Here is a 57,671-nt window from a genome sequence, read left to right on the forward strand (position 1 = left end):
TCTGCTACTATTTCATTGCGCTGAAAAGTAACTTTTTTAGATTTTATCGATAATGCATGAAGTACCTCGTTGTTTATTAGACTTTTGTCAATCTTTATCATATTTCTTTTGATCACCTGATATTACAAAGTTAACCTTTTCTACTATCCAAAATGTCTTTATTATTTCATGTTTTTAGTAACCTATATCAATAAGTCACAAGATGTTTTCTACAAATTCCTAATTGTACCAGACGAGTACCCTTTTGTCCATTTTCTAAAACCTATAATCAATATACTTTTGAATCTCCTAATTTTCTAGGACACGTACATTTAAAAAATCTAAAAATATATAAACACATGGCACAAGAAAAAGCTACCATATTACAACCAGAATATTACCAGCGTAGAGCATCCGAAACTGAAAATGGTTTTGGATATTCATTTGCGGTAAAAATCGGTAACCTCATTAAAGCTTCGGGGGCTGTTAGTATGGACGAAGAAGGAAAACCAACTGCTATTGGTGATTATGCACAACAAATGAAAAATTGTTATGCAGATATTGAGAAAATGTTAATACATTATGGGTGTACTTTTGACGATATTATTGTAGAAAACATCTATACTACAAACATGACTTTATTTATGGAAAATTTAGAATATCGAAAATCGTTATATACCGAAAACCGTTATCCAAAATCGACTTGGTTAGGAGTAAAAGAACTGGCAATGCCAGAACTTATGATAGAAATAGAAGTGGAGGTCTACATTCCATAATAATAGCCATTATTTCTGTTATTGATAAAGATATAAATACTATGAAAAAAGAAAAATTAAATATCACAAGAGGCGCTACGTTTATAGCGCCTCTTATAACAGCAAAAGAACTTAATGCTATTTTAGGGCAATCCCATATCAAGATTTTTGATGTGCGAGGTACCTGGGGTACAGATCCTAGATCGTTATATAACGATTACTTATGGGGGCACATCCCGACTGCAACCTTTCTTGATTGGCGGAAAGAATTTATAGAGCAAGATATTGCGCCTAATTTAGCTCAGGTATCAACATATGAAGCAGCAAAACAATCTTTTAAGACGCTAGGTATCAACAAAGAAGACACGGTAATACTCTATGATGACTATCATCATATGTTTGCTGGTAGAATCTGGTGGGCTATGCGATATTGGGGTTTTGAAAATGTTCGTGTTCTTAATGGCGGTTATAAATATTGGCAATTAGAAGGTTTACCTATTTCTCAAGAGTTTGATAAAATATTAGCAGGTACTTTTGAGCCTATATGTCAAGAACATTTGCGAGTATCGCTTCCTGATTTTTTGATTAAAAAAGATAGTGCCTGTGTTTTAGACGGTCGTGGTATTGCCGGATACAACGGAAAACCAGAAGACCCAAGAACCGGACATATTCCTGGAGCAATTAGTGCTGCATATAACTCGCTTATAGACAAAAACACAGGACTTTTTCTAGAAAAGGAAGCAATTATCAAATTATTTGATGAAACTATACCCAATTGGCGTACTAGCAATATTATTTCTTCTTGTGGTGCTGGATATTCTGGAACAGTTGTAATGATAGCATTAGCAAACTTAGGTATTCAAGCAAGTCTGTTTGACGGATCTTTCTCTGTATGGAAACAGGACCCTGAAAGACCTGTAGTACAATCCTTTTGAGGTTTAAAAATGAAAAATACATTAATTCTATTTATAATATTTATGACATCCACTACAGCTACTTTTGCACAAATATCTGATCGAGAGTTAGTCGAAAACACATTAACCAACTATATGGAAGGTGGCAAAAACAATGACTTTACCACCTTGAAAAAAGCATTTCATAATACTGCAACCATGAAGTTTATCGGTGATCAATATACCGAAGTGAACGCATTAGAGTTCTTTGAAGAAAAAATGATTAAGGGTACTGTAATCGATAGAACCAACAGAATACATGATATTAGTATTTCTGGCAATGCTGCAAGTGCGAGGCTAGAACTAGAGTATCCAACATTTACGTATATAGATTATATGAGTCTTTTAAAAATAGAAGGTGAATGGAAAATCGTAAGTAAAATATTTTCTAAAAGAGAAAAACAGAACTAATTTTTATGACTTCTAAAGCACAATAACAAATATGAAGTTCCATAAGTTTATTCTAATGGAATTTCATATTCTAACTAGCTTTTATAAAAGAGGTGTTATGCAGTTCTCCTAAAAAATCTTTTAATGATATGTCTTCAGATAACCCTAATTTAATTTTAGCTCTATAGCGTGCCGTTTTAACTGTATTGGCATTAACATTTAACAAATCGGCAGATTCTTTTATAGATAGCCCTAATTTTACTAACAAACAATGTCTTATATTGGTTTTAGAAAGCTCAGGATAAAGTTCTTTAAGCTCTATTACTAAACCCGGATATTGAGATTCTATCCGCTCTGTTAAATTAATATTAGAGGTATTATTCTTTAAAAACCTATCAAATGTTTTTAATGATTTCTTCAAATCTTCAGCAGTACCTTCGTTAATAACCGTGCTAAACTGATCTCTAATTTCCTTTAATCCTTGCATTTTGTTTGTAATTCCGATAAGTGTAGCCGAAAGTTCATCTTCTCTCAATTTAATATGATGTTGTAAAATTTTCTTTTCGTTCTTTTTTAAACTTACAATCTCTTTTTGAGATTGATTGTTTTTATGATAATGAATAAAAGCAATAATCCCAATTAGTAAACAAGCAATACCAAGAAATAAGCTTATAATGTATTGTTTTTGCCTATTATTTGCTTTAGCCAAAATAACCTGCTTTAGCTTTATCTTTTCATTTTCTTCAGCGGTTTTAATAAGGTCTAATTTGGTTTCATAAAATTCGGTATAGATTTTTTTCTCCAGGTCTCTTATACTATCAACAATGTGACTTTTTTGAGTATTATAATACAAAGCAGAATCTTTTTTGCCCAATTTTATATAATAACTGGAAAGATGATCATATAATTTAGGTCGCTCATTTGCTGGTGATTTTTTAATTGTTTTTCGCATTGCGCTTACGGCATTTTTAAACTGCCCTAATTCTTTATATGAAAGCGCTAAAAATTCATAATGATTTACTACTCCTCGAGGTAAATACTTTTTTAATAAATTAAAATTAGCCATTAATGAATCTATAGACTTTTGATACTCCTTTTCATAATAGAAATTATGTGCTTGAAATACCTTTGCATACGCATAATGAAGGCTATCTTGATTTTGTGCAGATTCCTTAATAACCTCTTCTAATACTATTCGGCTTTGCTTAGGCTTTTTTAAAAATTGATAAGCAACAGCAAGTGAAACCTTCATAACATTTTTCGACCTTACGTCTACATGAATAGTGTCTTTTATGATTTTCTGAATTTGGTTAATAGCCAATTGATACTGTCCTTTATAAAAATAACAATCTGCAATTCCTCGATTTAATCTAAATTTAGTTTTCACATCATTCTCATCATATATTCTTAGGGCATCTATATGATATGGCAGTGCATATTCAGGAAGAGCAAAGTCATATAACAAAATATATCCCATAGCGCGTAAATATTCTAATTGTAGGTCTTTACTAGGATATTTTTTTTGGTGTTTTTCAAATTTCCTACTGTGATAAAACAGGCTGTCAATATTAGGGTGAGTAGTATAATATTGGATGGTTTCTAAATGAGACCTTAAAATACCTTTATGATACTTTAGTTTTCTTGACTTTTTTAATACATTTTGATACAAGTGATAATCTCTAGAACTATAATTACTTCTATCTAATTGCATCAAACTATCAATTTGTTTACTGAGTTGTAATGTGTCTGTTTCTACTTGAGCTAAAGAGACAAAACAAAAAAGATGAAAGCCTAAAAAAAGTAATAAACGCATTGGTTTTAATTTTTTGTGTGTTGGTTATCTATACAACGCTTATTCCTCCAACTACCCTACTCTTTGGTCTATAACAAAAGAAAATTTTAGAGATTTTTTTTATCGGAAATTGAAAAATTAGATTAATGCTAACCAAATGATACCAGTACATGATGACCTTTTGATGACCTGTTTTTTGTTAATTAAGTAGTGTAACAATTTAATTTTGCAATAACAATTTATGGCATTTCGAAATGTAAAAAAAACATACAGTTGTTGTAACAATAGTTGGGTTAATATCCATGTACTAGTGAATTGGATTTAACTCATGAAACACAAATTTTTTAATCCTTAATCTTTTTTTATGAAAACCTTAAAAATTAATGCTCTTTTTGCCTTTGTAGTAGCTATCTCAATGATGTCTTGTGACAAAGAAGAATCTTCTAATCAAGATCAATTATCTGTTGAGAATGAAGTTGTCGAATTCGAAAATCGTTTACCAAAACAGGCAGCAGAAGAAGGTGATCCTGGCGATAGTGTCTCAGACTGTAGTTTTGATGGATTAATAGAAGCTACTGTTCGTATCGGGCATTTTGTTGGAGTAAATGAATTTCCAAATCAGTTCGGTGCAGACACTCAAGTAGAGTGGAAAATAAATGGCTCAGTGGTTAATCCTAGAAGACCTCGATTTGTTAGAGTGAATGATCACGTTTCACAAGCAGGACCAGTTGAAGTTTGTTATAGTGCCACTTCAACAGATTGTCAAACAATAAACGAATGCGTAACTATTGACTTTAAAGGATAAGTCCATAAAGCTTTTAAAAATAGAAATTCGGATGATACCATATTATCCGAATTTCTTAAAGTTGAATTTAAAACAAAAACTTAAAAGTTTTGCCAGTTAATGAAGGATCGACAGGTTGAGTATGTTGAGTATCCTAAAACAGCAACAATCCATTATTTATTTTCTTTATAGAATTGCTATTAAACTACCTGTCCTTTCATACATATTAAATTAATAAAGTAGACAATGAGTAAATAAATTTACCATGAAAAGAAATCACATATTAGGGTTATTATTTATATGCTTTCTAATTCAACCAGTTATATATGGTCAAGTTAAATCAAGCAAAACCAACATCCCAAAAGGACATCAATTATATAAAACTTCAAAAATTAAAATCAAGCAAAGTCAGCAAAGCAATACAATTGTTAAACCCTCTCAAATAAGAGACAAAGCTTCTGATAGATTTTTTTATGAGTTAGATCGAACATGTGACCCCATGACAAGACAAATCCCAGAGGGTATAGAAAAAAAAGAGGAGTCATTTATTCAAAATAAAAAATCGTTAAAATCATCTACAATTTCAAAAATGTCTAACACTAACTGGATCAACAGAGGACCATTTAATGTTGGAGGACGTACAAGAGCATTAGCTATTGATATGTCTAATGAGAATGTTATACTTGCCGGTGGAGTATCTGGTGGGTTATGGCGTTCTGAAGATGGGGGCCAAAATTGGAACAAAGTAACTAGAAAATTTCAAAATCCCAGTATTACTGCCATTGTTCAAGATCCTAGACCAGGACATCAACATATTTGGTATTATGGCGGAGGAGAACGTTTGGGAAATTCTGCAAACTTTAATGCAGTAACACTTTATACTGGGGTAGGCATCTATAAATCTCAAGATAGTGGACGTACCTGGGAGTTATTACCATCAACAGTAGATAATACTGTTCTAACAGCTTCTCCTTTTGATATTGTAAATAGCATGGTCATCAACCCAACTAATGGAGATTTATATGTAGCTACTTTTAATGGTATACATCGATCACAAGATGATGGAAATAGTTTTCAAGAAGTTTTAACAGGAGGTATAGACAAAAGAACAGAGATTGCAGTGACAAAGCAAGGAAAATTATATGCCTCTGTAGCAGATAGAGATTTTAATACGGTCGTTGGAGGAGTCTATACCTCTGATGAAGGTACAAATTGGACTCGAATATCTGATAACATCGCTGATCTTAATAGAGTAGACAGAGCAATATTCGCTATAAATCCGTCAAACGAAAACGAGGTATACGTATATAGTACTTTTGCTAGTCGCAACAGGTTGTTTAAATATAATGCGATCGATCAAACTTTTATTGATCTTAGTGAACAACTTCCTGTAAGATCAGGATTAATAGGAGGGCTTGTGACACAAGGAGCATATAACATGGTGATAGCGGTACATCCAACAAATCCAGAGTTTATTATTATTGGGGGGACTAATCTATTTAGAACAACGGATGGCTTTAGAACTAAAATAGATGATACTCCTAACAATTGGATCGGGGGATACTCCCCAAGAAACGATGTATCATTATATCCTGATCAACACCCAGATATGCATGCGTTAGTATTTTTTCCTTCAAACCCCAATAAAGTATTAAACGCAAATGATGGTGGGGTTTTTATGACAGAAGATATTACTACAAGTAGCTCTTTCGAAATGCCTGTAGATTGGATTTCTTTAAACAATGGATATGTTACCACCCAACCTTATGCAGTTTCTTTTGATCCCAATGCTGAAAATGAAGATTTATTAGCAGGTTTTCAAGACAATGGCACCTGGTTTACAGATCAAAAAAATACAGCTGCTTTTTGGGAAGAAGAATTTGGTGGTGATGGTAGTTATAACGCGTTTGCCGATAACGGTCTTACTCGTTATGTTTCATCGCAAAGAGGCAATGTGTTTCGTCTTAATAATGATGCAAATGGAAATACAATATCATTATCTTGGGTACGTCCTGCAGGTAATAGATCTTTTGCTTTTATCACTCCTTTTGTATTAAATCCTAATAATGATAATGAAATGTATCTTCCTGCAGAAACAACATTACTTAGAAACAGTAATCTTGATGAAATCCCTTCTGTGGCGACTATTGACGACCTCACTGCACCTACAGATGTAAATTGGTCAGAAACTACAAAAGTAGAATCTATTCTTGACCCTAATAGCGGAAGAGAACTTAATACTATTACAGCACTAGATATCTCTACTTTCCCTGAAGCTAACAAAGTATATTATGGTACAGGACAAGGCCAGATCTTTAGATTAGATTTTGCAAACCTTCCTTCTAGTAAACCAGTTGACATATTTACCGGTAAAGGTTTACCGGAAAGAGGTTTTATAAGCAGCATACAAGTAGATCCTAATAATTCTGATCGCGTATTGGTTACTTTCTCTAATTATAATATTCCTAGTATATTTTTATCAGAAAATGCTGGTGAAACTTGGATAAATATTAGTGGTAATTTAGAAGAAAATAAAGACGGTACTGGTAATGGACCTTCGGTAAGATGGACTTCTTTTTTAGGTAATAAAGATGGGATATTAGCTGGTACTAGTTCAGGACTTTACTACACCAAGAAAATTCTGAACGAAAATACCGTCTGGCAACTAGAGAACAACCAAATAGGTGACGGCGTAGTAATGCAAGTACGAACACGTAAAGATGGATTTGCAGCATTAGCTGTTCATGGAAACGGAGTTTTCAGTAAAAAATTCAATGTTACACCTCCGAGAGGAGAAAAAACATTGGTTGTTAATAAAAAACCTGATGACATTATACTCTCAATAGAAGAAACCCCACAATTTATGACCGTAGATGTTAACGATGTTTTTAGAGATCAGTTTGATAGTAATAGCACTATAGATATTACTGTAGAAAGTTCTGACAAAGATCGAAGTTTTATCGGATATGAGTTTTTTAATAATCAATTAGAAATCTTCTTCTTTGGAACCAACAGAGATGTTCCAAATGTGGACAAAGAAGGAAAAGCAACAATCAGGTTAACGGCAACATCAGGTATAGAACGATTAGCAACAGAATTTAAGGTACAGGTAGTTCAGAAACCTTTTCTTAATAGGTTTGACGAAAATAAACTTCCATATAGAGTTCAATTCCCTTCTTCTGAAGTATCAGAAACGGATATTTTTGGAAATCCTCCTTCATCAGTCGAATTAGCAGACCAGATAAAGGTCCCAAGTGGTAAAAAATGGACTATTGAAAGAATGAAAATATTAGCAGGAGCAGATCCTTTTACAAGTGATATATTTCCACCTGGTGGAAATACGGCAAGAATAAGAATTTATCAAGATGAAAATGGAAAACCAGGAAAGCAAATTGCCAATATGGTCAACAAACTAAGAAAAAACCCATTGTTAGACGTTTCATTAAGTATCCTAGGCGATCTAGGTTCACCATCACAAATAGGAGAATTCGATCTTGTATTACCCAATAAAGTCGAACTTACTGAAGGTAAATATTGGATATCTTTTACAAGATTAGAAGAAATATATGCTGCAAATAATATTGTTTGGGCACAACAAATTAGGACTTTTGGTGGTCCAGAGTTTGATAATATAAATGAATCTGTAATTGCTAATAAGCCAAATCCACACTATAGAAGTTTAGAAGGATCGTTATTTAAAAAAACTTGGGAACCATTTGAAAATTTGGATGTGTTGCTTCCTACCGCAGAATATCCAATTGAAAATCAAAGTTCACAATTATTATTCTCTTTATTTGGAGAAGTAGATGATATCAACACTATCAAATCTAAAAATAGAGATTTACAAACCAATGTTGTAATTTCTCCTAATCCAACAGACGAGATATTTAATATTCAATTTAGCAGAAAACTCGATGAAGATATTTTAGTCAAAATCATGGATCTAACAGGTAATGAGATTTTCAGAAAGAATTTTGACAAAAAAGAAACCAGTTATTCTATAGAAACTTCAGGTTTTGCTCGAGGCATTTATATCGTTAGTATTACTGGAAATACTATAAAAACTACTACTAAAATGGTTCGTAGATAACGTTTCTAGGCGATACAAATTTTAATACTGATTGTTTTGCTAAATAGTAACATCAGAAAGGATACTAGTGGCTATATTGACTAAAATTTTAATAAAAAAACCTTGTAATTTAATTACAGGGTTTTTGCTTTACTATTATTTTGCTTTAGGCTTTTATTAAAAAAAACTTAAATGAGTATCACAATATCGGTCATTCAATATATCTTTATATACTAAAATTAAGTTAGCAGCATCTTAATTGAAATTTAGCAGATATTATAATTACCCCCTATATGAAAAGTGATCACTTTAGAATAGAAACCGACATCAATTATATAGATTCAAGAGATAAAATATTTAGAATGATATTTATTAGCGCTGGCGATGCTACTATTAAAATTGATTTTTCAACATATAATATTTTGGGGCCCGCATTAATTTTCATCTCTGAAAATCAGTTATTAAGTATTGAAAAAAAATCGAGTGAATTAAGTGGAAAAGCTGTGTGCTTTTCTAATGACTTTTTTTGTATTAAATTAAACAGAAGTGAGACCTTCTGTGATGCTGTAATTTTTAACACTACCAAACCTCCGTATATTCCTTTACAAGCTTCTGAATCAAGAAAAGTAGACTATCTCATCACAGCTATGAATAATGAACTAGAAGAGGCCAATGATTTTCAAGAGGAAATCATTATTTCACAATTAAAAACCTTGTTACTATCCTCTTCCAAAATTAAACTGAAACAGTTTGGAGAAGTTAATTTATCTATTCTATCCCCTGTTGTAACAGGATTTCAAAATCTTTTAGATCAAGAATATGAACGTCAGCATAATGTGCAATTTTATGCTGATGAACTAAATATTTCGCCAAAAGGGCTAAACAAAGCTGTCAAAAAAGAGTTAGGAAGAACAGTTAGTGAGTTAATCAAAGAAAAGCTAATCGTTGAAGCAAAAAGAGAACTTTATACAAAAGAGCTTTCTATTAAGGAAATTGGTTTCAAATTAGGCTTCGAAGATCCTGCATATTTTAGTAGATTTTTCAGAAAAGAGACTTCGCATAGCCCAAAAGAATACGCAGAATTGCTGTAAAGACCCAAAAACACCATACAAGGGGATATTTGTCCTACCAGTAAAATCTTAAAGCCGAGTACGTTTGTATAAACGATTACAAATGACTCATTATAGCATACTTATTATTGGTGCGGGACCTATTGGTTTAAGTTGCGGAATCGAAGCTCAAAATGCTGGTATTTCATATAAAATTATTGACAAAGGAACTCTTGTTAATTCTATCCACAATTTCCCTACAGATATGACATTTTTTTCTAGTTCTGAAAAATTAGAAATAGGAAACCTCCCTTTTACATCACTTTCTGTACGCCCTACAAAACAAGAAGGTTTAGAATATTATAGACGTGTTGCCCAACATTATAAATTGAATATTGGCCTTTACGAAACATTCGAGTCTGTTAACAGAACATCTAATTTATCTAATAAAACACAATTTAAAATTGCTACATCCAAAGAAGCATATACTTGCGACTTTATCATAAATGCAACTGGGTTTTATGACTCTCCTGTTCTTCTGGATATTCCTGGCGAAAAACTTAAAAAAGTAAATCATTACTTTACATCAGCACACCATCTATTTAAACAAAAAGTTGCTGTTATTGGGGCCTCAAACTCTGCAATTGATGTTGCATTAGAGGCATATAGAAAAGGTGCTGAAACAACTCTTTTGGTAAGAGGAAAAGAAATTAGTCCAAATGTAAAATATTGGATCAAACCAGATATAGAGGCCAGAATTGCAGAAAACAACATTAATATATACTATGAATCCGATGTTACAGCAATATCTGATCGCCATATCATATTTAAATCAAGAAATCAAACCATAAAACTTGAAAATGACTTTGTGTATGCCATGACCGGATATAGACCTAATTTCAATTTATCAGAAAAACTAGGAATAGAAATAGATTCTACTACGGGATACCCAAAATACAATAAAACTACCATGGAAACCACTAGCCCAAATGTTTATCTAGCGGGAGTTGTTATAGGCGGTATGAATACTCGCCAATGGTTCATAGAAAACTCAAGAGATCACGGAAGTAAAATTATCAATCACATAAAAAAATATGAAACTAAAAAATAAAGTGGCTATAGTAACAGGGTCTAGTAAAGGACTAGGACTAATTGTTGTTGAACAATTATTGGCCGAAGGTACATTTGTAATAGGTTTTAGTCGAAATAAAACTCCAATAGATCATCCTAATTTTGAAGGATATTGTTTAGATATTGGAAACGAAAGTGCCGTTACAGAAACTTTTAACAACGTTATTAAAAAACACAACACCATTGATGTCATTATTAATAATGCTGGTTTTGGGGATTATCATAAACTCGAAGAAACAGATTCTCAATTAATGAGACAAATGTTTGAAACTAATGTCTTTGGGGTTTTCTATCTCACCAAGTGTGCCATCCCTTTTATGAAAAAGTCGCAACAAGGTCATATTATTAACATTTCTTCTATTGCAGGAATAGTAGGTATAGAGAACATGTCGGTCTACAACGGGACGAAATTTGCCGTAAAAGGAATGTCCGAATCTTTATACAAAGAATTACGTCCCCACGGTATAAAAGTGACCTGTATTCTTCCTGGATCTATAAGTACTAATTTCTTCGATGATTTTGATGGTTTCACAGCTAGCAATACAATGATGAATCCAACAGATGTTGCAGATAGTATTTTATATTGTTTACAGTCTTCGGCTACGTTTCATCCAGTGAATTTAGAGATTAGACCATTTCATATCTCAAAACAATAATTAAAGGAAAATAATACAAGTCAAGTTCCTTTTTATCCATTTCGTACCCTGTCTTATCAATATACCTTTGTTATGTAATCAAAACACAATTAAAAAGAAGTTAATACAATTAAAATTTAAAAATTATGAGAAATTTAGTTCTTGCACTAACCGTGCTAATATCAACTACGAGCTTTGCTCAAAGTATTAATACAAAATCTGTAGCCCTAGAAGGATATGATCTTGTAGGATATTTTACAAAAAACCAAGCCATTCAAGGTTCTGATAAATTATCTGTAGAAGTCGACGGGATACACTACTATTTTAGCAGTGTAGAAAATCAAAAACTATTCAAAGAAAACCCAACCAAATACATGCCAGAATGTGGCGGTTTTTGTGCCACAGCAGTAGCCACATCAAACGCCAAGTTTCCAGTTGATCCTGAAACTTTTAAGGTAACAGATGGTAAACTTTATCTTTTTTATAACGGACCATATAAAGGTGCCAATTTTAATGGCAAAGACCCTTGGGTAAAAGATGAAAAAGCTCTGATCAAAAAAGCAAATGATAACTGGAAGACACTTAAAAACAGTTAATCCAATTTCTAATAAAGCCATCGTAGTGTTTTAACCTATAACGATGGCTTTAAAATTTAAAAAACTAGCTTATGAAAGTTTGTGCATTTATAATAGCGGTTTTCTTGATTTCATATAACCTGCAAGCCCAATCGATTAATATTAAAAAAGTGGCTATAGAAGGCTATGATGTAGTCGCCTATCATAAAGGTCAAGCAATAGAAGGTACGAATAGATTAAGTGTAAAAATAAGAGACGTATTCTATCATTTTAGTAGCATTGAAAATAAGGCCCTTTTTAAGAAAAATCCAAAAAAGTACTTACCAAAATATGGAGGTTTCTGTGCCATCGGAATTGCAATATATGATGGCAAATACAACATTGATCCAGAAGACTTTTTAATCGATAATGGTGAACTCTACCTATTCTGTCCTGATCAAATAGATAATTGGATAGCCGATCAAGAAAATCTAAAAAGGAAAGCTGAAATTGAATGGTTAAAAATGGAAGAAAAAGAAACTAAAAAATAATACAATGAAACAATACATTTTTTTAGCCTTTAGCATTATAGTAATCACATTTAATAGTAATGCTCAAAGCAAAGACAATCCCTATGCGGGAAAAACATTTAGAATTGATAATTATATAGGTGACAAACTAGATAATTCTGAAGATTTAGTATTCACAAATAACGAAGTTGAAGGCTCTATTTGTGTACAGTATGGATTTAAAAAAGCTAAATACACTACCACAATTAATAAAAAAGGACTTCAAGAGTTTTCCTGCACAATGATTAGCAAAGAACACGGAAAAATGGTATGGACAGGCGAAAAGAACAAAAATCAAATCTCCGGAAAATACCTATGGACTAAGGAAGGACAAGATCCAATACAGTATACTTTCAAAGGAAAAATTAAATGACATGAAAAAAAGCAACATTTATATATCACTATTTTCTCTGTCCGGAATACTAATCTTAACTATTATAATCTCATCTTTTACTAAATCCAAAAAAGATGAAAAACTCCCCTTGAATACTAGTATCTCTAACCTTATTTTTGAAGGGCAAAGAACCGTTTCTAAAAAAACAAAAGAGTTTTGGTTTGACGGAAAAGCAGAACTTTCGAGTTATAAATTAACTCAAGCCAGATATGGTGAAACACACCAAGGCACAGCAGTTTTAGTATACGTAACAGAGCCATTTTCTAAAAAAGCAAATACAAAAGCTGATCACAATAATCCCAACAATGTATCTGTTCTAAAACTCAACAAAACACTAAAATTTAATACTGGTATTTATCCGTATTCGATGATGACTAGTACATTTTTTCCTTTAGAAAAAGAAAACACTTCGCTAAAAATTACTTCTTCATTACAAGAATGGTGTGGTATGACTCACCTTGAAATGAAAAACGAAACTGATTTTATATTTGATTTTAGTTCATATTATGAAGGATTTACTTTTAAAAATAAAGTGATTAAAAAAACAATATTAGAAGATGATTTATGGACATTGATGCGTTTGAATCCAGAATTACTTCCTATTGGCGAGTATGACATTATACCGTCAATGTCGTTCTTACGATTAAGAAATCGAGAACCAAAAGCATACAAAGCAATCATCACCCTACAAAATGATGATAAAGGCACCTCCCATTACACCATGAACTATCCTGAATTAGAACGTGAACTTACGATACACTACACTTCAATATTTCCTTATGCTATTTTAGGATGGGAAGACACCCACTATAGTGGTTATGGAGATGAAAAAAAACTACAAACCTCTAAAGCCGAACTCTTAAAAACTATTAAAACCGATTATTGGAATCAAAATCACAATAAAGACAAACACTGGAGAAAGAAGCTCGAATTATAAAATACTTAAACCAAACAACATGAAAAATACACTTATTATCATAGCACATCCCAATTATAAAAATTCTACAGCTAACAAAATAATAGTTGATTCTTTAATAGATAACATAAAAAATTATGATGTACACAATTTATCCGAGCTCTATCCCAACTTTAATATTGACGTAAAAAAAGAACAAGATGCACTGGTAAAGGCTGACCACATTATTTTTCAGTTTCCGTTCTACTGGTATAGTGTACCGCCAATTTTAAAACAATGGATAGATATAGTATTAACATATGGTTTTGCATATGGAGAAGGAGGAGACAAGTTAAAAGGAAAAAGTTTTATTGTCAGTACTACTACCGGAACACCACTCGAAGCGTATAAAAGTGATGGAGCGAATAAGTATACGATGGAAGAATTTTTGTATCCCATTAAACAAACGGCAAAATTATGTCTTATGAACTATATAGCCCCTGTGTACTCACATTCAATGATTGCTTGGAAAAAAGAAGATCAAATACAGGTGAGAAATAAAGCAAAAGAACATGCTAATCGTTTACTAACTTTAGTGTCATAAATCTAAAACAACTAACTAATAAAGACAGATAATGAGTAATGATATAAAATTTGATTTTGCAAACAATTCAATAGCGACAGCCTATGACCAAGTTTTAGTTCCTTTACTTTTTGAACCTTGGACCACAAGACTTATTACAGAAAACAAGCCTTGGTCTGGTAAATATGTTTTAGATCTAGCTTGCGGTACAGGAGCTGTTACAAAACAACTTTTAAATCATGTCACTTGTAAAGGAAAAGTATTTGCTTTAGATCTAAATGAAGAAATGCTTGCCATTAATAAAAAGAAGTTTGAAGAATTAGGCTGTGAAGATGTAATCGAATTCATTCATGCATCCGCAGAAAAAATCCCAATTGAAGACAATACTCTAGACACTGTAATATGCCAACAAGGATTTCAATTTTTTCCTGATAAGCACAAAGCCGCCAGAGAAATATATAGAATACTAAATAAAGGAGGAGAATTAGTTATCTCTACTTGGCTTCCTGTTTCTGAATGTGAAATCTTTGGAATGCTCTGCGAAACATTAGAGGAAATAGAAGAAAAAGAATTATCTCAATTAATGCGCATACCTTTTGATTATATGCAAAAGGACGAGTTAAAAACGGTTTTTACAAAAGCTGGCTTTAACACCATCAAAATTGAAAAACAATCCATGAATCTTCACCTACCTGAAGGAGTGAATCAAGCTCTTGCATTTGTATACGGAACTCCTATCGGACCTAAGTTAAAAGCGTTACCTCTAGAAAAACAAGAAAAATTTAAAGAAATCTTTACGAAAAAATTAAATCGATTCGATAAGAATAATTTTGGTAAAATGGCCGCATATATCTTAAAAACTCAAAAATAACCCTTTACAAAAGTGACCGAACATCTAAACTATTCTATTATTTAACATAATTAGTTTGATCATATTATCTAGTTTTTTGACCATTTATGGTAATAAAACTTTAAGTGTACTTGTCTTTATTTTTTACATTTATATTCTTCGAAAAGTGTAAGAATCAAGACTAAATCCTAGCTTTTTTGTGTTACAATCATCATAAAAATAAAACCTCTAGTGATTATAGTTTGACTAATCTTTAATCAAGTTTTTCGGATTAAAAATTGAAAACATGCAAATTATGAAAACTAATCACATACGAGTTCTCTTTTTCTTTTTAGTGATAATTAGCACAATGGGATATGTGCATTCTCAGGAAACAAAAAAATATCAAGAAAGTTGGGAATCAGTAAATACCGTTACGGCAACTCCTAATTGGTTTCAAGATGCTAAATTTGGAATATATGCTCATTGGGGTCCTGTATCTTCGGCATTTGTTGGAGCAGATCCTAATCAATATTACGGAGGATGGCATGGTATGTTGATGTATCAAAATGGTAAACTTACTAAAGGAGAAAAAACAAAACCTACATCAAATTATATACATCACAAAAAAAAGTATGGTGATCCAAAAAAGTATGGTTATAAGCATATTATTGAACAATTTAAACCTACCGCTTTTGATGCTAAAAAATGGGCTGATGTATTTGCACTTTCCGGAGCAAAATTTGCCGGTCCAGTGGCGATGCATCATGATAATTTTGCAATGTGGGATAGCAAAGCCACTCGATGGAATTCTATGAATTATGGAGGAATTGATCCTTCTGCCGCTCTTAAAAAAGAAATTGAAGCTAAAGGGATGAAGTTTATGGGGTCTTTTCATCATGCTTTTACATGGAAATATTTTGCTCCAGCCCATGCTTACGGTGGAATAAAATCTGAAGATTATGACCTCTATACAGATCCACATGAATTAGATTCAGATATTCCTTCGGATCGTTTTTACAAAGAATGGTGGGCTAAATTGAAAGAATTTATTGATGTATACCAACCTGATCTAATTTGGTTTGATTGGTGGCTCGAAAATATGACTGAAGAATCCAGACTTAAATTTTTAGCATATTACTACAATAAAGGATTAGAATGGAATAAAGAAGTTGCGGTATGTTATAAAGAAAGTACTTTTACAGAAGAAAATGCTATTAAAGATTATGAACGTGGGCGTCCTAATCAACCTAAAAAAGCAACTTGGCTAACCGATACTTCTCCCGGACAATGGTTTTATCGTCCAAACGCAAAGTTTAAAACTCCAAATGAACTTATAGACATTTTAGTTGATATCGTCTCAAAAAATGGTGTGATGCTCTTAAATGTACCTCCAAACCCTGATGGTTCTATACCCGAAAAAATGAGCGATTTATTAAAAGATATGGGTGCTTGGCTCGAAATAAATGGTGAGGCTATTTATAAAACACGTCCTTGGACAATCTTTGGAGAAGGCCCAACTCGTCTTTCTGAAGGGGGGCACAAAGTTGAAAAAATAAAAATCTCCTATACAAGTACAGATATTAGATTTACAAAAAGATCTGATAAAGAGATTTTTGCAATAGTATTAGACACTCCGGAGAGCGATATTTTAATTAAATCCCTTACTACACAAATTGGATTGCTAAACTCTAAAATTGAAAAAATCCAACTACTAGGAAGTACAGAAGAAATAAAATGGGAAAGAAATGAGCAAGGTTTACTAATTAAAAAGCCCAAATCATTTCCTACATCGTATGCACATTCATTTAAAATAACTCTTGAAGGATATACCGAAAATAATATTGGGGGTACTGTTGATGCCCATAAAGACTAAATATATAATTTTATAACTGACGGATTTCTAAATCATCTATTATCACACTTTAAGAAGCGATTCATTAAAGTGCTTTTTTACCGCATCAACAAATGAATTCTCAATATTAGAAATTTTGTTTAAACTAGCGATGTACCAGTCTCTTTTTCCTACATTTAAATCAAAAGGAATTATTTCTAGATTTTTATGATTTAAAAAAGGAACAACGGACCATTTTGCCATAACCGAGATCCCCAAATTTGCACTAACCAGTTCGATAATTGCCTCGGTTAATTGTGCTTTTTGAATAGTACGTACAAATCCAACATTATTATGTAGTATACTTGTAAGCACATAGTTTTTTTCTTCAGGAATATCATATAAAATTAAATCTTGATTGATCAAATCAGTTAAGTTGATTGTTTTTTGCGTACTTAGTTCATTGTCTTTAGATAAAATCACAACCATTTCATCTGTTACCAAAGGTTCAAAATGAATTGATGGATGACTAGATTTAGTGCTTACAATAGCCAAATCAATTTTACCTTCTATTAAATATTCTAAAGGCTCTTTTGTAGCCTCTATATCAATTTTAACGTTAATCTTTGGATGTTCTTGTCTAAATTCACGAACAACATTTGGTAACCAATGATAACATGTATAGCACTCGGTAGTTAATCTAATATTTTTTTTCTTTCCCATTTTAATGGCATCCAATTCTGAATTAAGTTGATTCATCGATGCTAGCATTTTTTCTGAATTCGCAAAAAGTACTTGACCTACTTCTGTGAGTATTAATTTTTTATTCAATCTATTAAATACTTTGAGTCCGAGTTCTTCTTCTAGTTTTTTTAACTGGTGACTTAATGCAGGTTGAGAAAGAAATAATTTATCAGCGGCTTTTGTTACAGATCCTTCTTTTACAATAACATTAACCAATTTCAAATTCCGTAAAGAAACATTCATTATTCATAAATTTTATCAATACTATAAAATTAATTCATTTTTCTTATAAACACAATTGATTTATTTTTGAATTTTAGAAATGTTGATTAGGAAATATGAAACAAGTTCTTCTGTTTTCAAAAAAAATGAAACTACTACACTATCATCTATACTTTTTTCAATAACCACTAAAGTTTAAACTATGACTCAGAAAAACCAAGAAACAAATTCAAATTACTATGAAGTATATGGTAGTAAAATGCATGTGCTTGAATATGGAAAAGAAGAAAAAGGAAATCCAATCCTTTTTTTACATGGAAATCCATCAAACAGTTTTTTATGGAGAAATATTACACCTTATGTTCAAAAAATAGGACATCACGTTATTGTTCCCGATTTAATCGGAATGGGAAAATCAGACAAGCCTGCCATTGACTATACTTTTATGGAGCAGTATGCCTATATAGAGAATCTAATTGAGCAAATGAAGCTTAAAAACATTATTTTGGTATTGCATGATTGGGGTTCTGGACTAGGGTTTCATTATTTTGCAAATCATAAAGACAACATAAAAGCTATTGTTTTTATGGAAGGTATTATTCAGGATATTGGTACATTTTTTCCAAAAGAAAATATTGATTTTTTCAATAAACTTCGTGGTCCCGGAGGGTATAAAATGATTGCAGAGGACAATATATTCTTAAATAATGTTCTACCAACATGGGTTTCAAGAGATTTAACTCAAGAAGAACTGGATGCTTATAAAGCTCCTTTTCAAACCATAGAAAGCAGAAAACCCATCTGGAAATTTGTTTCTCAAGTACCTTTACACGGAAAACCTGAATTAACCGCTTCGATTGTAAAAAACTATAGAGAAGCTTTACAAAACTCTAAAATACCGAAGTTGTTCTTTTATGCGGAACCTGGAGCTTTTATGCCAAAATCTGTACGAGACTGGATACTTAACAATATCCCTAAACTAAAAGCAGTGAATATCGGAAAAGGAGTTCATTTTATTCAAGAAGACAATCCAGAATTAATTGGATCGACATTAAAAGAGTGGATTACTGAATTAGATTAGTCTTTAAGACTAATCTAACACCTTATAAGCTAACCTATACAGCTCTTAATTTAGAATATGACTTACGTAAATTCTATTCTAACTTAAGGGCCGTATTTTTAATCAACTTAGTAAACTTTTCTCTTTAAAATTAGAAGTAATGTTTAGTACAAAAAACGATATTACTATTATTCTTTTTGAAGATCTTGAATTTGTACCTGTAAAACTTTACTATCAATTGTATCGCAAGTTGCTTTGATATTAATCATAGCTTCATTTAAATTAGATTGAATAATTAATAATGCCTTCCCCTTAGAAGTTGTAACACGATTGCTTTGGTGTTTTTCTAAAACTTCTCTTCCTCCATTATCAATACCTAAAAGTTTAGCATCACCTTCGATATGAAATATTACTTCTTTCTCGTTATTCTTGATTGGGACTCCATTTTTATCTTCTAATTGGATTTGGATATGAGCTACATCATAACCATTTGCCTTTAAGTTCTCTTTATCTACCTTTATAGCAACCCGTGCTAATTCTTGAGCTGTGGTAATAGAGCTTTCTATTTTAGTCACTTTAGACTTTGCTGTTAATTTTCCTTGACGATACGGAACTAGCCATTTTAAAATATGATCATTTTGATCTTTTAGTTTTTTAGTTCCTAAAGACGTATCATTTAAAAATAAGGTTACTTCTGGCTGATTTGTATACACTTCGACCACAATATCTTCTCCTTTTTTGTAGTTCCAATGCTCATTAACCTCATGCCATCCCCACTTTTGTCTAGCTGCCCAGTTTGGAGTTTTTTCGATTAATGTTTTCTTAGATTCTTGCCAAACATAAGGTGATTTATCTACTAACTGTGTTGTGATAAATATATGAGGATCATCAGACCATAATGATTTAAACATATGAAAGGCTGGCTTTTTAAACCCTGCAAAATCCAACAAACCACTATTAGAACCTCTGATAGGCCATTCTCTAGACTCTCCCATATAATCAATACCGGTCCATAAAAATATTCCGGCAATATACTCCTTATCCAGCACGTGTTTCCATTCGTGATATTTTGCCCAGTTTTCTGTTCCTAAAAATACTTTTTCAGGATAATTGCGATGTACATAGTCATACACGGATTGGCGATAGCTTAATCCTACAATATCTAGCGCATCGGCATAACCAGAAAAATTACTTACTGTTGGCATTGTAAGGTTAGCAGTAATAGGACGAGTAGTATCTATTGCTTTAACAGATTTTGAAAGTCTTTTTGCTGTAGTTGCCAGAATATGTTTTCCTTTTTTTCCTTTATTAAAATTATCTTTTACTTGATCAATAGATAATGGTGGTTCATCCCAATAGTAATTAACATCACCAACTTTATTCTTACCCCAGTACCCAGTTGATTCACCATATCTAGGATAGGTCCATTCTATTTCATTACCAATACTCCACATAATAACAGAGGGGTGATTTCTATCTCTTAATACCATACTTTTAATATCTTGAGAAGACCATTTGCTAAAATGCTCTGTATATCCTGTTGTTAGGGGGCTAGCCTCTATCTGATTATAATTATGGCTTTTATCCTTAGGGTTATCCCATTCATCAAAAGCTTCATCCTGAACCAAAAATCCCATTTGATCACACAAATCCAAAAATTCTGCTGATGGTGGATTATGAGCTGTACGAATAGCATTACAACCAGCTTCTTTTAAATTTTGCAATCTACGCTTCCAAACTCCTCTAGGTACAGCACTTCCTACAAGTCCTCCGTCGTGATGTATACAAACTCCTTTGATTAATGTTTGTTTCCCATTTAAGAAAAAACCTTTATCCTTATCAAAAGAAAAAGATCGAATTCCAAAAGGAGTCTCAAAACTATCCACTACAATATTATCAATCATAATTTCTGAAACAAGTTGATACATATTTGGGTTTTCGATATCCCATAAGTAAGGAGTTTCAATATTTGTTTCTTGTATTTTATCTCTTGATGAATTAGGTTCTATTTTAATAGTGTCTTGAACATTCTTGATTTTAATACCATCGTGATAAACTGTAGATTTAATAACAATTCTTTGTGTTTCTGAAGTTTGATTTGTTATTGTTGAATTAATCGCTACTACTGCCTTTTCTTTAGTAACTTTTGGGGTACTTACAAATACACCCCATTGCGGAATGTGTGTTTTGCTTTTGGTCACAAGTTTTACGTTTCTATAAATCCCAGAGCCTGGATACCATCGGCAATCAATATAAGCAGAACGATCTACTTTAACAGAAATAAGATTAGGTTGATCGTATTTTAAATATTTTGTGAGTTCGTAAGCAAACGGTGTATATCCATAAGGATGTTTACCCAGGTAATGACCATTAATCCATACTTCTGAGTTTGAATATACTCCATCAAATTGGATCCATGTAAGCTTATTTGCACTAGTAACAGGCATGTTGAACTTTTTACGATACCAACCTATCCCACCAGGTAAAAATCCTGTTGCTCCTGCTGTTTTTTCTTGTGTAAACTCTTGTGCTATACTCCAATCATGAGGTAATCTTACATTTTCCCAATTTTCATCAGATAAACTTCCAATTTGTTCTTTCTTAGTATCTCCATAATGAAATTGCCAATTAAAATTAAAGTCTTCGGTAATTCTAGAAGTTTTGGATTGATCTGATGTACATGCCAAAAGAAAAACACTAATCGCGATACTGCAAAAAAAGGATGTCGATTTCATTATACTAATAGGTAAGTTTATTAATGTCAACATCTTTCTTTTAAAGATGTTTTTATTCGACAAAACTATAATGATCCTATCTTTTCATATACAACGAATAGATAAAATGTTATAACATTTTATCTATTCGTACACTCTTATACCATTTATCATAATTATTCCTCTGCATGAGCAAATCCAACAGTATCTCTATATAGTTGCGGAGATACATCTGTGTTGTTTTTAAAAAATCTGCTAAAATAATGCTCATCTTGATATCCTAATTCATAAGCTATTTCTTTAACTGTTTTACTCGTTAAATACAATTCTCTTTTTGCCTCAATAATTATTCTCTCAGAGATTAGATCAGTTAATGTTTTATTAAAGTATTTCTTAGTGATTTTTGCCAAAGATTTAGGAGAGATATTTAATAAATCAGCATAATCACTTGCAGAATGTTTCGATTTAAAATGAGCTTCTATATTGTCTTTTAAATTTTGTAAAATAAATGGATTTTGACTATCAGATTGTTCTTCCTTAAATTCTGGTATTTGCTGACTTTTGAGTCTAGAAGTTGTAATCAAAAATATTTTTAAATAAGATATTAATAGTTCATATTGTGCCAAATCCGGATTATGTAATTCGGTTTTTAATTGGCTTACAACCATTTCTAAAGTAGTAGCAGAAACACTATCTATTGCCACAATCGGAGAGCTGTAAACTGTATTAAACAAAACTCCATTACAAGAAACCTCTTTATGATGTTTATGAATACAGAAAAAATCAGGATGAAAATTCAAGACGACTCCCTTAACCTCTTCAGCATGAATTAACATAAACGGTTGATAGGGTGCAAACGCTAATAAATCATTTTCAACAAAATCATATTCAGAAAAATCAACTTTTACTTTCCCTGTTCCTTTTTGAATCCATATTAATGAAAAATAATTTAGTCTTTGAATATGATCAAAATGACTATTATCCTGAAAATAGAAAAGTTTAAAAGCTAAATTTCCGTTTTGTTGATTAATTAATGTAAAAACATTTTCTTTAAACATCACCCATTGTTATTTAAATTTTCTTTCATTATCACGTATCGATAAGTCGTTAATACTAGCAAATCTTTTCTTCATGAGTCCATTTTCATCAAACTCCCAGTTTTCATTGCCATATGCTCTGAACCAGTTACCCTCTTTATTTTGATATTCATATTCGAACCTAACTGCGATTCTATTTTCTGTATACCCCCAAAGTTCTTTTTTAAGTTGATAGTTTTTTTCTTTTTCCCACTTTTCAGTTAGAAAAGCGACAATTTCTTCTCTTCCGTTTATAAAATCTACGCGATTCCGCCATTCACTATCAACAGTATATGCTTTAGAGACTTTTTCTGGGTCTTTACTATTCCAAGCATCTTCTGCTAATTGTACTTTTTGTTTGGCAGTTTCCTTGGTAAAAGGAGGCAATGGTAGTTTTTGTTCTTTACTCATCTCTATTTATTAATTCGATTATTAAATATAAAGTTTTAATACTAATACGTATTCATTTTATTCCTCTAAAGTAAGAGCCAAAGGGTAGTCCACAGCAACTTTAGTAAAATTATGCAAGTAGTTCAAAACAACTTTCTCACTTATTTGCAGCATTAAATCAATAAGATTCTCTTTGGTGTATCCTTGTTTAAAGAACGCCTTGGTCTTGCTTTCATGTACGTTCCCTTTATTTTTTAGTATTTCTATAGTTAATTCTACTAATGTATTTATTTTAATATCACCACTTCTTCCTTTACGGATATCAACAATTTCTTCTTCAGTAAATCCTTTAATTTTTCCCAAAACCATATGACTACTTAAACAATAGATAGAATCATTAAACTGGCTTACTACTAGATTTATAGCTTCTCTTTCCATTCCATTTAACGACGTTTCAGAATTTTGATACGTTAAAAACCTAAACAAACCATTCTCTGAGTGCGCCAAAACTGCATGTAGATTTGGAACAAACCCCAACGTTTCTTCAAAAACTTCAAAAATAGCTTGGTTAACCGGCCCAACCTCTTCTTTCTTAGGGATATTGAATGTCTTGGTCATATAATTCTCTTTAAAAACTATACAAGTATACTATCATATTAATATTCGTAAAATGGACAATCATCGCAAGTTGATGGATAATTTTCCCCAAAAACTGTCCTTAACTTTATATTAGGGAAAAAAGTCCATTTAATAGCGTACATTCTCCAAGGAGATTCTTAAAAATGAATCTCAAATTTGTACTACGTTGAAATGTAAGTATCTCATATAATATCAGGACAAATCATATGAACTGAAAATGTTGTCAATAGGTAAAAACTAATTTGAAAATCTAAGTATGAATAATCTTAATCGTAAAGTTGCTATTATTGGTGGAGCCAGGATTCCTTTTACAAAATCTTTTACCCACTACACTCGTGTTTCGAACAATAGTTTAATGACCGGTGCTCTAAAGGCTCTCGTTAAAAAGTATAATCTTGAAGGAAAAAAAATTGACGAAATTGCTTTAGGAACTTTGATTCATTATTCAACAGATTGGAATTGGGCAAGAGAAAATGTCCTTAGTAGCGGATTAGACCCTCATTCTCCAGTTCATTTTATAAGTAGGGCATGCGGTACAAGTCTTGACGCAGCGAATACTATTGCCATGAAAATTGCAACAGGGCAGATTGATATCGGAATTGCAGGAGGAAGTGATACCAATAGTGACACTCCATTGACTATTCGTCAATCCTTGGCGTGGGACCTTATGGATATTCGAAATGCAAAAACAACTGGAAAGCGATTACAACAAATTTTTAAAACAAAATGGTTTGACTTTTTTAAATTGCTGTATCCAAGTGTATACGAACCTCGCACCAAAATGAGTATGGGTGATCATACAGAATTAACTGTAAAAAAATGGGGTATTAATAGAATTGAGCAAGATGAACTTGCTTACCTGAGTCATCATAAAGCTCAAAAAGCTTATGAAGATGGCTTTTATGACGATTTAGTTTATGAATTTAACGGGATCAAAAAGGATAGTATTATTAGAGGCAATACCTCTATTGAAAAACTAAGCACTCTAAAACCGGCATTTGACAAATCAGATTCTGGTACGCTAACTGCAGGAAATAGCTCAGCGTTTACCGATGGAGCTTCTACAATTCTTCTTACCTCTGAAGAATATGCAAAAGAACATAATTTAGAAATTGAAGCAAATTTGATAGATATTCAAAATGCGGCGTTTGATTATGTAAATGGAGAAGATTTATTACTTGCCCCAACAGTAGCGGTCTCTAACCTATTAAAACGTAATAATCTCACATTACAAGACTTTGATTTTTATGAAATACATGAAGCCTTTTCTGGACAAGTGTTAGCAACTTTAAAAGCATGGGAAAGTGATGATTTTGCGCGTAATGTTCTTAATAGAGATAAAGCTTTGGGCGCTATAGATCGTACTAAAATAAATACAAAAGGCGGCAGTACTGCCATGGGACATCCTTTTTCTGCAACAGGAACCCGAGTACTAGCCAATGCTGCAAAAATTATAAAAGAAAATGGAGGTGGTCGTTGTCTTGTTTCTGTCTGTACAGCAGGCGGAATGGGAACAGCAGCTATTGTCGAAGGCTAAAAAATGAAAAAACCTTATATCTCAAAAATTCGTGTCTATCCTGTAAAATCATTAGACCCCATAGAAGTTAATAAAGCAGAAATAGGCATTCACTCACTTCGTTATGATAGAGAATTTGCTATGGTTGCAGATGACCGACGCTATGTAAACGCTAAACGAACTGGGCGTGTTAATCAATTAAAAGCAACTTACGACTTACCTAATCAACGTATTTTCTTATCTCATAGAGATGGGGGAGAAATAAATGATTTTGAGTTAAGAGAAAATAATAAAGCGTTAGAAAAGTATTTAGAAGATTTTTTTGATATGAAACTCACCTTATATCATCGTACCAGAGGCGAACTTATGGACATTCCTAAGGCGAGTAGTATCACTATTGTTAGTGAAGCATCTTTACAATCTTTACATCAAGATTTTAGTGATCATACACTAGAAGATTTGCGATTACGTTTTCGGGCCAATATTGAAATCGGAGGTGTAGATCCTTATTGGGAAGAAAAACTATTTGGTGAACAAGGTATCGGTTTTCGTTTTCTGGTAGGCAATGTTGAGATGATTGGTGTAAGTCCTCGAGCACGTTGTAATGTTCCTCCTCGAGATCCCTTTACAGGAGAAACAGATAAAACCTTTGTAAAAACGATGCTAGAAAGTAGGTCTAAAAGCCTACCAACAGATAGTTTATTGTCAAACTATGGAAGTTTGTATCATTTAACCGTGAATACATTTGTGCCCGAATCAGAAAAAGGAAAAATAATTACGGTCGGTGATGAAATAGAAATTATCGAACCTGTACGATTGCAATAATAAAGTGTGTATTTTTTTAATTGAGGTCTGGCAATCATGTAACCAAACCCCAATTAAAACAATCTTACAAAGCTTTTGTTACCGATACTTTTCTAAGATTATATTGATGATTATAGTTCTAATATCTATTTTTTAGAACCATCGTTTTGTAATCATCATTATTAAAACAAAAATACTTTTGAATCCGCGTAAATGAAATGGACAAATAACGCTAGTTCATGGATAATTTTCCTGAAATGTTATTTTTAATCTAAATATAAGTTAACGGTCCTATAGGAGAAGTTATGCCTGAATTAATTGATGTTAAACATTCTAACGAAGACGTTGGTAAATCCGTTTTAGTAGTATTTGACACTTTCGAAATTCCTCCCCCATTGATTGAAGCCATATCCCCTAATTTTGCAATTTTGGTTTTTTCTAAATTGAGTAAAGATTTTTTGTGATTTGTTTTCATGTGAAAGTAAAGTTTTAATTTGAAGAATCACAAAGTACACGTTTTAATTATGTCTAACAGGAAACGCTGCCCAAAATTGATTAATTTTAGGTAGTATTTCTTATAATTTTAAAAACACAAGAAACTGATTATCAGTTGCTTATTTTTTTAATAAAATAGGAAGGATAGATTCCTGTTTTTTTATAGAAAGCAGAAGAAAATGATTGCGCATTTTTAAAACCTACTTCTTCAGCTATAGCCTTGATAGTATAGGATCGTAAAGATTTATTTTCTGTTAACTGTGCAACGGCATAGTCGATTCTTAAATTATTAAGGTAATTGGCAAAATTCACATTCTTATATACATTAATAATCTTTGATAAGTAAGCACTATTAGTCTGTAATTCTTTGGCTAGCGAATTCAAAGTATAATGTTTTTTAGAAAACTTATCGGACTGCTCAAAATTCTGAAGCTTTTTTAATACGGTTGCTATAACATCTTTAGGGATATCTAACTCTTCCTTTTTTGGAAGTTCAGTAATGATAGTTGGTTTTGTTTCCGCAGATTCTCTATTTTTTTGAGCTGTAAGTAATCTTTCAAATCGCTTTTTATTTAGGTAACTTCTCCTAAAACCATATATCGCTAGAGCGAGAACTATTGCAAGAATTATGATTAATAATAGTATTGTATCTCTTTTTAAAAAAGTTTCTTCTTGTAATTGATCTATTAACTTTTCTTTTTCTGCAATAAGCTCAACGGTATCATACTTTTCATTAATGTTTTTGGTTAAGTATAGTTGATCTGCATGTTTAATACTATCTAACCTCAACAACGTATTGATATATTCAATTTGTCCTTCTGCATCTTGTTTTGATTTAGAATACTTGATTAAATAATTATACGTATCCATCAATTCAGGAATAACATTTTCAGTTTCCTTAAAAATACGATCAACGCTTTTAAAAAATTTGATACTGGTTTCTGTATCGCCAAGATCATTATAAGAACGAGCTATATAATAGTCGCAAGTAGCGACTCTTGTTTCTTCTTTATCAAATTGTTTAATTAAGTCTTTGCCTTTTTGTAAACTATCGATAGCTCTAATATATTTTTTTGATAAATATTGATGTATTCCTGAAGTAACTACTAGATAAGAGTATGTTGTTGAATCTTTGACCTTTAAAGTTTCAATTATTCCCTCATTAGTATAAAATTTTGCTTTATCCAATTCTCTACTATGAATATATGAATCCGCTAAAGCAAAAAGAACTTTATTTATATTCAATGGTTTACTGTATTCAGGGTTCTTTTTAAGAAAAGTTAAATATTCTTCAAAAATAATTTGCGCTTCTTCTCGTTCTCCTGAAGCATTTTTTAATAAACCTATATTAAATTTTAATGTCCTGTATAAACTCTCATTTCCATTTTCCTTAGCAGAATTTGAAGCGTTGAGATAAAAATCCAAAGCTTTCTTACGATTTCCTTTTTCAAAATACACATTTCCTTTTACTAAATAACCTAAAGCTGGGTAAGTTGGGAAGCCTTTTCCTTTAGTTAATGAGATTAAACTATCTGCATATGATAGCTGTTTTTCTTTATTTAGAGTAGATAGAAAACAATAAACATCTGCCATAGCCAATGTATCAGCCTGTGATTTAGCATCGTTTAACGAAACTAACAATGTTTGTATTTTCACACTATCAGGTAGTGTTGATATTTTTGCTCTTAATCTATCAAAATTTGAAACTTCTTGTGTTGCATTGCTGGCTTTGGATTGCCCGTTTATTTGTTCTAAAAAAACAAATAAAACTATCAAATAACATAAAAGCCAATATTTTTTGCTCATTAGGCTGTAATTTTAATTAATAAACCTTGTATCTTATTAAATCAATACTAAATAGTAACCTTATTATCGTTCTTTAAGTTCTTAATAAAATACGAAGGGTAAATACCTGTTTTTTTACGAAACGCCTTTGCAAAAGATTCTGCTGTATTAAAGCCTATCTCTTGTGCAATTGCTTTAATTGTATACTTTCTAAATTTTGTGTCAGATTGCAATTTTTCAACAATAAAATCAATTCGCAGATCATTAATATATTGATTCATACTTTTTCCCTTATATCTATTCACTACCAAAGATAAATAACTAGAGTTTGAGTTAAATCTTTTTGCTAAATCTTTAGAATTTATATTTCGTTGAAGATAAATTTCTTGTTTTTCAAACATTAGTAATTTCCCAAGCAACTGATCAACTACTTCTTTACTAATATTTACTTTATCTAAAGAGGATTCTTTATTTGATATTTTATTGTTCTGTTTAGTCTTATTTAGTAATTTAAGAAATCGTTTTTTGTTTATATAGTTTCTTCTATAACCATAAATAGCTATTAAAATCAAAACTATAAGGAAAAGGGTTAAAACATTAATCTTATCTTTATTAAAAAAGTTTTCATGTTTCAATTCTGTAATTAGCCTTTCCTTTTCAGAAATCAATTCGACCGTATCATACTTTTTATTTATTCCTTTAATCAAATGTATTTGACTATCATCTTTTATACTGTCAAATTTTAGTAAACTATTTATATACTCAATTTGCTTCGGTACATTTTGTTTAAATTTATAATATTTGATTAAATAATTATAAGCATCTAACACTCGTGGAACTACATATTCAGTTTCTTCGAGAGTCTTATTTACATTTTCAAAATATAATATACTATTCTCTATTTCTCCAAGAGAATCATAAGAAAGTCCTATATAATAATCACATAATGCAATTCTTAGGCCTTTTTCATTTGACTTTTGTATTATCTTTTTTCCTTTTTCTAAACTATCAATAGCTTTATGATAGCTTTTTAATTGATAATCTATTATTCCAGAATTAATAACAAGGTAAGAATATGTGAGACTATCATCTATTTTTAAAGTATGTCGAATTCCTATATTAGTATATCGTTTTGCCAAATCAAACTGGTTATTCTTAAGATATGAATCAGCTACTGCAAAAAGAACTCTATTATAAGTAATTGCATTTTTGTACTTAGGGTTTTGATCTAGAAAATTCAAATATTCTACAAAAATAGTTTGAGCTTCTTCTATTTCGCCAACAATATCTTTTAATAACCCTATATTAAATTTTAATGTTCGATATAAGAGTTCATTTTTACTGTTCTTTGCTGATTTAGAAGCTATTAGATAAAACCCTAAAGCTTCTTCATAGTTTCCATGTTCATATTCTCCTATTCCTTTACTCAAATAGCCCCTTGCTGGATATCTAAAATACCCTTTCCCTTCTGTTAAAACAATCAAACTATCTGCATACACAAAACTATTTTTATATAACGTCTGATTTTCTCCCGTTACCCTTGACAAAAAATAATACGCATCTGCCATGGCTAGAGTATCAGCCTGTGATTTAGCATCGTTTAACGAAACTAACAATGTTTGTATTTTCACACTATCAGGTAGTGTTGATATTTTTGCTCTTAATCTATCAAAATTTGAAACTTCTTGTGTTGCATTGCTGGCTTTGGATTGCCCGTTTATTTGTTCTAAAAAAACAAATAACATTAATAAACTACTTAAAAGTAAATATCTTTTATTCATACCAATACCATTAGAATAGAGATCATCATATTTCTGACAAAGACTGTAAAAATAGGGATTTTAGAATCCTAATACTACTTGACATTTATAAATTTAAAGTCCTGATTTATAAATATCAGGAATATCAACTTGTAGTTTACTGTCTATTGAAACTAGCTTTGAGGTTTCAAACAAATCAGTTCACAAATCTTTATTTCTTAATCTTATGAAAAATACTTTTCTTTCATCATTTGCAATATTACTATTCACTATCACATTTTCTTTTACTTCTTGTGAAAAAGATGAACAAGAGGCTAATCCAGATCAAAACAGTAATCAAACTGAAATCACTCCAGATACAAAAATAACCGGTAAAGCTGCTGGATTTACAAATGAAAAAGTCTATAGATATTATCAAGGCGGGAGTTCTTCTTTACATACATACAGAACGCAAAGTGGAACAGGATCTGCTATTGGGCGTAGAGAAGGAATTGCATTTACAATTCCCACCTCAGCGTCTTCATCTGGAGTAGATCGAAACAAATACAACTTCTTATGGTTTCTTTTACACCCCCAACAAAAAGACTTTATATTAACAACAAGTTCATCTGAATTCTGGAATTTACGTCGTCAAGGTTGGAAAAATGTAACCTACAAATATATTTTGATACAAAAAGGATCAGGGAATGGAGCAAAAAAACTCTATCGTTTTTATGATACCAAAAACTCTGATCATTTGTTTACTAAAAATTACACCGAAGGAGTTAATGCAGGTTTAAAATATGAAGGAACCGTTGGCTGGGTCTTTTAAGAATCAAATAATAATCAGAAGAACAATCTTTACATTATTAAATTAATTTACTGGGGAATAGATAATTAATTAATATGTCAAGAATGTTCATATCAAAACCCAAATTGTATAATTTGGGTTTTGTTTTTTGAAAGCCTGTTCCTGTAATATTTTTAAACAACCTACTATTTTCATATCTCTTTTTCAACAAGACCTATTACCCATTAATAGGTAAATAATCACCCCCTTTATTTATTCATCATTTTAAACAATATGAGGAATCATTATTTATGTGTTTCTATATAAATCCACTATATTCATAAGAGTAAACTCCTATAAATCAAATACTAAAAACTAACTAACACAAAAGAATAGTAAAACATGATACCCAACAATACGTGAGAAATCATTAATAAAATACACTCCAGATAAATTTATTCAATAACTCTTAAAACTCTAAAACAATGAAAACCAACAAATTTTTATTCTCGATTTTTACTTCATTTTTAATAAGTATAGTATTTATATCATGTGAAGTAGAAGAAAGTACAATACCAGCAGAGCAAATAGTCAAAGATGCTGATCTAAATTCTAATGAAACAACTGGAAAATCAAGTTTAAGGCGAGAAAATGTCTATCGATACTATAGTGGCGGATCTCAAACTATGCATACTTATAAAACTAGAAGTGGAAATGGTATCGGGATCGGTAGCAGCGAAGGCGTTTCTTTTTCGACTCCTGTTACTACAAATGTAAACAGCGTTAACAGCAATGAATTTAATGTATTGTTTTTTATGCTACATCCCCAACGTAAAGATTTTGTAATAGGATCCGGAGTTGGTGAATTTCTTGATTTAAAAGGAAAAGGCTGGAGAGATGTAAGTGGTAGAAACTATGTATTGATACATAAAAAACCAGGTAATGGCAGAAAAAAATTACACCGTTTTTATGGTGTTGCAAATTCTGATCATTTATACACCAAAAATTATGCTGAAGGAATTAATGCCGGATACAGATATGAAGGAGTCACTGGTTGGGTATATTAAATGCTAAAAATTAGGTTAGACAATTTTTTTAAGACAATCAATTTAGACTATCTGGAGAAATAATAATGAATTGATTATTTTAGAACTCATTAAATTAAAAGTCCGAACCTTAAGATTCGGACTTTTTGTGATAACTTATATAGATATAGTGTTTATTATGAATAAGTTATTATTTTTGTTTACCAAATTTTATCTATGACAAGCATTAAACCCCTAATTACGAGCCTACTATTGTTATTTATAACTTCTTTTACATATGCTCAAAATAGCGCTGTTCTTCAAGAATCTAATATAAATACAACAGATACCACCAATACTAAAAAAACCAAAATGACCAGGTGGCAAATGATCAAGTATGATGGAGCATCGGCATTTGGAGGTGTAAAAAACACATATTTAAGACCGTTAACCTGGAAAAGTAAAGATTGGTTCACCTTTGGAGGGATACTAGCAGGTACAGGTATTTTATTAGCCGCAGATGAACCTGCAAATGAATATTTTACAGAACAAGGAGATGAAATACCAAGTGGTGTAAAGGAAGTAGCCTTTCGATTTGGAAAACCCTTAGTTAATTATGGATTAACTACTAGTGTCTATGCTCTTGGGTTAATCACAAAAAATGAAAAAATTAGAAAAACAGGAGTACTTTTAATAGCTTCTGCCACAGCAGGAGGCCTACTGCAGACAGCAAGTAAAACCATAGTGGGTCGAGCACGCCCTCTTGAAGGAGAAGGTAATGTAAGTTTTCGTTTTTGGTCTAGTGAAGCAGGGTACCACTCTTTTCCTTCTGGACATGCAATTCTTTCGTTTACTACAGCCTATGCTTTATCCAAACAGTTTAAAAGCCCCTACATTAAAGGAGGACTATATGCCGTTGGATTACTTTCTCCAGTATCTCGTTTATGGGAAGAAGCACATTGGTTAACAGATGTTGTATTAGGTGTTGCAATAAGCATTGTTGTCGTTGATAGTATAGACAACTACTTAAAGAAAGACGAGCGTTATGTTTCTGGTGATAAGAAACATAAAATTAGATGGAATCTAAGACTTGGTGCCGGTAGAGTTGGCCTAGTTGGTAGATTTTAAACATCACTATTTGTACACCTATGAGAACTCTTTTTCGTAATACGTAGCAGCATCTTGCAATAATAAATCCAGATATTTATTTTCTGCTTTAAGGCGTATTTCGTCCCAGTTAAGGTATTTTACAAGATCTTCCTCAACTATAGATCTATAATCATGCACACTATTGATATCAAAATAAAGTCTACCAGTTCTTCTCACAAAGAAATCGGCTAATCCATTCGCCATTTCATGATGTACACTATACCATACTTCTGCTCTTATGAGTCTATCTTCAACAGATTCATTTAAGAAATAATTTACCTTATCTAGAATAATATCTGTTTGTTTCCCATATGTCGAAACCAAATACCATCCATAATCCGAATCTTGGATATTTAGCGCTTTAAGGCGTTGTGTAACTTCGTTCATATATGTGTCTACTTCGCTAAGATTCTTAAGTGGATGACTTGTGAGTTGAATTTGATGGGTAGAAGATTTAGAGAAAGCTTCTCTCTTTTTACTACTCATGGTTTTAAGAACTGTGTCAATAACACGTTGCGCCATTTTTCTGTATCCTGTTAGTTTACCTCCAGCAATTGAAATCAGCCCTGTTTCTGACACAAAAATCTCATCTTTTCTAGAAAGCTCTGATGGATCTTTCCCTTCTTCATGAATTAAAGGCCTAAGTCCAGCCCAATTAGACTCTATATCGTCTTGAGTAAGGTTTAAACTAGGGAACATATGATTAACTGCTTTTAAAAGGTATGTCGCATCTTCTTCTGTCGCCACGACTCGATTAAGATTCGCATTATAATTAGTATCTGTTGTACCCACATATGTTGCTCGACCTCTAGGAATTGCAAAAATCATTCTACCGTCGGGAACATCAAAATAAATAGATTGTGTAAGCGGAAAACGTTCTCTTGAAAAAACCAAATGTACACCTTTAGTCAGGTGTAGGTATTTATTATTCATAGAATGATCTTTTTCTCTTAAAAGATCTACCCATGGACCTGCTGCCGAAACATAATTTCTTGATTTAATTACAAAACTTTTCTTACTATTATGATCTATACATTGTAAACTCTTAATTTTTCCTTTCTCATCATAATTAAAAGCTATCATTTCACAATAATTGATACTATTTGCACCAAAGGAAGCAGCTTTTTTTAATAATTCTACCGTAAGTCTAGCGTCATCTGTTCTATATTCTGCATAATATCCACCTCCTGTAAGGCCTTCTGCGCTAAGCAAGGGTTCTTTTTCCAGCGTTTCATCGGCAGTAAGCATCTTACGTTTATCATCTCCTTCTACATTCGCTAAAAAATCATAGACTTTTAACCCTACAGAAGCCATAAACTTTCCATACGTTCCTCCTTCAACAAGAGGCAATAGCATTTTCTCTGGTACTACAAGATGAGGTGCTAGTTTATGTACTGCAGCCCGTTCACTACCCGATTCTTTTACCAAGCCAATCTCCATTTGTTTCAAATACCGCAATCCACCATGAATTAGCTTTGTAGACTTATTACTTGTTCCTGAAGCAAAGTCATTTTTTTCTACCAAACATACTTTCAACCCTCGAGAAGCTGCATCTAAGGCTATACCTGCCCCTGTTACTCCTCCTCCTATAATAACAAGGTCATATTTTTCATTTTTAGTCTTACGCAGCTGCATTTGGCGATCCAGAACCGAAAAACGAATAGGTCCTTCTTCTTTTACTGCAAGCATATTTTTATTTGCAGTTTTTGTACGTGCAACTGCTTGTTGCCAGCCTATATACTTTCTACTTCGTTCATACTCTTTAATTTTAGGAACAAAAACAGTATCTACAGCCCTAATTTTTGCAATGTCTTTTTTGGTCCATATACCTGCTTTAATACCTGCTAAAAATGCTGCACCCAGAGCAGTCACCTCTAACATTTTGGGGCGATCAACCGCCACATTAAGAATATCAGACTGAAATTGCATTAAATAATTATTAGCAGAAGCTCCTCCGTCTACTTTAAGCTCTTTCATTTGTTTACCACTATCTTCAACCATAGCCTCAAGAACATCTCGTGTTTGATATGCTAAAGCTTCTACTGTGGCCTTTATAATTTCATTTTTACCAGAATCTAATGTTAGTCCGTAAATAGCTCCTTTTGCCTCCATATCCCAATGTGGAGCACCTAAACCTGCAAAAGCGGGTACAACATATAAATCATCTGCTGTAGTAGTCGTATTACATATATCTTCTGTCTCTGAGCTATTCTCTATAACCTGAAGTTTATCTCTAAGCCACTGTATAGAGGCCCCACCTACAAAAATACTTCCTTCTAAAGCATACTTAATGTTATCTTCTGGCAAACTACAACACAAGGTTGTTAATAATCCATTTTTAGAATTATACGGTTTTTTTCCTGTATTAAGTAACATAAAACATCCGGTGCCATATGTGTTCTTAGCTATTCCGGACTTGTATCCTCCTTGACCAAATAATGATGCCTGTTGATCTCCTGCAACACCATAAATAGGAATATCATAACCTTTGTAATGGATAGCTCCAAAATCAGAAGAAGAATATTGTACTGTTGGTAACATAGAGGTAGGAATATTCATTGCAGCTAGTAACTTATCATCCCATTCTAGGTTGATAATATTATAGAGCATTGTTCTGGAAGCATTGGAGTGATCTGTAACGTGTTTAGTACCGTTTGTGAATTTCCAAATCAGCCAAGTATCAATAGTGCCAAATAACAAATCTCCATTAATTGCTTTTTCTCTCGCTCCTTCTACATTATCCAGTATCCACTTTAGTTTAGTTCCTGAAAAATAGGAGTCAATGACTAATCCTGTATTTTCAGACACATAATCGTTTAATCCTTGAGATTTGAGGCTTTCACAAATTTTTGTAGTTCTTTTATCTAACCAAACTATGGCATTATAAATTGGTTCTCCTGTGTTTTTATCCCATACCACAGTAGTTTCTCGCTGATTTGTTATTCCAATACTTGCTATTTCCTCTATTGATATATCTGATTTTTCAAGTACTTCACTAAAAACTTGTTGTTGATGTGCTAAAATCTCAAGCGGATCATGTTCAACCCATCCCGATTTAGGATAATGTTGTGTAAGCTCTTTTTGAGCTATTCCACAAATTTCCCCTAAATTATTGAAAATAATTGCTCTGGTGCTGGTTGTACCTTGATCGAATGCTATGATATACTTTTTAGCCATATTTTTGAGTATTTGTGATTCCAGATCAATTTTGAAATTGAATTTTAAATAAATTCTTTATAACAAAGACTGAAGTCTTACAAATATCAGAAGTATTATAGTAATCTCCAATTAAAAACTATATTTTATATGCTATTCTATGCTACTTTTATGAAAAATTCAATAAAACATTGATATTTAAACCTTTCAATCTTTAATTGGCAAGAATATTTCTGTTTTCCAATCAAGTTCATTACCTCCTTGCATTGGATTGTTATAAAAAATCTCTAGTGGAGATCGTTCAACTTTTATATTATGATTTTTGGCATATTCTAAGAGTTTAAACCATGCCTGATCACTATTTCTATAGTTACCGTAATATGTTGCTTTTAAAACTTTTTGAGAAGAAGTATGTTTATACTTTAGACCATTCAACTCTGGTATCGTATCTTGATGTAGTATCGGAAATCCAAATTCAAACGTAATACGATCACTTTTATCATCCCATTTATTTACTTTAACTAATGGATATCCTCCTCTTTTTAAGTTATTTTCGATTATTTTTGGGTAAAGAAAATCATTATTATTGATCATAACTTGCGCCTTATCTGATCGTTTTGATTTCATTTGAATATATACATATTCCATTCCCGGAATTTCCTGTTCTCCATTAATCTCAACTTTATATTTTTTTGAAAAATCGAGAAAAATCTTTCGAAATTGAATCATCTCATCCCTAACCCCATTTATTAATGTTGAAGATCCAGTAATTACCTTTAACCGATTATTAATGCTATGTTCTTTTGACATTACACCAACTACCACTTTAGTGATGGTATCATTTACTTTCTTAAAATTCCAATCTAAAATAAAGCTCTCGTTTTGTTTATTAATTTCCTGGTTAACGTGGTTAAATTCGATTGCTTCTCGTAATGTTACATTTTCTTTTTTTTCATTCTTACCCCATAATTTTAATCCTTTTACTTCATAGTATAAACTTGCCGGGCTCGTTGTTACTTTAAATGTAATTTGGTAATCATACTCTTTTATACCCAAATACCATATTGTTAATCCTAAAAATAGAATTGAAATTATAGCAATTATTTTTTTCATATACTACTAGCTTATCAGTCTCATGATATATCAGGTTAGTTACTTTTTTTCATTTGAAGTTTTTTAACCACAAAACTTCCTAATGAGCGACCTTGATCTAATCCAAGATCTATCGCTGCTCGATAATGAATCCCTCCGTACAATCGACTAATTGCCGCTTCGTCTGCGGCTTGATTAAATGAATTAAACGAGCGTATTGGTAAACCATATTGCAATTCGGTATCATCATTAAATTCGAAATTATCCCCGAAAATAGACGTTAATACTGTCGAAGCTGCTCCTGAAACTACTGAATGCCCGCTTGTATATTCTGGAAAAGGTGGAGTTTGCAAAACAGGCTCCCAATTTTCATCAATATGCTGATTTATTAGTGTCTCTGGACGTATTAAATTACTTCTGTATTTTTCATCCCAGCAACTAATAAATGCATCTGCAATTGCTATTGAAGTCTTAGTATATGCAAAAACAGTTTTTGAGAAATCTGCATTAGTTTTTTCACAAGCAATCTTACATATACCAATCCAATGTGCTCCTGGTGTTATTTTTTTTGTTGCAAACATTAGATGTCCTTTATGTGTAGAAACATAAGGGTTACAATCCCAAAATTGCGCAATTTCGAGTTTTTCTGATTCTTCTCCTTCCTTTTTGATTGTCTCACCCACCTCATAAGTTTCTAAAAGCTCTTTATAAAATGCAGATTCTTTTTCTAAAGAAAAGTCAGGATATCTTGCTGGTTTAAATTGTGCCGAAGAGTCTATAATCGAAGGCCTTATTTTTGACCAATGTGGCTCTATCCCATCCATATAATCAGGTGGTGTAGGTTGCCATCTTGAAGGATCTTCTGTATTAACAGAGAATTTAGGCATCGTTCTAGTCTGGGCATAATTATCACTAGAATACCAGCTTTTTATATGTTCGGCGACTTGATTTCCATATGCTCTTGAATCTTGAAAAACGGTTTTATTTTTGGTTTGCCATGATGCATATAAACTATCTTGATATACGTTTATTTTATCCTCAGAAAAAATAAGATTCTTTCCTATTTCCAGGTACGCTATTAGTGATGCCATAGCATAATTTATTTGTTTACCATCACCAGCCTTTGGGATAGAATTTAGACCATGTAATTGGCTTTGTAATGAATTGTATTCATTTTCTTCTTGACAGATTACTTCGTAGGCAGCAATATTGGCATAATTATATATTCTACTAGCTACTGGAGGTGAAAAAATATCATGTACCATAACTTCAGTAACTTTATCGACTGCGGCATGATAATCACTAGCCGTAATATTAATTTCTTGATTCTGATTTTGACATGATGCAAAACATATAAAAATAGCGAAGAGTCCTATACATTTCATATGTATTCTCTTCAAAAAAATGCTAGTGTTTACTTTATTTGAGAATTTCATAAATTTCTGCTTTTTCATTGTGTATGGTAATTAGCAAATAGTCTTTAGTATCAAAATTAATAATATTTAATCCTCTAATCGATTTTTGAGACAGATTAACATTTAGTACAGTTCCATCAATAATTTCATCATTTGTACGCAATAAAGCTCCTCCGAATCCATCAAATTTGCCATGGTAGGGAATGACTCCAAAATAATTGCCTGCCATAAATATTTCTTCATTTCCATCCCCATTAAAATCATGTCGAAGCATTCGCGTGATTGGTGCTACTTGTAATTCTTCCTTAAATGGTATAAATACGAAAGTGCCATTATCATTCCTTAAATATCCCGAAGCTAACTGATGCACTTCTAACAAAGTAGCTTTATTTAAGGTTTCTTTTCCGAATACATTCTCTATTGTAAGACCTGCAAATGTCTTATAGCTAGTAAATTTCTTTCTTAAAAAGTTTAATTGTCCTGATAACTCATCCAACCCTAAGGCTGTATAATACTTTCCGTCTTTTGGCAGCGCTAGAATAGTCTCTGTTTTTTGATTATTATCAAAATCAGAATAATACAAACGTAGCGGAAAATCCTGAGATGCTTTAAATTTTGTATTCAAACCAAAATTACCAAGTACATAATCTAAATCACCGTCTTTATCTATATCAAATTCTTGTAACGACTGCCATAAACCATTTAGTTTTTCTTTATAAAGTGTCGTTGTTACATCTTTTAAATCACCGTTTTTATTTTCAAAAAAACGAGGAGACATCCATTCTCCGATAATAATTAAATCTTTGACTCCATCGTTTGTAAAATCACTCCAAATAGCATCTGTTACCATTCCTATTTGTTGTAGTGCTTTATTTTCTTTTACACTAAAATTTCCCTTATCATTTATGAGTATATATGAATTTGGGATTTTTCCAAAATCGTTAGATACTACATACCCTCCTACGAAGATGTCTAAGTCGCCATCTTTATCTATATCGTTGGGTTTTATAATCGATTCGTGTTCAAATAATTCTGGAAACTGACTTTTCTCAAATCCTGAGTTTGATTTAAGGTATAATCTATCAATTAATTCTTTAGATTTTCCGAAAAACTCTCCTCCTGATGAAGCTATTAAAAGGTCATTTTTTTGATCCGCATTAAAATCTTCGATAATAGCAGTTACATCTTCTTTCTTTTTGTCGGCATCTAAAAAATCCAGAAATTGCTGTTGAAAGCCTGTTTTTGTTTGAAAAAATAGCTGAGATGGGTTATTTTTTGAACTTCCAAAGAAAACATCATCCATACCATCCCCATTAAGATCCCCAATTGCTGTAGCGGGACCACGATCAGAAATTCTATAGGGTATCAGTTTTTGTCTATTAAAATCAACATAGCTATTTTCTTTATGTACATATTGTAACCCGGGAATACTATCTAATTTTCTAAACCAAGTTTTATCAGGTTTAGAAAAGATCTTGGTATAATTTACAGCATCTCTTTTATGCAATACTTTTATCTGTAAGGTCTGATTGGTTTTTATATTTTCTGCCACTTGTATGGTATGATCTGGCCATATAATTTTTAATGAATCTACTACCTCAACATTTCCATATCCAAAATGTACAATTGGTTCTGATGACGACTGAAACCCTTTTGTGGCATATAATTGCCTATGTTGCACAATACCATTGTGATAGGATATTACTTTAGTTCCTATCCCAAATTTATTTTTCTCTTTAAAATTAAGTTTTAGTTTTAAGAATTTATTTGTACCATCTATTTGATTGCGATAAAAAGTCACCGGAGCATTGATATTGTTTGTAACTAGATCCAAATCCCCATCATTATCAAAATCTGCATATGCACTTCCGGTACTGGCCAATTCCTCTTTTGGCAACCATTTTTTCGACTGATCTGCAAAACGAATGTTTTGGTTCCCCTGGAAAATATAATTCTGTACAACTCCAGATGGCATCATATCAAGAGCTTTATTATCTACTAACTTTGTATTATGAAGTTGTTCTTTGATTTTTGTATCGGAAATATATTTAATATAATCTAAATTATTAGGTCGTTTAGGAATACCATTTGAGATAAAAACATCTTGTTCTGCATCTTGGTTATAATCGGCAAACAACGCAGACCAACTCCAATCTGTAGCAGAAAGACCACTAAGTAATGCTGTTTCGGTAAAAAATTCTCCTTCTTTATTGATTTGAAGCATATTTCTAGAATATTGATAGTGATATCCCAATCTATTAATTCGTATTGCTAACATATCTACAGTTTCATCTCCCGCCGATGCCTTAAGAACCGCCTCATCATCTGGGGTCATATCCAAAGTTAGGATATCTTGATATCCATCATGATTAATATCTGCAATATCACTTCCCATAGAAAAGCGACTAGTATGTCCAAATTTTTCTTTTAATCTTTCTGTAAAAGTCCCATTTCCATTATTGATATAGTAATAATCATCTTCATGAAAATCATTACTTACATAAATATCTGTAAATCCATCATTGTTAAAATCCGCTGTAGCCACCCCAAGTCCATATCCATTCCCTCCACTATAAATACCAGAAGCTTCGCTTACATCTGTAAATATTGATCCATCATTACGAAGTAATTTATCACCACTTTCATCACTTCTTTTATTACGTAACGCGGCTTTTCCATATGAATTTTGAGTATGAACTGCATGGTTTAGTAAATACATATCTAAATCGCCATCGTTATCATAATCAAAAAAGCTTGCTGAAGTGCTATAGTTTTGAAAATCTAATCCGTATTCTGCTGCTTTCTCAGAAAATCTTCCGTTTTTATTATTAATGAAAAGTTCATTTTTACCTTTCAGACCACGAAGTCCGACTACTGCACAAACATAAATATCAAGAAAACCATCTCCGTTTACATCTGCCATCACTGCTCCAGTATTCCAATCTGAAGTTCCAGAAATACCTGCCTGTTCTGTTGCATCTTTAAATTGAAAATCTCCTGTATTGAGGTAAAGTTTATTTTTGCCCTGATTTGATGTAAAAAAAACATCTACCAGTCCATCGTTATTAACATCTCCAACAGCAACTCCAGCACCATTATAGAAATATAAATAATCCAGAATATTAAGTTCTTCTGTAGGAATCAAAGTATTCTGAAATCCAACTTTTGTGATTTCAGAAGACATCTTATGGAATACTTCTCCTTGTTGTAATTTTTGTTGAGTACAACTACAAAAAAGTATAATCCCTAAAATTATTATGATCTTATATTTAATCATTCTTTTGTATTCTACCTTTTCGGTTTATTCAACCCCGAAGGTTTTGAAAACCTTCGGGGTTTAGACAAACAATTTCTATTTTTTTAATTTAAAAATCTTAGGAGTTTTGTTATTAATTCCTGAAATCAAGTACTTCTCTCCAGATTTATTTTTCAACCAATGTAATTCTTTAACCTCACCTTCAACAAAAAAACCGGAAGCTTTTTGATCTATATACTCTCCATTACTGGTACTTAGTAGAATATTACCTGTACTTGCATCTAACCTTGAGAATTGTGGTTTAAAGCTATAATTGTTACCTGCTACAATAAGATCCAAAACTCCATCATTATTTAAATCCTCTGTTTCTATATCGCAAATACAGGATATTTGCACTTCATCTGGTAGTGTTTTAATTTCGAAATTACCTTGCCCATCATTATAAGCGATAAGACTAGCAAAATTGTTCACACTTTTAACAGTAGCGTTTTGTAATACTTCTGGAGAAAACAATTCATCTATTGCTTTGGTTGCATATTCTGAAAATTTTAAATTTTGTTTTTTCAAAACATTGATTTGCCCTGTTAGTTCATTTCTTAAGTGTATCGGAATATCTCTACCATCGATTGTTTGTGTAAAAATTTGTTCTATGGTTCCATTACTATCAAAATCATGAATATACATCTTTACAGGGTTTTCATTATCAGCCTGATACATTGCATTAAGGCCTCGATTTCCTAGTATTATATCAATATCACCATCTTTATCAAGATCTTTAGCTTCGAGGGTATTAAACCAACCAGAAATACTATCCAAATTTGTGTTAAAACTGATTAATTTTTCTTTAGTATTCTTAAAAACTTTAGGAGACATCCACTCTCCCACCACAATTAAATCTTTTATTTTATCATTATCTATATCTTGCCATATAGCATCTGTTATCATACCTATAGTACCAATCGCTGTAGCCTTATTTTTAGTAACATCTCTAAAGTTACCTTTACCATCGTTTTCTAAAAGATAACTGTTTGGGGAAACTCCGTACATTCCAATAACACTTTGACTTCCAACAAAAATATCTATATCTCCATCTTGATCGTAATCATTAGAGGCTAGAGCTGCAATATTTGTTTGTGTTGGAAGTATAATACTACCTCTTGAAAAAATACCTTTTCCATCATTTACATAACTTCTAACACCAGTTCGAGCTCCTTTAAAATTACCTCCAGAACCAATAATAAGGTCTAAATCTTTATCTCCATCAATATCTTCAAAAACGGCAACTGTATCCTCGAAAAAATCTTCAGTCTCGAATTTTGTAGGTTTTAATTTACCATCATGACTTTGTAAATAGACTTTTCCTACTTGTCCATATGCGCCACCAATATATACATCATCATTTCCATCATTATTAACATCACCTATTGCCATTGCTGGCCCTTCTCTGGATTGCATTTTATATAGCAAACCTTCAAAATCAAAGTCAACATAAGCATCTTCTTTATGAGTAAGGAGTTCTTGCTTTACGGGTTCAAAATACTTGCCTTTTCCTGTTTCAGGAAAAATATACTCTTGAGTAGCGTCTTTTTGATCTAACGTGAGTAGTGAATTTAGTTGTACATCTTTTTTTACAAGGGTTTTTCGATTTGGAAATATCACTTGTAAAGAATCTATTGTATTGATAGTACCAAGTCCTATCGTCATGGTATATTCGATAGACGATTGAAAACCTCTTGAAGGAATTAATTCTTGTCTAAAGATTTTATTTTGAGAAAAAACCTCAACAATACTTCCGATACCAAATGTATTTTGATCTGCTCCTTTAATTTTTACTTTTAAGTACGCGTTCTTTTTTTGTTCGCTATGGTTTTGATAGACTCCAACGGGCATATTAAAATTGTTTACGATCAGATCTAAATCTCCATCATTATCCAAATCCCCATAAGCAGAGCCGTTAGAAAATGTAGGTTCTTCAAAGCCCCAATCTATTGTCTGATTAGAAAATGTAAGGTCCCCATTATTTTTAAAAGCGTAGTTGGGAATTGGGGTAGATGGCATTTTGTTAATAATCGAATCTACTTCTTCTTTTTTACCTGTTAAAGTCATTTTTTGTATAATAGTATTGGCAAAAAAGTTCATAAAATCTTGATTTGTGAGATCGTGATAAATACCATTGCTTACATAAATATCTCTATACCCATCATTATCCATATCAAATAACAGGGCGCCCCAACTCCAATCTGTTTTTGCTACTCCGCTGTAAAAAGCTATTTCTGAAAATGTATTATCCCCATTATTTAGTTGTAATGAGTTTTGCATATATTGATTATAAAAATCTCGGCTTTTTTTCAGGGTATATACATCATAACTTTCAAAAGCACTTGTTTCTTTGAGTCTCTTATCATCTTCTGGAAGCATATCAGTTACAAAAATCTCTGGTAGACCGTCATTGTTAATATCTGCCATATCGGCTCCCATTGATGAAATACTTAAATGTGACATCCATTTTTTTATTTCTTCATTAAATGTCCCGTCACCTTTATTGATATATAAATAATCTCTTTCATAGAAATCATTAGACACATAAATATCAGGTAGTAGATCTTTATTTACGTCACCTACTGTTACCCCTAAACCAAAACCAATTAGACTTCCGTATATTCCTGCTGCCTCACTAACATCTGTAAAAACACCTTTATCATTTCTTAGGAGTTTATCACCTCCTCCTTTTAAAATCTCAGGAATATTCCAATCTTTGGCTCTTACATCTCGTTTGTTTACATATCCCAGACTACTTACTGGTATAAAACTATTGTTTAAAAGGTAGACATCGAGATCCCCATCAAGATCATAATCAAAAAAAGCAGCATGTGTTGTAAATCCACTATCGGCTAGATTATATTGTGCTGCTTTTTCTGTAAATGTTAAATCACCATTATTAATAAATAATTCATTTTTTTGATCATCACCTTCTACATTACCTGCATTACATACGTAAATATCTAATAACCCATCGGCGTTAATATCTACCATTACCACACCTGTAGACCATGCATTTTTCCCTTTTATATTTGCCGATGTCGTAATATCCTCAAATTTAAAATCGCCTTTATTAAGATATAATTTATTCTCCTTTCGGTTTGCAGTAAGATATACATCAGGCAATCCATCATTGTTAATATCACCTATAGCAACACCACCACCGTTATAAAAGTTTCTATATTTAAAAATATTGAAGTCCTTTTCATTATGCACTTGATTTATAAAATCGATATTTGTACTTTCTGAAGATACCTTCGTAAATAATGTATTTTTTGGAGTTACAATTTCTTCCTTTGATTGTTCTTTGACACAAGAGACCAACATCACAAGAACAATACAATGATATATAAATTTATTCATCAGTATATTTCATTTTTTTGACAACCTGAAGGCTATCATTATTTAAAGTAAACATCAAAAATTCTTCGTTTTTTATTTTAATACTCTTTACTGATCTTACGGCTCCTTTAACACTTAGGTTCGCTTCTTTATGGCTTTGAAAACCTCCTGCTTTATCATTAAGTAGTACAACTCCGTAAGACGCATCTAATCTACTTAATTGAGTACTGATCTCATATGTATTTCCTGCAAAAATTATATCTGGGTATTGATCATCATTAATGTCATTAATAAAAATATCATGTACTGATGATATCTGAGTTTCCCAGGGTAGTATATGAGTTGTAAAATTAAGATTCCCTATATTCTCAAAATAAGTAGTGCCTAATGTATAGACTTCTTTTTTCTTGGCTTTGTTAATTTTAGAGGATGAGAAGTAATCCTTAAAGTCTGCATCAGCGAATGCGCCGTAACTTAAGTACTTTTTGTTTAATTGTGGAATTTGTTTTACCAATTCATCTTTGGTAGCAATAGAAGTTTCTTTTCCTTTATAATAATATGTAGCAATAGGGTCTATTTTACCATTATCATCAAAATCGGCAAGGTATAATTTAATAGGTTCTTTTACTGTGGCTTTTAATCGGCTATTTAATCCCCAATTACCAGCAACAATATCCAGATCACCATCGTTATCCATATCATGAACTTTAATAGTATTCCACCATCCATTTGTATTTTTTAAAGACAGAATTTCTTCTTGTTTAAAATGTCCTTTCCCATCATTAAATAGTATCGTAATGGGCATATAGTGACCTGCTAATACCAAATCTTCATAATGATCTCCATTCATATCTATAAATTGAGCGTCATAAACGTGACCTATCGAACTTAATTGAGGAGCAAGATCAGAAGTTACATCTTTAAAATTACCTTTTCCATCATTTTTAAAAAGATAATTCTTTGGTACCACTTCGTATTTGTTGGGCACACTAGCGCTACCTATAAAAACATCTATATTTTTATCCCCATCAATATCAGAACTTACTATTGTAGATGCATTAATTTTATCTGCAAAGGTTCCTATTTTCTTTTTAAAAACCCCTTTTTCATTGATATACAAACTCGGTGCGCTTTGATAATTTTCTAATTTTTCGTTACCTCCATAAATGGAAATTACATCTAGATCTCCATCATTGTCTATATCTAAAAAACATTGGTCTACATCCTCAAAACGTTTATCCAAATCAAAATCACTTTGCTCACTCTTTTTAAAATTTCCGTTTTCTTGTTGTATAGAAAGGGTAGCCGCTTTAAATCTTCCTCCAGGAATAAAAACATCATCTAATCCATCATTATTAACATCTACTACAGAAAGATGGGGACCCTCATTAGAATTTGTATAAGGTATCAAAGGTTCTACATCAAAATCTTTGGTTTCAAAATCTTGATGCTTGAACTTTATATTTATCGTATCATTTTTAAAGAAAACCGCTGAGTTTACTTTAGATTTAATAGTTTTAGCCCCTTGTCTATCAATGGTTACTAGTTTATTTGCCTCAATATTTTTAAGAGTTGTTATTTTTTTATCAGGCCAATACACCTGTACAGAATCTAGTATAGTCGAGTTTCCTAAGCCAAAATGAGGTATCAAAGAAACTGATGAAAGATATCCTCTTGTAGTAAAAACTTCGGACATTTGCATGGCATCATTAGTATAGACAAAAATCTTAGCTCCTATAGCATTTGGATTACTTTTAGTGCCCTTTAATTTAATTTTTATGTAGTTATTTTCTTGGGTAAACTGATCTGATTGGTTTTCATACACAAATGCTTTCTCATCTATATTATTTGTCACAATATCCAAATCACCATCATTATCCAAATCAACATAGACTGCCCCATTACTGTATGACGGAATAGTTTCTGACCAAGAATCTGAAACATTATCAAAGGTCAAGTCTTTATTATTTTTATAGAAATAGTTAACCGTTTTCTTATTGGGTATTTCTTTTATAAGAGCTAAATCTTCTTTGGTCATTCCTTTACTTATTCGCTTCTGAATATTCTCATTTGCGATAAAACTTATAAAATCCATGTCATTTGTTGCTCCTTTAATACCATTAGAAATAAATACATCTTTATAACCATCATTGTCAAAATCTGCAAGTAGGGGCGTCCAACTCCATTCTGTTGCTGCTATCCCAGAATAAAAAGCTATTTCGCTAAAATCACCGTTACCCCTATTAAGCTGTAATGCATTTTGCATAAACTGAGCTCGGTATCCGTTTTTTAAATACTGATTATAGGTAGAAAAGCCATATTCTGTACCTGAAGATTTATATGTGGATAAATCCTCTGGCAACATATCTAAAGATAATATATCGACTAAACCATCATTATTAAAATCTGCCATATCAACACCCATTGAAAAGTGTGAAGTATGTTGAATTTTTTTTTGATCAGAAGAGATTACTTCTTTAAATGTTCCATCCTTTTGATTGATATATAAATAATCGTTTTCAAAAAAATCATTACAAACATAAATATCAGGATACATATCACCATTAACATCACTTGTTGCAATACCTAACCCATAACCTATCGCTCCTTGAAAAATACCAGCCTCTTTAGAAATATCCTGAAAGACTCCATTATTATTTTCATACAATCGATCTCCTGAAAACGGATCAATCTGTTTTCTTTTTGAACCTCTTCCGTATGTACGATTAGGATGAACAGAATGATTTAACAAATACATGTCCAAATCTCCATCTAAATCATAGTCAAAAAAACTTGCTTGTGTCGCAAAGCTCGAAACATCTAAATTGTATAAAGATGCTTCTTCTTTAAAAATGGGAATACCCATCTCATCCACACCTTGATTTACAAAAAGCTTGTTTTTTCCTCTTATATTTTTATAGTTAGCAACTTTACATACGTAAAGATCTTGTAAACCATCCTGATTAATATCAACTACTGTAACTCCAGTAGACCAACTTTGATTGTCTTTTAAGATCTCAGACTGGACTTTTTTAAACTTAAAACCTCCTTGATTAATATATAACTGATTTTCGTTTTGATTGGCCACAAAGTACAAATCTTCTAAACCATCATTATTAAAATCTGCAACTGCTACTCCGGCTCCATTATAATAATAGAGGTATGTTAAAATATTAAGCTCAGGAGTATTTATTAATGTGTTACTAAATGAAATACCCGTACGGTTACTTGACAACACATTAAAAAGATGTGATTCCTTTTCTACCTCACATGATATAAAAAGAAAAAAGGTAAGCAGTGAGATACTAATATTTCTGAAAGTAAGATTCAAGAGTTATTTTTTATCAATTAAAATTACTATGAATAGAGCCCTTCTATGACAGAAGGGCTCCATTCTAAATACATTTTATTATAAATCAGGATATTAATTAATACCCAGGATTTTGATCTAAGTTTGGATTTGTAGCTACAGCAGCAGCTGGGATTGGGAATAAGTTTCTGAAATCTTCAGTATTTGTTTTCATATCCCAAGTTGTATTAAATGTTCCAAAACGTATTTGATCGTTACGTCTCCATCCTTCGATCCATAACTCTCTACGACGTTCTAACAAAAGTTCATCCATAGTGTAACTTCCTGCGGCAGTAACGCCTCTAAGTGTTCTTAAACCATCTATAATACTTTCTGCTGTTTCAGCAGAAGTACCACCTCTCATGATTGCTTCAGCTTTCATTAATACAACATCAGCATATCTTGCTAATACACTACCGTTTTGAGGATCAGGATTACCATCAGCATTCTTGTTTGTATACTTCATTGGTCTTACACCTGTACGTTCATTATTCCCGCTAATTCCTGTAGGGAAATCTTTTGTAAACACTAAAGGATTTCCTCCTCTATCATTTAAGGCTGTTCCATCTGGAGCAAATTGTTGACCGATTAACATTCCTGTTCCAACCCCAGCAGTACCAGGATCTCCTAAACGAATATCTGCACTATCGAATGAATCATAAACTTCACCTAATGTAACAAACCCATTCCATCCTCCTTGAAAAGGGTGCAAGATATTCCAAACTCTATTACCTGTACCTGTATCTAAAGCCAAAACAATCTCTTGATTTGCATGTCCTGGTAAGAAAATACCAAAATAATCAGCATCAAGCGTATATCCTTGAGCAGTTACAGCATCACAAAACTCAACAACTTTTGTATAATCAGCAGCATCTGCACTACCTGTATATACAGCTTTATTAAGATATACTTTTGCTAATAAGAAATTAGCAAAAGCTTTATTTACAGTATATATATCTGTTAAATCGGCATCTTCTAAATCTGGTAATGCTTCTGTAAGGTCTTGAACAATAAAATCAAAAGCCTCTGCTCTACTCATTACCATTGGGTTTACATCAACACCTTCATTTACTCCTCTAAAAGGTACCTGACCAAAGAAGTCCATTACATAGAACATATTTAATGCCCGTAAAGTCTTTGCTTGTGCCAATTGAGCTGGTGTAGCGTTAGATTCTGGCGCTATAATCTGATTACATCTAAATACGGCAGCATTACGATTATTCCAAGCGGTAAGTATATGTGCATGTGTTGGTGTCCATGCATGCTGATGCATTGTTCTCCAAATACCATTATCTCCCCAGTCTGCTCCTCTAGTAACCACAGCTAATTCATCTGAAGACACTTCAAGAAGTGCATAGGTATTAGCCTGATCTCCCATTCCTTCAATATCATTATATGCAGATTCTAAAAAATTACCTGCATCAATTCCAGCAAATGCACCAGAACTATCTTCTGCTGGCACAGAATCATCAAATGTTGGCTCTAAATCAGTACACGCAGCTCCTCCCAATACTAGTAAAGCTCCAAAAACGTACCGTACGCCGATCTTAAAATTTAAATTTTTCATTTTTGTGTTTTTTTTATAATTTACTAAAAAGCTACGTTTAATCCTAATGTAAAGGTCCTAGCTCTTGGAAAGGCTGTATAATCAATCCCGATAGATGGAACCCCGTTAATCTGTTTATTTACAGATACTTCTGGATCTTGCCCACTATAATCTGTAATTACAAATAAGTTTTGGGCATTCATAAATAGTCTTAATGAATTAAATAGCTTAGAATTAGCTACATCAAAATTATACCCTAAAGTCACATCTTGTAGTCTTAAGAATGAACCATTCTCTAAGAACCTTGTAGAAACATCACCTGCATTAAATGGATCTTCTGTACCTATCAAAGCAGCAGCATCTGTAGATACATTTCTTCCTTGAGATAAATTTGCTACTGTAAATAACGCATTGGCATTGTTATTATATATTTTATGCCCGAATTGCCCAGTTAAAAATAAAGTTAAATCAAAATCTTTATATTTAAAACTATTAGAAAAACCTAACGTAAAGTCTGGCAATGGACTATCGCCTGTAAATTTCTGGTTATCAACTCCACCAACATATTGAGCAATACCATTTGCATCAAAACCTGTAAACTCTCTTAAAAAGTAAGCATATAACGGTTGACCATCTGCAATTTGTTGTGCAAATGCTCCTGTTAACCCAGGACCATCAATAGCACCTGTATTTAATGGAGCTTCTGTATAGTTCTGAACTTCGTTTTTATTATATGCTATATTAAATGAAGAATCCCAAAAGAAGTTTTCTGATTCTAAAACAGTAGCGTTAATTAAAAATTCAACACCTTGGTTAATTACATCGGCATCTAAATTTCTAAATACAAAAGGATTAACCGCCGGCTGAGCACTAGTTACTTGAATTAATAAATCAGAAGTCACTTTACGATAAAAATCTACTTGTCCATTAATCCTACCATTCAGGAATCCAAAATCTAAACCTAAGTTAAACTGAGAAGTTTCTTCCCACTGTAAATCAGGATTATTAAATGCAACTCCTCCTTCTCCTCCAGGAGTAAATAATCCGTTATTATCAATAGCACCAACACCAAAACGAGTTCTTTCTACATATTGATTAGAAGGAATCTCTTGGTTACCAGTAATACCATATCCTACTCTTAATTTTAAATCTGTAAATACTTCTGGAATAAAATCTTCATCAGACATTCTCCATGCTGCTGCAAAAGAAGGGAAATATCCGTATTTATTATTATCTCCAAATCGTGTAGAACCATCTGCTCTTACCGTAGCTGTTAATAAATATTTTCCTTTATGAGAGTAATTAACTCTACCAAAATACGATTGCAATTCATCAACAACATTCGCAGAGTTTGCACCAAAAGCACTAGCAGATCCAATATTATTGATCATAAGTTCTGTATTGGCTGTTCTAAAATCTGCTGCAATTGTAGTTCTTGCTTCTCCTCTAAATCGCTGATATGAATATCCTAATAAAGCATCTATTGTATTGCTTTCATCAATTTCTTTATTATAGTTGAAATACGCTTCCCATAATCCCGTAGTAACAGCCAAATCGTCTATTTGTGCTCTACCAAGACCCTGAACACCAGTTACTGGTAAATCAGAAGAAAATGCTCCTGCTCTAGTCGAAGTAGATTTATCGATACCTACTAATGTTTTAAAAGATAATTCGTCTGTAAATGAATATTCTGCAGATAAATTTGCGAATGTTCTAAATGTATTTGTGTTATCTGTGATATAAAATAACAGTGCCGCTGGATTTATCTGCTCAACAGATCCCGTTAGCGTTGGTATACCATTAGCATCAAAAGGTGCCAAAGTTGGATTTGAATAGTATGCAGTAGAAATTAAATCTCCACGAGCATTTGCATTATCAGATACTGGAGCACGCTCATCCTCTATATCAGATACTGTTAATTGTGTTTCAAGTTTAAGTTTATCGTCGAAAAAACTATAGTTTCCATTAAATCTTGCTGTAAATCTTTCTAAACCACTATTTTCTACAACACCTTCTTGATCAGAATATCCAACAGAAAAACGATATCCCCCCTTTTCATCTGCTCCACCAAAAGCTACATTATAATTGGATGAAAAAGAATTTCTAAAAATTACATCTTGCCAATCCGTGTCTGCTCCTTGATCTAAAACACTTAAATCTGCGCCTAATGAACTTTGAGCTGCTAAGTATCCAGCTCTATCTAATAATTCTATTCTTCTGGAAACCGATCCCGTAGAAATAGAAGAGGAGAATTCTAATAATGGAACTCCAACTTTTGCTTTTTTAGTTGAAATAATTACTACACCATTTGCACCACGAGAACCATAAATTGCGGTAGCGGATGCATCTTTTAAGATATCAATACTAGCAATATCATTTGGATTTAAGAAATTTAGTGGGTTTTTTGCAGATGCTGCTCCAATATCAGATCCTCCTGTTCCCGCAGAAGTATCTGTACCATTTAATGGAAAACCATCTACAACATAAAGCGGGTTATTATTTGATCGAACTGAAGAAGTACCTCGAATTCTTAGGTTAATACCTGCTCCAGGTTCACCACTAGTTTGGGTAATTTGAACCCCGGCAGTTTTACCTTGTATTAACTGTTCTGGCGAAGAAATCACACCCCCATTAAAATCTTTTGCTTTTACGGTGGCTACAGCTCCTGTCGCATCTTTAGCACGAATAGAACCATATCCGATTACAACCACTTGTTCAAGTTCTGCTGCATCTTCTTCTAGTGTTACGTTAATCGTGGTTTGCCCATTTACGGAAACTTCCTTTGACTTGAAACCTACATAACTAAAAACTAAAATTGCATCGCTTGCAACATTATCTAAGGTATACTTACCGTCAAAATCCGATACTGAACCATTAGATGTCCCTCGTACTAGAACATTTACACCTGGCACAGGACCACTTCCATCAGATATTACCCCTGAAACTGTAATCTGTGAATACAACATACTCCCCGATAAAAATACCAATAAGAATATGAGCTTTTTAAGTATCATACTTTTCATAATATAGAGTTTGATTTAAATTTTTAATTGATTTGTTGTTTAACTTATTTTATTAATTATTGTTTATTGATAAAAAGTTTATTCTAGTTTTTAGTAACAGTGAGACATCTAAGTCTTTTACCACATTTGACTCATTTTGTAACTGTAAAGTCAAAATTAAAAACAAAAAGTTACAAAAAAAATAGATGCCTCACTTGTCACACCTTCGAGAAGTTTTATAAAAAACTTCTACGCTAACAAACAAAAACTATTTTCACTTTCTACTGAATTCATATTTGTTTCTCATTTATTATTCGAATTTTAAAATTAAACCTTGATATGGCTTAAGATTGATAACTTCATTATCAAACATTAAGCTCTCGTAATTATTTACTATTATGTTTTTATTTGTACATTTCTTAGGCAATGTAAACTTAGAATTGTTATCACTAAAATTTAATATCACTAGTATTCTTATTTCGTCTAGTGTTTTGGTATACGCATAAATACTTGGATTATCATACTCCAACTCTTCCACATCTCCGTAAACAAATACGTCATTGCTTTTTCGAATGTTTAATACATTTCTATAAAAATTAAGTATCGAGTTTGGGTCATTTTCTTGAGTTACTGTATTAATCTTATTGTAATTTGGATTTACTTTTAACCAAGGTTCGACAATAGAAAAACCCCCATTAATTTCATCATTCCATTGCATTGGTGTTCTGGCATTATCTCTTCCTTCTTTATTTATTAATTCTAGAGCTCGTTCTTTAGACATTTTTTGAGTCACTAAATTTTCTTCATAAAAATTTAAAGACTGCACATCCCTTACCTCATTAATAGATTCTAAAACAATATTGGTCATTCCAATTTCATCTCCTTGATAAATATTTAAGGTTCCGTTTTGGGTGGATTGCATTATAAAAAGCATTTTTGCAGATTCTGCCCAATATTTATCATCATTCCCAAATCGTGACACCATTCTAGCAAAATCATGATTACCCATAGCATTTGCTAACCAACCTTTTTGATGAACGGCATCTCTCCATTTCTTAAAAATACTTTTCATATTAACCAGATCAAAAGGTGATGACTCTTCAAACTTACCATTAACTATAGTACATTCAAGAATATCAAAATGATACAACATATCAAGTTCTTCTCGATCATTATTAATATACAAACCTGCATTATCGTGATTAATCCCTACTCCTTCTGCTAAAGAAAATGCGTCATAATGTCGAATAACTTTTTCCCTCATTTCCTTTAAATACTCATGCAACTTAGGACCATTAGCATATACATCTTCAATTACCTTTCTAAATCCAACATCTGGTGCATTTGGATATCCATCTCTTTTCGAGATCAATGGGATGACGTCCATTCTAAATCCATCAACTCCTTTATCCAGCCAAAACTTCATTGCATTAAATATTTCTTCTCTTACTTTTGGATTTTCCCAATTAAGATCAGGTTGTTTTCTTGTAAACAGATGCAAATAGTATTCACCTGATGCTTCATCAAATTCCCATGCGCTTCCACCAAAAAACGATTTCCAATTATTTGGAGGCCCTCCATTACTTAGAGGTTTTTTCCAATGAAAATAATCTCTAAACGGATTATCTTTTGATTTTTTTGCTTCTTCGAACCACTTATGCTCATCTGAACAGTGATTGGCTACCAGATCTAAAACCAGCTTCATGCCTCTTTTATGAGTTTTTTCAAGCAATTCATCAAAATCTCTCATTGAGCCAAACTCGGGCATTATCGCACGGTAGTCACTAATATCGTATCCATTATCATCGTTGGGAGAGCTAAAAATCGGGCTCAGCCAAAGAATATCTATATTAAGTTTTTCTAAATAGTCTAATTTCTCTATAATCCCTCGTATATCACCAATACCATCATTATTACTATCATTAAAACTTCTGGGATAAATTTGGTAGATAGTCCCTTTTTTAAACCAAGAAAAATTCACTCAACAATCAATTAATTTTTAAACAATAATTTATTTTATATCTAGCATACTGCACTGTATGATTTTAACCTTACTTTATCTGCATAACACTAATTCAAGCCTATTAAATCACAAATAGTGTTAAATTTTTAAAAAATCACTAACTAAACAAGCTATTCATTGACAAAAATATAGCGATATTTATATACAATCGTCGACTTAATCCTCTTTACATTATATATACATCTATAAAAATTCTCAACAACTACACAATAAAAAACTAATAATCAATATTTTACATAAAAAATAACATTTACACTACAATATCAAAATTGTATTAAAAAAGCAATTGAGTATAGATTTTGTAAAGATTGACTTATATGTAATGTCTTTAAAAATTAACATTATTACTCTTTATCACACAGCATCAAAATTTCCTAAACCCTGTTAAGCATTGCTTTTTTTATTCTAAATTAGCACAGCTATATATATTAAACCTAAGTATTTTGGGGAGGTTTTTTTATTACATTTTTCAAAATTTTAAGCAATAGCGTATGCGAATTGCCTAAAAATCAAATATGTTTATTACAAATTACTAAACTATTCAGATATATGAATAGCAATCCTTTCACTTAAAAAAATACAAACGTTTGTATTATTATATATTTACTGAAAATGATGTTTTAATAACAATTTTTTAACTAAATTCTAATGACTTTTAAAAAAAGGAGGGTGAAACTTGAAGATATCGCTAGACATCTTAATATTTCTATTGCTACAGTTTCAAGAGCTTTAGACGAAAGCCCTAGGGTAAAAGAAAGCACTAGAGAAAAAGTTTTCAAAACTGCCAAGGCAATGGGTTATATGCCTAATCAGATCGCAAAAAGTCTAAGTTCGGGAAAAACCAACATCATTGGGGTTATAATACCTAGATATGATGAACCATTTTTTATAGAGGTATGTAGAGGAATTGATGAATATGCAAGAGAACATAATTATAAAATATTAATTAGCTCTTCAAGAAATTCGTTTGAATTTGAAAGGGACAATCTTATTGCTTTTGAACGTGGATTAGTTGATGGAATTATTCTCTCTCCTACTCATGAAACAGAGATGTTTGCTCATATTAGAAATATTACACGCAAAGGCATACCTGTGGTATTATTTGACAATATTAGAGAAGAAGTACCAGGAGCAGATCATATCCTTATAGATGACGATAAAGCTTCGTTTAATGCCGTTGAATATCTTATTAAAAAAGGAAAAAAGAGAATTGCTTTTATTGGCGGTATAATCGAAAAAAAAGTATTTCAAGATCGATACAAAGGTTTTCTGGAAGCTATGAAGCAATACAACGTAACTATATATGACGAATTAGTTATGCACTGTGCCTCATTAGATCGAGATCTAGAAGACATGGAAATACAAAACTTTTTTAAAAATCAAAAAATAAAACCTGATGCAGTTTTTGCTTGTACAGACAATTATGGCCTACTCGCCATGAAAACACTTCTTAGATCTGGTCGAAAAATCCCCGAAGAAGTCTCTGTAATTGGCTTTGGAGATCTTGGACTAGGCGCAGTATTTGTTCCTTCTATGACTTGTATCGCTCAACCTACTTTTGAGATGGGTCAAAAAGCCGCAGCATTATTAATTGATCAATTAAACGAACCCAGTGATGTGAAACATCATAAAAGAGTAGTAAAACTTGCAACTAACTTAATCCTAAGAGACAGTACTTGAACAATGATTACTGATATATAAAACTGAGTTACACTTAATCAGTTTGTAGAATCCCTAACAATTAAAGAGGTTTTTACTATTTCTGTTTTGGGTTTGTAATTTTCGTCAAAATTATCAAGGTGACTAACTAGAATTTGAGCTGCTTTAGCCCCTAGTTCTTCGGCATGTTGAGAAACGGTAGTTAATTTGGGATACGAATGTTGAGAAAGTAAACCATCTGTAAAACCAATTACAGAGACTTCTTCAGGAATTTTATACCCTAATTTTAAAGACATATTAATGGTAATTGCTGCTGCAGTCTCATCTAAACCAAGTACTGCATCAATATCGTTTTCTCGTAAAAAATCTTCTATTTCAGATTCAAAAGTATTAGGATCCTTTAAAGGCAATTGTTTCAGAGATACTTTATCATTTTTATCTGTAACTTC

At 32.1% G+C, this 57,671-nt stretch carries 42 protein-coding genes (2 of these 42 only partly in view); 22 read left to right on the forward strand and 20 right to left on the reverse strand.

Annotated elements, in window-relative coordinates; all coding sequences use genetic code 11:
- A protein-coding gene (locus AWE51_RS01425; protein WP_082832267.1) for a Crp/Fnr family transcriptional regulator crosses the window boundary here: on the reverse strand, positions 1 to 101 show its beginning. 454 nt of this gene lie to the left of the window's left edge; only the first 101 of its 555 coding nucleotides appear in the window; the start codon lies at positions 99 to 101; its stop codon lies beyond the left edge, outside the window.
- Positions 102 to 338: 237 nt separating this feature from the next.
- Here AWE51_RS01425 and AWE51_RS01430 point away from each other — a divergent pair, with 237 nt between their 5' ends.
- From AWE51_RS01430 to AWE51_RS01440, 3 genes are read left to right on the forward strand one after another with little or no spacing between them, the layout of a single operon-like run.
- A complete protein-coding gene (locus AWE51_RS01430; RefSeq protein WP_066308391.1) occupies positions 339 to 755 on the forward strand; it encodes a RidA family protein in 417 nt (138 codons plus the stop codon).
- Positions 756 to 796: 41 nt separating this feature from the next.
- Entirely contained in the window at positions 797 to 1,669 is an 873-nt protein-coding gene (locus AWE51_RS01435; protein ID WP_066308398.1) for a sulfurtransferase, read from the forward strand.
- 9 nt (positions 1,670 to 1,678) lie between these two features.
- The gene (locus AWE51_RS01440) at positions 1,679 to 2,098 is read left to right on the forward strand and encodes a nuclear transport factor 2 family protein (protein ID WP_082832268.1); all 420 of its coding nucleotides are present in this window, start codon (positions 1,679 to 1,681) and stop codon (positions 2,096 to 2,098) included.
- 70 nt (positions 2,099 to 2,168) lie between these two features.
- Here AWE51_RS01440 and AWE51_RS01445 read toward each other — a convergent pair whose 3' ends face one another.
- The gene (locus AWE51_RS01445) at positions 2,169 to 3,890 is read right to left on the reverse strand and encodes a tetratricopeptide repeat protein (protein ID WP_066308404.1); all 1,722 of its coding nucleotides are present in this window, start codon (positions 3,888 to 3,890) and stop codon (positions 2,169 to 2,171) included.
- Positions 3,891 to 4,233: 343 nt separating this feature from the next.
- On the opposite strand from AWE51_RS01445, the gene AWE51_RS01450 reads away from it, so the two are divergent.
- The 12 genes from AWE51_RS01450 to AWE51_RS01505 all read left to right on the forward strand — a co-directional run bounded on the left by AWE51_RS01450 (position 4,234) and on the right by AWE51_RS01505 (position 17,237).
- Positions 4,234 to 4,674 carry a hypothetical protein gene (locus tag AWE51_RS01450; RefSeq protein ID WP_066308407.1) on the forward strand — a complete coding sequence of 147 codons (441 nt, stop codon included), beginning with the start codon at positions 4,234 to 4,236 and terminating at the stop codon, positions 4,672 to 4,674.
- Positions 4,675 to 4,918: 244 nt separating this feature from the next.
- The gene (locus AWE51_RS01455) at positions 4,919 to 8,743 is read left to right on the forward strand and encodes a T9SS type A sorting domain-containing protein (RefSeq protein WP_066308410.1); all 3,825 of its coding nucleotides are present in this window, start codon (positions 4,919 to 4,921) and stop codon (positions 8,741 to 8,743) included.
- A 272-nt stretch (positions 8,744 to 9,015) separates the two neighbouring features.
- Complete coding sequence (locus tag AWE51_RS01460) at positions 9,016 to 9,813, forward strand: AraC family transcriptional regulator (RefSeq protein WP_066308412.1); 798 nt, start codon at positions 9,016 to 9,018, stop codon at positions 9,811 to 9,813.
- 82 nt (positions 9,814 to 9,895) lie between these two features.
- Positions 9,896 to 10,882 (forward strand): YpdA family putative bacillithiol disulfide reductase, encoded by a 987-nt coding sequence (locus AWE51_RS01465; RefSeq protein ID WP_066308416.1) that lies wholly within the window; start codon positions 9,896 to 9,898, stop codon positions 10,880 to 10,882.
- Complete coding sequence (locus AWE51_RS01470; protein WP_066308417.1) at positions 10,866 to 11,558, forward strand: SDR family oxidoreductase; 693 nt, start codon at positions 10,866 to 10,868, stop codon at positions 11,556 to 11,558. The genes AWE51_RS01465 and AWE51_RS01470 overlap by 17 nt, the downstream gene beginning before the upstream one ends.
- A gap of 125 nt (positions 11,559 to 11,683) precedes the next feature.
- Positions 11,684 to 12,133, forward strand: a complete 450-nt coding sequence (locus AWE51_RS01475) for a YHS domain-containing (seleno)protein (RefSeq protein WP_066308425.1) — start codon at positions 11,684 to 11,686, stop codon at positions 12,131 to 12,133.
- A gap of 71 nt (positions 12,134 to 12,204) precedes the next feature.
- Positions 12,205 to 12,642, forward strand: a complete 438-nt coding sequence (locus AWE51_RS01480) for a YHS domain-containing (seleno)protein (RefSeq protein ID WP_066308432.1) — start codon at positions 12,205 to 12,207, stop codon at positions 12,640 to 12,642.
- A gap of 4 nt (positions 12,643 to 12,646) precedes the next feature.
- Complete coding sequence (locus tag AWE51_RS01485; protein WP_066308433.1) at positions 12,647 to 13,033, forward strand: hypothetical protein; 387 nt, start codon at positions 12,647 to 12,649, stop codon at positions 13,031 to 13,033.
- A 1-nt stretch (position 13,034) separates the two neighbouring features.
- Entirely contained in the window at positions 13,035 to 13,991 is a 957-nt protein-coding gene (locus AWE51_RS01490) for a hypothetical protein (protein ID WP_066308435.1), read from the forward strand.
- A gap of 19 nt (positions 13,992 to 14,010) precedes the next feature.
- On the forward strand, positions 14,011 to 14,553 hold the full coding sequence (locus AWE51_RS01495) for an NAD(P)H-dependent oxidoreductase (RefSeq protein WP_066308437.1): 543 nt from the start codon (positions 14,011 to 14,013) through the stop codon (positions 14,551 to 14,553).
- 31 nt (positions 14,554 to 14,584) lie between these two features.
- Positions 14,585 to 15,403, forward strand: coding sequence for a class I SAM-dependent methyltransferase (locus AWE51_RS01500; protein ID WP_066308439.1), 819 nt, complete (start codon positions 14,585 to 14,587; stop codon positions 15,401 to 15,403).
- A gap of 274 nt (positions 15,404 to 15,677) precedes the next feature.
- Positions 15,678 to 17,237, forward strand: coding sequence for an alpha-L-fucosidase (locus AWE51_RS01505; protein WP_066308556.1), 1,560 nt, complete (start codon positions 15,678 to 15,680; stop codon positions 17,235 to 17,237).
- Positions 17,238 to 17,279: 42 nt separating this feature from the next.
- Here the strand turns inward: AWE51_RS01505 and AWE51_RS01510 are convergent, their stop codons facing one another.
- Positions 17,280 to 18,182, reverse strand: coding sequence for a LysR family transcriptional regulator (locus AWE51_RS01510; protein WP_066308440.1), 903 nt, complete (start codon positions 18,180 to 18,182; stop codon positions 17,280 to 17,282).
- Positions 18,183 to 18,363: 181 nt separating this feature from the next.
- Between AWE51_RS01510 and AWE51_RS01515 the strand changes: the two genes are divergently transcribed.
- A complete protein-coding gene (locus AWE51_RS01515) occupies positions 18,364 to 19,242 on the forward strand; it encodes a haloalkane dehalogenase (RefSeq protein ID WP_066308443.1) in 879 nt (292 codons plus the stop codon).
- A 167-nt stretch (positions 19,243 to 19,409) separates the two neighbouring features.
- Here the strand turns inward: AWE51_RS01515 and AWE51_RS01520 are convergent, their stop codons facing one another.
- The 4 genes from AWE51_RS01520 to AWE51_RS01535 all read right to left on the reverse strand — a co-directional run bounded on the left by AWE51_RS01520 (position 19,410) and on the right by AWE51_RS01535 (position 24,019).
- Positions 19,410 to 21,956, reverse strand: coding sequence for a glycoside hydrolase family 2 TIM barrel-domain containing protein (locus AWE51_RS01520; protein ID WP_066308559.1), 2,547 nt, complete (start codon positions 21,954 to 21,956; stop codon positions 19,410 to 19,412).
- Positions 21,957 to 22,111: 155 nt separating this feature from the next.
- Positions 22,112 to 22,993, reverse strand: a complete 882-nt coding sequence (locus AWE51_RS01525; protein ID WP_066308445.1) for a helix-turn-helix domain-containing protein — start codon at positions 22,991 to 22,993, stop codon at positions 22,112 to 22,114.
- 9 nt (positions 22,994 to 23,002) lie between these two features.
- Positions 23,003 to 23,422 carry a nuclear transport factor 2 family protein gene (locus AWE51_RS01530; RefSeq protein WP_066308448.1) on the reverse strand — a complete coding sequence of 140 codons (420 nt, stop codon included), beginning with the start codon at positions 23,420 to 23,422 and terminating at the stop codon, positions 23,003 to 23,005.
- A gap of 57 nt (positions 23,423 to 23,479) precedes the next feature.
- A complete protein-coding gene (locus AWE51_RS01535) occupies positions 23,480 to 24,019 on the reverse strand; it encodes a carboxymuconolactone decarboxylase family protein (RefSeq protein WP_066308456.1) in 540 nt (179 codons plus the stop codon).
- 277 nt (positions 24,020 to 24,296) lie between these two features.
- Here AWE51_RS01535 and AWE51_RS01540 point away from each other — a divergent pair, with 277 nt between their 5' ends.
- Both AWE51_RS01540 and AWE51_RS01545 read left to right on the forward strand, forming a co-directional pair.
- Positions 24,297 to 25,577, forward strand: coding sequence for an acetyl-CoA C-acetyltransferase (locus AWE51_RS01540; protein WP_066308457.1), 1,281 nt, complete (start codon positions 24,297 to 24,299; stop codon positions 25,575 to 25,577).
- A 3-nt stretch (positions 25,578 to 25,580) separates the two neighbouring features.
- Positions 25,581 to 26,381, forward strand: coding sequence for an MOSC domain-containing protein (locus tag AWE51_RS01545; protein WP_066308458.1), 801 nt, complete (start codon positions 25,581 to 25,583; stop codon positions 26,379 to 26,381).
- Positions 26,382 to 26,631: 250 nt separating this feature from the next.
- Here AWE51_RS01545 and AWE51_RS01550 read toward each other — a convergent pair whose 3' ends face one another.
- The 3 genes from AWE51_RS01550 to AWE51_RS01560 all read right to left on the reverse strand — a co-directional run bounded on the left by AWE51_RS01550 (position 26,632) and on the right by AWE51_RS01560 (position 30,421).
- Positions 26,632 to 26,835, reverse strand: a complete 204-nt coding sequence (locus AWE51_RS01550; protein WP_066308464.1) for a hypothetical protein — start codon at positions 26,833 to 26,835, stop codon at positions 26,632 to 26,634.
- Positions 26,836 to 26,966: 131 nt separating this feature from the next.
- Positions 26,967 to 28,661 carry a helix-turn-helix domain-containing protein gene (locus tag AWE51_RS01555; protein ID WP_066308466.1) on the reverse strand — a complete coding sequence of 565 codons (1,695 nt, stop codon included), beginning with the start codon at positions 28,659 to 28,661 and terminating at the stop codon, positions 26,967 to 26,969.
- 47 nt (positions 28,662 to 28,708) lie between these two features.
- On the reverse strand, positions 28,709 to 30,421 hold the full coding sequence (locus tag AWE51_RS01560) for a helix-turn-helix domain-containing protein (RefSeq protein WP_082832269.1): 1,713 nt from the start codon (positions 30,419 to 30,421) through the stop codon (positions 28,709 to 28,711).
- A gap of 205 nt (positions 30,422 to 30,626) precedes the next feature.
- On the opposite strand from AWE51_RS01560, the gene AWE51_RS01565 reads away from it, so the two are divergent.
- The 3 genes from AWE51_RS01565 (at position 30,627) to AWE51_RS01575 (ending at position 33,322) form a co-directional block, all read left to right on the forward strand.
- Complete coding sequence (locus AWE51_RS01565; protein WP_066308468.1) at positions 30,627 to 31,211, forward strand: hypothetical protein; 585 nt, start codon at positions 30,627 to 30,629, stop codon at positions 31,209 to 31,211.
- Between the two features lie 443 nt (positions 31,212 to 31,654).
- Positions 31,655 to 32,236: a hypothetical protein gene (locus AWE51_RS01570; RefSeq protein WP_066308470.1), complete on the forward strand. Its 582-nt coding sequence runs from the start codon at positions 31,655 to 31,657 to the stop codon at positions 32,234 to 32,236.
- A 195-nt stretch (positions 32,237 to 32,431) separates the two neighbouring features.
- The gene (locus AWE51_RS01575; RefSeq protein WP_066308473.1) at positions 32,432 to 33,322 is read left to right on the forward strand and encodes a phosphatase PAP2 family protein; all 891 of its coding nucleotides are present in this window, start codon (positions 32,432 to 32,434) and stop codon (positions 33,320 to 33,322) included.
- Between the two features lie 18 nt (positions 33,323 to 33,340).
- Here AWE51_RS01575 and glpK read toward each other — a convergent pair whose 3' ends face one another.
- The 9 genes from glpK to AWE51_RS01620 form a co-directional block, all read right to left on the reverse strand.
- The gene (gene glpK, locus AWE51_RS01580; RefSeq protein ID WP_066308474.1) at positions 33,341 to 36,520 is read right to left on the reverse strand and encodes a glycerol kinase GlpK; all 3,180 of its coding nucleotides are present in this window, start codon (positions 36,518 to 36,520) and stop codon (positions 33,341 to 33,343) included.
- Positions 36,521 to 36,706: 186 nt separating this feature from the next.
- Positions 36,707 to 37,612: a GyrI-like domain-containing protein gene (locus AWE51_RS01585; protein ID WP_066308477.1), complete on the reverse strand. Its 906-nt coding sequence runs from the start codon at positions 37,610 to 37,612 to the stop codon at positions 36,707 to 36,709.
- Between the two features lie 35 nt (positions 37,613 to 37,647).
- Positions 37,648 to 38,976 (reverse strand): vanadium-dependent haloperoxidase, encoded by a 1,329-nt coding sequence (locus tag AWE51_RS01590; protein WP_066308563.1) that lies wholly within the window; start codon positions 38,974 to 38,976, stop codon positions 37,648 to 37,650.
- Between the two features lie 34 nt (positions 38,977 to 39,010).
- The gene (locus AWE51_RS01595) at positions 39,011 to 42,283 is read right to left on the reverse strand and encodes a VCBS repeat-containing protein (RefSeq protein WP_066308482.1); all 3,273 of its coding nucleotides are present in this window, start codon (positions 42,281 to 42,283) and stop codon (positions 39,011 to 39,013) included.
- Positions 42,284 to 42,358: 75 nt separating this feature from the next.
- The gene (locus tag AWE51_RS01600; RefSeq protein WP_066308485.1) at positions 42,359 to 45,664 is read right to left on the reverse strand and encodes a VCBS repeat-containing protein; all 3,306 of its coding nucleotides are present in this window, start codon (positions 45,662 to 45,664) and stop codon (positions 42,359 to 42,361) included.
- Positions 45,657 to 48,974: a VCBS repeat-containing protein gene (locus tag AWE51_RS01605; RefSeq protein ID WP_099098756.1), complete on the reverse strand. Its 3,318-nt coding sequence runs from the start codon at positions 48,972 to 48,974 to the stop codon at positions 45,657 to 45,659. The genes AWE51_RS01600 and AWE51_RS01605 overlap by 8 nt, the downstream gene beginning before the upstream one ends.
- Positions 48,975 to 49,071: 97 nt before the next feature.
- Complete coding sequence (locus tag AWE51_RS01610; RefSeq protein WP_066308487.1) at positions 49,072 to 50,559, reverse strand: RagB/SusD family nutrient uptake outer membrane protein; 1,488 nt, start codon at positions 50,557 to 50,559, stop codon at positions 49,072 to 49,074.
- A gap of 23 nt (positions 50,560 to 50,582) precedes the next feature.
- Complete coding sequence (locus tag AWE51_RS01615; RefSeq protein WP_066308492.1) at positions 50,583 to 53,561, reverse strand: SusC/RagA family TonB-linked outer membrane protein; 2,979 nt, start codon at positions 53,559 to 53,561, stop codon at positions 50,583 to 50,585.
- A gap of 289 nt (positions 53,562 to 53,850) precedes the next feature.
- On the reverse strand, positions 53,851 to 55,521 hold the full coding sequence (locus AWE51_RS01620; RefSeq protein ID WP_066308495.1) for a glycoside hydrolase family 13 protein: 1,671 nt from the start codon (positions 55,519 to 55,521) through the stop codon (positions 53,851 to 53,853).
- A gap of 690 nt (positions 55,522 to 56,211) precedes the next feature.
- On the opposite strand from AWE51_RS01620, the gene AWE51_RS01625 reads away from it, so the two are divergent.
- On the forward strand, positions 56,212 to 57,243 hold the full coding sequence (locus AWE51_RS01625) for a LacI family DNA-binding transcriptional regulator (RefSeq protein WP_082832270.1): 1,032 nt from the start codon (positions 56,212 to 56,214) through the stop codon (positions 57,241 to 57,243).
- Between the two features lie 38 nt (positions 57,244 to 57,281).
- Here AWE51_RS01625 and AWE51_RS01630 read toward each other — a convergent pair whose 3' ends face one another.
- Positions 57,282 to 57,671, reverse strand: partial view of a LacI family DNA-binding transcriptional regulator gene (locus tag AWE51_RS01630; RefSeq protein WP_066308499.1) — the 3' portion only. Its footprint extends 624 nt past the window's final position; only the last 390 of its 1,014 coding nucleotides appear in the window; the start codon falls outside the window, past its right edge; its stop codon occupies positions 57,282 to 57,284.

The organism is Aquimarina aggregata, assembly GCF_001632745.1.
In the GTDB taxonomy this organism is placed as follows: domain Bacteria; phylum Bacteroidota; class Bacteroidia; order Flavobacteriales; family Flavobacteriaceae; genus Aquimarina; species Aquimarina aggregata.

Excerpts from the sequence above, each read along its gene's own strand:
- AWE51_RS01430 (WP_066308391.1), top strand. The coding sequence starts at position 339 with ATGGCACAAGAAAAAGCTACCATATTACAACCAGAATATTACCAGCGT.
- AWE51_RS01435 (WP_066308398.1), top strand. The coding sequence starts at position 797 with ATGAAAAAAGAAAAATTAAATATCACAAGAGGCGCTACGTTTATAGCG.
- AWE51_RS01440 (WP_082832268.1), top strand. The coding sequence starts at position 1,679 with ATGAAAAATACATTAATTCTATTTATAATATTTATGACATCCACTACA.
- AWE51_RS01445 (WP_066308404.1), bottom strand. The coding sequence starts at position 3,890 with ATGCGTTTATTACTTTTTTTAGGCTTTCATCTTTTTTGTTTTGTCTCT.
- AWE51_RS01450 (WP_066308407.1), top strand. The coding sequence starts at position 4,234 with ATGAAAACCTTAAAAATTAATGCTCTTTTTGCCTTTGTAGTAGCTATC.
- AWE51_RS01455 (WP_066308410.1), top strand. The coding sequence starts at position 4,919 with ATGAAAAGAAATCACATATTAGGGTTATTATTTATATGCTTTCTAATT.
- AWE51_RS01460 (WP_066308412.1), top strand. The coding sequence starts at position 9,016 with ATGAAAAGTGATCACTTTAGAATAGAAACCGACATCAATTATATAGAT.
- AWE51_RS01465 (WP_066308416.1), top strand. The coding sequence starts at position 9,896 with ATGACTCATTATAGCATACTTATTATTGGTGCGGGACCTATTGGTTTA.
- AWE51_RS01470 (WP_066308417.1), top strand. The coding sequence starts at position 10,866 with ATGAAACTAAAAAATAAAGTGGCTATAGTAACAGGGTCTAGTAAAGGA.
- AWE51_RS01475 (WP_066308425.1), top strand. The coding sequence starts at position 11,684 with ATGAGAAATTTAGTTCTTGCACTAACCGTGCTAATATCAACTACGAGC.
- AWE51_RS01480 (WP_066308432.1), top strand. The coding sequence starts at position 12,205 with ATGAAAGTTTGTGCATTTATAATAGCGGTTTTCTTGATTTCATATAAC.
- AWE51_RS01485 (WP_066308433.1), top strand. The coding sequence starts at position 12,647 with ATGAAACAATACATTTTTTTAGCCTTTAGCATTATAGTAATCACATTT.
- AWE51_RS01490 (WP_066308435.1), top strand. The coding sequence starts at position 13,035 with ATGAAAAAAAGCAACATTTATATATCACTATTTTCTCTGTCCGGAATA.
- AWE51_RS01495 (WP_066308437.1), top strand. The coding sequence starts at position 14,011 with ATGAAAAATACACTTATTATCATAGCACATCCCAATTATAAAAATTCT.
- AWE51_RS01500 (WP_066308439.1), top strand. The coding sequence starts at position 14,585 with ATGAGTAATGATATAAAATTTGATTTTGCAAACAATTCAATAGCGACA.
- AWE51_RS01505 (WP_066308556.1), top strand. The coding sequence starts at position 15,678 with ATGAAAACTAATCACATACGAGTTCTCTTTTTCTTTTTAGTGATAATT.
- AWE51_RS01510 (WP_066308440.1), bottom strand. The coding sequence starts at position 18,182 with ATGAATGTTTCTTTACGGAATTTGAAATTGGTTAATGTTATTGTAAAA.
- AWE51_RS01515 (WP_066308443.1), top strand. The coding sequence starts at position 18,364 with ATGACTCAGAAAAACCAAGAAACAAATTCAAATTACTATGAAGTATAT.
- AWE51_RS01520 (WP_066308559.1), bottom strand. The coding sequence starts at position 21,956 with ATGAAATCGACATCCTTTTTTTGCAGTATCGCGATTAGTGTTTTTCTT.
- AWE51_RS01525 (WP_066308445.1), bottom strand. The coding sequence starts at position 22,993 with ATGTTTAAAGAAAATGTTTTTACATTAATTAATCAACAAAACGGAAAT.
- AWE51_RS01530 (WP_066308448.1), bottom strand. The coding sequence starts at position 23,422 with ATGAGTAAAGAACAAAAACTACCATTGCCTCCTTTTACCAAGGAAACT.
- AWE51_RS01535 (WP_066308456.1), bottom strand. The coding sequence starts at position 24,019 with ATGACCAAGACATTCAATATCCCTAAGAAAGAAGAGGTTGGGCCGGTT.
- AWE51_RS01540 (WP_066308457.1), top strand. The coding sequence starts at position 24,297 with ATGAATAATCTTAATCGTAAAGTTGCTATTATTGGTGGAGCCAGGATT.
- AWE51_RS01545 (WP_066308458.1), top strand. The coding sequence starts at position 25,581 with ATGAAAAAACCTTATATCTCAAAAATTCGTGTCTATCCTGTAAAATCA.
- AWE51_RS01550 (WP_066308464.1), bottom strand. The coding sequence starts at position 26,835 with ATGAAAACAAATCACAAAAAATCTTTACTCAATTTAGAAAAAACCAAA.
- AWE51_RS01555 (WP_066308466.1), bottom strand. The coding sequence starts at position 28,661 with ATGAGCAAAAAATATTGGCTTTTATGTTATTTGATAGTTTTATTTGTT.
- AWE51_RS01560 (WP_082832269.1), bottom strand. The coding sequence starts at position 30,421 with ATGAATAAAAGATATTTACTTTTAAGTAGTTTATTAATGTTATTTGTT.
- AWE51_RS01565 (WP_066308468.1), top strand. The coding sequence starts at position 30,627 with ATGAAAAATACTTTTCTTTCATCATTTGCAATATTACTATTCACTATC.
- AWE51_RS01570 (WP_066308470.1), top strand. The coding sequence starts at position 31,655 with ATGAAAACCAACAAATTTTTATTCTCGATTTTTACTTCATTTTTAATA.
- AWE51_RS01575 (WP_066308473.1), top strand. The coding sequence starts at position 32,432 with ATGACAAGCATTAAACCCCTAATTACGAGCCTACTATTGTTATTTATA.
- glpK (WP_066308474.1), bottom strand. The coding sequence starts at position 36,520 with ATGGCTAAAAAGTATATCATAGCATTCGATCAAGGTACAACCAGCACC.
- AWE51_RS01585 (WP_066308477.1), bottom strand. The coding sequence starts at position 37,612 with ATGAAAAAAATAATTGCTATAATTTCAATTCTATTTTTAGGATTAACA.
- AWE51_RS01590 (WP_066308563.1), bottom strand. The coding sequence starts at position 38,976 with ATGAAATGTATAGGACTCTTCGCTATTTTTATATGTTTTGCATCATGT.
- AWE51_RS01595 (WP_066308482.1), bottom strand. The coding sequence starts at position 42,283 with ATGATTAAATATAAGATCATAATAATTTTAGGGATTATACTTTTTTGT.
- AWE51_RS01600 (WP_066308485.1), bottom strand. The coding sequence starts at position 45,664 with ATGAATAAATTTATATATCATTGTATTGTTCTTGTGATGTTGGTCTCT.
- AWE51_RS01610 (WP_066308487.1), bottom strand. The coding sequence starts at position 50,559 with ATGAAAAATTTAAATTTTAAGATCGGCGTACGGTACGTTTTTGGAGCT.
- AWE51_RS01615 (WP_066308492.1), bottom strand. The coding sequence starts at position 53,561 with ATGAAAAGTATGATACTTAAAAAGCTCATATTCTTATTGGTATTTTTA.
- AWE51_RS01625 (WP_082832270.1), top strand. The coding sequence starts at position 56,212 with ATGACTTTTAAAAAAAGGAGGGTGAAACTTGAAGATATCGCTAGACAT.